Raw genomic sequence first — 48,847 nt, forward strand, 5'->3', positions numbered from 1 at the left:
CTTCCCCTCTCCCCCCCCCCCCCCCCCCCCACCCCCCCCCCCCCCCACATCCCCCCCCCCCCCCCCCCCCCCCCCCCCCCCCCCCCCCCCCCCCCCCCCCCGCGTCCGTGCGTATGTGCGTGTGTGCGTATGCGCGTCCCTACAGCGCGACGCCGAGCAGCGCGTCCACGGCGCGGGACACGACGCCGGGGGCGCCCTCGTCCGTGCCGCCCTCGGTGTCCTGGCGGGCGGCCCAGCGGTCGACGGCGGCGAGCGCGGTGGGCGCGTCCAGGTCGTTGGCCAGGGCCTCGCGGATCTCCTCGACCAGGGCCTCGGCGGGCGGTCCGTCGGGGCGGGACACCGCGGCGCGCCAGCGGGCGAGCCGTTCGACGGCGTCCTGGAGGACCTGGTCGGTCCACTCCCAGTCGGCGCGGTAGTGGTGGGCGAGCAGGGCGAGCCGGATGGCGGCGGGGTCGACGCCGTCGCGCCGCAGCTTCGACACGAACACCAGGTTGCCCTTGGACTTGGACATCTTGGCGCCGTCGAGGGCGACCATGCCGGCGTGCACGTACGCCTTGGCGAAGGGGTGCTCGCCGGTCAGCGCCTGCGCGTGCGAGGCGCCCATCTCGTGGTGCGGGAAGGTCAGGTCGGAGCCGCCGCCCTGGATGTCGAAGCCCATGCCGAGGTGGTCGAGGGCGATGGCGACGCACTCGATGTGCCAGCCGGGGCGGCCGGGGCCGAGGGAGCCGCCGTCCCAGCTCGGCTCGCCCTCGCGGGCGGCCATCCAGAGCATCGGGTCGAGCGGGTTCTTCTTGCCCGGGCGGTCCGGGTCGCCGCCGCGCTCGGCGGAGAGCAGGCGCATGGCCGCGGCGTCGAGCCCCGAGACCTCGCCGAAGTGCGGGTCGGACTCGACGGAGAAGTAGGTGTCGCCCTCGAGGTCGTAGGCGGCGCCCAGGTCCCGCAGCCGCTCGACGAGCGGCACGATGCCCGGTATCGACTCGACGGCTCCGATGTAGTGCCGCGGCGGCAGCAGCCGCAGCGCGGTCATGTCCTCGCGGAACAGCGCGGTCTCGCCCTGCGCCAGCTCGACCCAGTCCTTGCCGTCGCGCTTGGCGCGCTCCAGGAGCGGGTCGTCCACGTCGGTCACGTTCTGCACGTAGTGGACCTGCCGCTTGGTGTCGAGCCACACGCGCTGCACGAGGTCGAACGCGTTGTAGGTCGCCGCGTGACCCATGTGGGTCGCGTCGTACGGCGTGATGCCGCAGACGTAGATACGGGCGACGGGACCGGGGTCGAGGGTGACGAGGCCACCGGTCGCGGTGTCGTGGATCCGGAGGTCGCGGCCCTCACCAGGCAGGGCGGGAACCTCAGAAGCGGGCCAGGCATACATGTCTTGAGCCTAACCGGACGCCCCTTCCGCATACGACCCAGGGCAACGAGATCTTCAACAGGTTTCCCCAGGCCCTACCAGGGGCAGCCCCATGGCGCCCCTTACGCCAGGAGCGGGTGACTCACACCGGCGGCCACGGAATGGCCGGCCACTCCCCCGACGGCCCCGGGTGCCGCCCCGCGGCGAGCAGCGCGGCGACCCGCTCCCGAACGGCGTCGACCTCCGCGGGGGTCAGCAGCTCCCCGAGCCGCCCGGCGAGCGGCTCCCCCGCCGCCAACCCCTCCCGCAGGGAGCCCAGCGCGTCCACCGCCTCCTCGGGCAGCTTCTCCCCGGCCCAGCCCCACAGCAGCGTCCGCAGCTTGTCCTCGACGTTGAACGTGACCCCGTGGTCGATCCCGAAGAGCCGCCCGCCGTCACCGAGCACCAGATGCCCGCCCTTGCGGTCGGCGTTGTTGATCACGGCGTCGAGGACGGCGAGCCGCCGCAGCCGGGCGTCGTCCGCGTGCACGAGCAGCGCCGTACGCCCCTCGCCCACCTGGGCGAACCCGACGGCCTTCCAGCCGTCCCCGGGCTCGTCGCCCTCGACAAGGGCGAGCAGCCCGGCCCCGTCGGCACCCTTGCCGTCGGCCGAGGCGTCCTCGTCCTCGGCATCGGCATCGGCATCGGCATCGGCATCGGCATCGGCATCGGCTGAGGCGTCCTCCCCGGAGGCCTCCGCCCCGACCCACAGCTGGACCATGCCCTCCCCGTAGGGCCCGTCCCGCAGCACGGTGGGCGGCACGAGCCCCCATCCGAGCGCTTCGGAGACCTCGTACGCGGCGACCTCCCGCTGTGCGAGCGTCCCGTCGGGGAAGTCCCACAGGGGCCGCTCCCCGGCGACGGGCTTGTAGACGCAGGCGGCGCTCTGCTCCTCGTACACGACCGTGCAGTAGAGCACCGCGTTGGAGGCCTCCCGGATCTGCCCGCGCACGGTCAGCTCACCGTGGGTGAGCAGCTGGGCGGCGCTCACGCGTCCCGCCGGTATCCGTTCTGGCGCGGGCATACGTGTCCTTCCGGGTCGAGCGGCAGGCTGCACAGCGGGCACGGCGGACGCCCCGCGTTCACGACGTCGAGGGCACGCTTGGTGAAGGCCCGGGCCTGGGCGCCGGTGAGGCGCACCCGGAGCATCGGGGGGCCGTTCTCCTCGTCCTGCAGGAGCCTTTCCTCGGCCTCCGCCAGGTCCTCCTCGGAGTCCGCGTCCAGCTCGACGAGGGCCTGCGCCTCCACGATCATGCGCTCCTCCTCGCCGTCCCAGGCGAGCGCCATCGTGCCGACCCGGAACTCCTCCTCGACGGGCGAGTCGAGCGGCGCGCTGTCGGTGATCTCGGCGGGTGCCACGGCGGGCACCGCCGCGCTGCCGCCGCTGCGCCGCACGACCTCGTCGAGCAGCTCCTCCATACGCTCGGCGAGCGCGGCCACCTGGGTCTTCTCCAGGGCGACGCTGGTCACACGGACCCCCGCGGAGGCCTGGAGGAAGAAGGTACGCCGACCGGGGAGCCCGACGGTTCCGGCGACGAAGCGTTCCGGCGGGTCATAGAGGAACACCTGACGGGACACGTCCTGTCTCCATTGGAATCGACTGCATGTACTTGGCGCGACCACTGCACCCTACTGCGGGCGACGATCACGGTGCGCCCGCGTCGCCGCCCACCTGTGCGTCGTCGCTCGCGGGTGCCTCGCGCGGGGCGAGCGACCCGAAGTCGCCGGTGTCCCCGAGGCGTACGAGGAAGGGCCGCAGCCGGGTGAAGCGGATCGCCGTGACGGAACAGGGCTCTACGGAGATGCGCTGGAACAGGTCCAGGTGCAGCCCGATGGCGTCGGCGACAAGGGACTTGATGATGTCGCCGTGGGAGCACATCAGATAGACGGCGTCGGGGCCGTGGTCGCGCTCCACGCGCGCGTTCCACTCGCGTACGGCCTCCGCGGCCCGCGTCTGCATGGCCCGCAGGGACTCGCCGCCGGGGAAGGCGGCCGCGGACGGGTGCTGCTGGACGACCTCCATCAGGGGCTCGTCCGCGAGCTCGGCGAGCTTGCGGCCCGACCAGTCGCCGTAATGGCACTCTCCGATGCGTTCGTCCGTGTGGACGCCCGCCCCGGGGCGGGCGGCGAGCAGCGGCGCGAGGGTCTCCTGGCAGCGCTGCAGCGGGCTGGTGACGATCTCGGCGAGCGGCAGCGCGGCGAGCCGCCCGGGCAGTGCGGCGGCCTGCTCGGCGCCGCGCTCGTCGAGGCCGACGCCGGGCGTCCATCCGGCGAGCAGACCCGCGGTGTTGGCGGTCGAGCGTCCGTGGCGGACGAGGATCAGCGTGGGCATGCGGGTCAGCCTAAGCCGCCGAGGGGGTGCGGCAGGGGCCGAGCCCCGGAAGAATGCGCAACGTGATCGTGGACTGCGCCACCTATCGGCACGGCCGCCGCGTCCAGGGCCCGGCGGACTTCTCCGACGCCCTGGACTCGGCGCGGGCGGCCGGGGACGCGTTCGTCTGGATCGGCCTGTACGAGCCGACGGAGGACGAGTTCGACCTGGTCGCCAAGGAGTTCTCGCTGCACCCGCTGGCGGTGGAGGACGCCTTGAAGGCCCATCAGCGGCCGAAGCTGGAGGTGTACGACGACTCGGCGTTCCTGGTCCTGAAGCCGGTGGTGTACGAGCCGGAGAGCGACGCCGTGTCGTCCGGCGAGCTCATGATCTTCATGGGCGACTGCTTCGTGGTGACCGTCCGTCATGGCGAGGGCGCGCCGCTCAGCGCCGTGCGCCACCGGCTGGAGGCCGAGCACGAGGTGCTCGAACACGGGCCGACGGCGGTGCTGTACTCCATCGCCGACGCCGTGGTCGACCACTATCTGGAGGTCGCGGCCGAGCTGCAGACGGACCTGGAGGTCCTGGAGGCGGAGGTCTTCTCGCCGGACGGGGGCGGCTCCCGGAACACCGCGTCCCGGGTCTACCGGTTCAAGCGGCAGATCCTGGAGTTCCGGCGCGCCACGGGCCCGCTGGCGATGCCGCTGGCGCGCCTCGCGGGCGTGGGCCCGTTCGGCCGCGCGGTGCCGTTCGTGGACGAATCCGCGCAGCCGTACCTGCGGGACGTCAATGACCATCTGCTGCGCGTGAACGAGTCCGTGGAGGGCCTCGACCGCCTGGTGACGGACATCCTGTCGGCGCATCTGGCGCAGATGAGCGTGCGGCAGAACGACGACATGCGGAAGATCTCCGCGTGGGCGGCCATGGCGGCGGTGCCCACGATGATCGCGGGCATCTACGGCATGAACTTCGACCACATGCCGGAGCTGCACTGGTGGTGGGCGTACCCGGCGGTGATCCTGCTCATGGTCGTGCTCGAGGTGAGCCTGTTCCGGCTGTTCAAGCGGCGCGGGTGGCTCTAGCGCTCCGCCCCCCGGGGCCCCGGGGGTTCGTGTGGTCAGGCGAACTCCGCCGCGGAGGTGGCCGGTCCGCCCAGCGCGTCGCGCCGCTCCGGCATCTTCAGGGACACCATCCGCCGCCAGCCGCCCGCGCGTTCGTACGCGTACATGGCGTGGATGCCCGCCATGAGCGTTCTGGACTTGACCGGGGACCAGCGCAGGATGCGGCCCATGTGCTCCATGACGGCGAGGCTGACGTCGCGGTAGACGCCGATCTCGGCGAGCGCGCACTCGCGCAGGGTGCTCTGGATGGTGCGGCCGTGCCCGGCGTGGGCGAAGCGCAGCAGTTCCTCGTGGCAGTACGCCAGGTGGTTGTCCTCGTCGTTCGAGATCATCTTCACGGCCTTGCCGACCTCGGGGTCGTCCCCGAAGTACTTGCGGAGCATGACCATCTGGTCGGCGGCGCGCTGCTCGGTGACGCGGCTGTGCGAGAGGTACGTGACGATGTCCTGCTCGGTGAGCGGCTGGTCGGCGCGGAGCTTCTCGTGCGCGAGGCCGATGCCGCGGCGCTCCAGGAGCATCGTGTAGTCGGTGGCGGCGGGGACGTCGACGGGGTCGAGGCCGCGCTTGCGCAGCAGCGCGTTGAAGATCCGTCCGTGCTTGTCCTCGTCGGCGCCGTGCCGGGCGATCTTGGGCGCGAGCTCGCGCTGGCTGTCGGGGACGAGCGCTGCGATGCGCCCGTTCTCCCAGCCGCCCTGGGACTCTCCGCTCGCCGCGATGGAGCAGAACAGCCGGAACGACTCGTCGTTGTCGAGGATCTCCTGGAAGAGACTCCGGGCCGAAAGCATCGCAGGCACCTCCATGCCGTCACTGACCACACAGACTTCCGCAAAGAACGAGTCAAATGCGCAGCACGCCATCAGGCAACAGGTGTATCCGACAGCTCAGCCAAACGAAGGACACACAGGGCCGAAAGGGGCGGATGGACAGTCCCGGACGGGAAGCCTCCGGGGCCGTAACCGGAGGGCTCGTCGCGGCGTTGTGCTCCATGACGGCCGTGGCGGGGAAGACCCCCGAGCCCCCACCACGGCCGCGGAAATCTCCCGCTACGCGAGCCCGGCGCGCTCCAGGGCCTCGGTGCCCGCGCGCAGCGAGGCCAGCCGCTCCTCCACCGTGAAGCCCGCGGGCGCCAGCGTGAGCGTGGTGACACCGGCCTCCGCGTAGGCCCGCATCCGGTCCGCGATCCGGTCCACGGAGCCGAGCAGGGTGGTGGAGTCGATCAGGGAACGCGGCACGGCGGCGGCCGCGCCCTCCTTGTCGCCGGACAGGTACTTGTCCTGGATCTCGGCGGCCTCCTTCTCGTACCCCATGCGCTGCGCGAGCTGGTTGTAGAAGTTCTGCTTCCGGCTGCCCATGCCGCCGACGTACAGCGCCGTGTAGGGCCGGAACATGTCGGCGAGCGCGCCGATGGCGTCGTCCCCGTCCTCACCGAGCGCGAGCGGCACCGTCGGCACCACGTCGAAGCCCTCCATGGTCTTGCCCGCCTTCTCACGCCCGGCCCGCAGATGGCGCAGCGCGGTCTCCTCCAGGTGCTCGGCGGCCGGGAAGATCAGCAGCGCGCCGTCGGCGATCTCACCGGTCTGCTCCAGGTTCTTCGGCCCGATCGCGGCGATGTACAGCGGGATGTGCTCGCGCTGCGGGTGCACGGTCAGCTTGATCGGCTTGCCCGGGCCGCCCGGCAGCGGCAGCGTCCAGTGCTCGCCCTCGTAGCTGAGGCGCTCGCGGGTCATGGCCTTGCGTACGATCTCGACGTACTCCCGGGTGCGGGCCAGCGGCTTGTCGAACTTGACGCCGTACCAGCCCTCGGAGACCTGCGGCCCGGACACGCCGAGCCCGAGCCGGAACCGGCCGCCGGACAGCGAGTCGAGGGTGGCCGCCGTCATCGCGGTCATCGCGGGCTGGCGCGCCGGGATCTGGAAGATCGCCGAGCCGACGTCGATCCGCTCGGTCTGCGCCGCCACCCAGGAGAGCACGGTGGCCGCGTCCGAACCGTAGGCCTCGGCCGCCCAGCAGACCGCGTAGCCCAGCTTGTCGGCCTCCTTCGCGACGACGAGATTGTCCGCGTCCATCCCGGCGCCCCAGTAGCCGAGGTTGATCCCGAGCTGCATGGCCGAATCCCCTTACCCATGAGTAACGTGCCTGTTCCGGGACTGTAGCGCGCGGGCGGGCGATCCGGCAGGGGCGGGCGGCGGTCCCGCCGGGGGTCGGGTGCGGGGTGGCCTGGGCCGGGGTGCGGGGCGGTCGGGCCTGCCGGGAGCTGTTCCCCGAAGGGGTTCATGAGTTGTCCACAGGCACGGCTTTGTCCACACGCACACCCAGCGCTGAGGCATGGCCAGTAATCTCGCCGCCATGGAGCAGAGGCATCTCGGCCGAACAGGTCTGCGCGTGTCCCGGATCGGACTCGGCACCCTCACGTGGGGGCACTCCGACGAGATCGGGGAGAACGACGCCGCGGACCTGCTGAAGGCCTTCTGGGAGGCGGGCGGCACCCTCGTGGACACGGCCGATGTGTACGGCGACGGGGAGGCCGAATACCTCCTCGGACGACTCGTCGAACGCCTGGTGCCGCGGCGCGATCTGGTCATCGCGACGAAGGCGGGCAGCGTGCCCGACCCCGACCGCCGCTTCGACGGCTCGCGCGGCCATCTGCTGTCCGCGCTCGACGCCTCCCTGGCCCGCCTCGGCACGGACTATGTGGACCTGTGGCAGATCCACGCCTTCGACAGCGACACCCCCCTGGAGGAGACGCTCCAGGCCCTGGACATCGCGGTCAGCAGCGGCCGCGCGCGCTACGCGGGCGTCTCCAACTTCAGCGGCTGGCAGCTCGCCAAGGCCGCCACCTGGCAGCTCGCGGCGGCCGGCACCCGCACCCGCGTCGCCAGCACGCAGATGGAGTACTCCCTGCTCCAGCGCGGCGTCGAGCGCGAAGTGCTGCCCGCCGCCCTCGACCTCGGCGTCGGCCTGCTGCCCTCGTCACCGCTCGGCCGCGGTGTCCTCACCGGCAAGTACCGCAACGCGACCCCCGCCGACTCGCGCGGGGCCTCCGAGCAGTTCGCCCCCTTCGTCGCGCCGTATCTGGACGAGGCGGCCGGGCGGGTCGTGGACGCCGTCGCGATAGCGGCCGACGGCCTCGCCGTCACTCCCCTGCAGGTGGCGCTCGCCTGGGTGCGCGACCGCCCCGGAGTGACCGCCCCGATCGTCGGCGCGCGCAACGCGCAGCAGCTCACGGCCGCATTGTCAGTGGAGACCCTTAGTCTTCCTGACGAGATCTGCCAGGCGCTCGACGACGTGTCAGCGCCCGTGCACCGCTACCCAGACCAGGACTGGAGCACGCTGTGAGTACGGAGTCCGCTGCCGCGGAGGTCGCCGAACCCGAGGCCGACGCCGAGGAAGCGCCGGAGGCCGGGGGCACGTCGTCCGGCGGGACCGCGCCGGAGGGGGGCGCCGGGGACGCCGGGGAGGAGTCTGCGGGCCCGGACGATCTGGCCGACACTGAGGGCCCGGAGGACCCTGCGGACCCTGAGGGCTCGGACGACTCGGAGGACTCGGCGGGGGCTGCTTCCGAGGATGCTGGTGGCGCCGGGGACGATGCCGGGGGCAGCGGTGCCGAGGCCGGTGGCGGCGAGGGCCAGGAGGGCAGCGCGGACGGCGGGGACGCCGGTGTGTCCGAGGCCGAGGCCGAGCTCGCGGCACAGCGGGAGCTGCGGGAGCGGATCGAGCAGCGCAAGGCCAACAAGCAGGGGCCCGTGGCGGCGGGCGCGAAGCTTCAGGGCACGGCGGCCGACCTGCTGGCGGCGGTGCGGGCCGTGGAGAGCGGCGAGAAGCCCGTCGCGTCCGCGTTCCGCGAGCCCGCGCCGGTCGCGCCCCAGCGGCCCGCCCCCGAGCCCGTGCGGCGGCCGGTGGCCGAGGCGCCGTCCGGGGCTGCCCCCGCGCCGGAGACCGTCGAGGCGGTGGCGGCGGTGCTGGCCGAGGGCGGTGCGCCCGCGGTGCTCGCGGCCCGGGCGGCGGCCGTGCTCGGCGAGGGCGCGGACGGCGTGCTGCGTGCCGACCCCTGGCAGTTGCTGCGGGTCGCCGGGGTGCGGCCCGAGCAGGCCGACGGGTTCGCGCGGGCGCTGCTCGGCCCGGACTGCGGTCCGGGTGACGAACGCCGGGGCTGCGCGCTGACGGTGTGGCTGCTCGAACAGGCCGCGCTCGCCGGGCACACGGCGCTCGAATCGTCGGCGCTCACCGCGGCGCTCGCGCAGCGCGGGGTGCCGGAGCCGGACGAGGCCGTGCAGTCGGCCCTCGCGGAGGGCGATGTGCTGGTCTTCCAGGACGCGCTGGACGAGGTCCCCGGGGCCGCCCCGGCGCGGCCCGCCCCGACCGGCGACGACACCGAGGACGACCAGGAGGCGGCGCCCCCGGTCCGCGTCCTGCTCGGCCTGGAGCGGTACGCCCTCGCGGAGGAGAGCCTGGCCGACGGCCTCGCCCGGGTCATGAACTCACTGCCGGAGGGCGGGGGTTCGGGCACGAGGGCCGGTGGCTCGGGTGCTGAGGACGAGAGCTCGGGCCGGGAGAGCGACAGCTCGGGGGCGGAGGGCGACGGCTCACAGTCGGAGGACGACGGCTCTGGTCCCCAGGGCGACGGCGCGGGCCCGAACGTCGACGGCCCGGGTCCCTCGGCCGCCGACTGGGAGTCCGCGGCGGCCGCCACCAAGGGTTCCGCGGCCGACCTGATCCGCGCCGTGGCCGCGCACGGCCTGGTGCTGCACACGGGCGGCGAGGCTGCCCGCGCCGAGCCCGCCGCGCTGGTGGCGGCGGCCCGGGCGCTGGGCCTGCGGGTGTGCGCGGCGACGCACAGCGCGGAGGGACAGCGGAGGCTGGCCGAGGGCCTGGGTGGCGGTGCCGGTGGGGCCGGGGCTCGCGGGAGTGCGGGGGCCCGGGCTCACGGGGGTGCCGACGGAGACGGTGTCCGCGAGGGCGCCGAGCGTGCTGGTGTACGCGGGGACGCGACCGCGTCGGGCGACCGGGGGGACGGATCTGCCGCCGCCTCGGCGGCCCGGATGGACGGGCACGCAGGCGCGGAGGTCGACGGCGTCCCGGCGGCGAGGCGCACAGCCGAAGGTGCCGCCGACGCGGTGGCCGGGTCGGCCGGTGCGGCTGAGGCGTCCGGTGCGTCCCGTGAGGTCGGTGCGGCCGAGGCATCCGCTGCTGCCGAAGCCACCGGTACGCCCAACGCATCCGGAACCACCGGAACCACCGGAACCACCGACGAAGCCTCCCCCGCCGTGACCGTCGCCGGTCTCCTCTCCGGGCGCCAAGGGCCGGGGCGGGACGCGGACGGCGCGCTCGCCCTGGACCTCCTCGTGGTCCTGGACGCCCCGCAGTTGGACGTGGAGACGGCCGCGATGCTCGTGGAGTCCCTTCCGGACGGCGCCCGGCTCGTGCTCAGCGGCGACCCGGGAGTGCTGTGGTCCGCGGGCCCCGGCCGGGTGTTCGCGGACCTGCTCGCGGCCCGCTGCTGCCCGCAGGTCGTCTCGCGCACGCCGGACCCCGGTCCCATCGGCGAGCTGGTGTCCGGCATCGGCGTCGGCGAGCTGACCCAGGTCGAGGCGCCCGGCAAGGAGGTCGTGATCGTCCCGGTGCGGGACGCGCCCGACGCGATCCACCGCACGGTGCAGTTGGTCGCGGATTCGGTGCCGCGCGCCATCGGCGTACCGGCGGGACAGACGCAGGTGATCACGCCGGGCCACGGCGGCGCGGCGGGTACCCGCGCGCTGAACGCGGCGCTGAAGGAGCGGCTGAACCCGGGCCCCGGCCGGTTCGGCGGCTTCGACCCCGGTGACCGGGTCGCCTACGCCCCGGTGCCGGGCCGCACGGCGCTCGGCCGGGTGGTCGGCGCGGACGCAGAGGGCCTGCGCCTGGAGTGCGAGGGCACCCCCGTCGCCGTACCGAAGGAGCGGGTGGAGCAGTCCGTGCGGCACGCCTGGGCGCTCACCGCGCACCAGGCGACGGGCCGCCGCTGGCCCGCGGCCGTGGTGGTCCTGCCGGGCGACGCGGCGGGCGCCCTGACCCGGCCGTGGGTCTACACGGCCTTCAGCCGCGCCGAGCGCCATCTCTCGGTCGTCCAGGGCGTCGCCCAGTCCCTGCCCCAGGCCGTGGCCGAGCGCCCCGCCAAGGAGCGCACGACCCGCCTGCGTACGCTGCTGCGTCCGCAGGCCCCGGCAGCGGGCTAGCCCTTACGCGGCGCGAGGCCCCGACCCCCGTCCAGGGGGCCGGGGCCTCGCTCACCCGGCCCGGGGCCTCGCTCACCCGGCCGAGGCCCCGGAGCCGAGCGAACCCGCCCCCGGACAGCCCCTCCCAGCGACCCGACCAGCGACCCCTCCTAGGCGCCGCCCACACCCTTCCCCCGCTCGACGACCTCCACGTCGTCGGCGTCATCGCCGTCGTCCACCTCATCCACGTCGTCCGGATCGAAGTCGATGTCCGTGTCGATGTCCGTATCGATGTCCGAGTGGAGGTCGGTATCGAGGTCGGCGTCCAGATCGCCGATGCCGGTGTGCGCGTCCGGGCCCCGGCGGGCGCCGCCCACGCGGCTCGCCGCGGCGTCCAGGTCGTCGTCGAGATCGTCGTCCGTCTCGTCGTCGAAGACCGCGCTGACGTCGAAGCGGCAGACCACCCGCGGGGAGTCGGGCTGGTCGAACGGGGACTCCAGCCACTCGCCGGGCTCCGCGGGCTCGTCCGCCGCGGTGACCCACAGCGTGGAGTCGCCCTCCTCCAGGCCGAACTCCTTGTGCCGGGAGGCGATCTCGTCCGGCTCGAACTCGCCGAAGAGCAGACCGAGCGCGCCCGGCACGGTGCCGGCGAGCCGGTCGGACTCGGCGGTGACGTCGTCGTCCGCGGCCTCGACCCGCGCGGCCTGGGCCAGGAGTCGCTGCGGCTCCGCGACGGCGTAGTCGCGGCGGATCAGCACGCTCAGGGCGTTCGGCTCCGCGGGTCCCTGGTACGGCGGCAGGGTGTCCTCCGCGCCGGGGATCTCGAAGGGGGTGACCTCGTCGTAACGGTCGTAGAGCAGCTCGTCGTACGCCTCGGCCGCGGCGGCCAGCTCATTGAACGCTTCATAGACGTCGGGATCGTCCTCGCCCGACCTGCGTTCGACCGCCGCAAGGTGGCGGTCGAGCGCGGTCTTGACCGCCTCGGCGGCGGCGCGTACCTCGGCAGCGGTGGGCTGCGCAGCATCAGACATAGTGCAGACGCTATCCGTACCGGGCCCGTGCCCGCACAATAGATGCGATGCCGGAATACGAATTTGTCGACGTGTACGTTCCGCGCGGGGTCTCCCGCAAAGAAGCCACGCGTCTGCTGACCGACCACGCAGAGTACGGACACTGGGAGTTGGACCGCCTCAGCCTGCACGCCGACGGCAGTCGGCGGGTGCGGCTCAGACGGCGCATCATCCGCCAGATAAGGGCCACTTGGTGAGCCGGGGACGGCCATCCGGTGTCCGGCGGAGGGTGCGAAAACGGAGCGGGCCCCGCGATCGCGGGGCCCGCTCCGTTTTCACCTGATGGCGCCTGACGCATACGCCCGGCATCCGCACCGGGGCCGTTCGCCCGGTGGTGCGCCGGTCCCGTTCACGGGGCAGTCGTGCGCCCGGACGGCCCGGTCACCGAGTCGTCTCAGGCACGTGCCCTGCGGTACAGGACGGTGCCCGCGAGCAGCATGCCCGCGCCGACCGGCAGCGCGACGCCGACCGGCAGGGAGCTGCCCGTCTGCGCGAGCTGGTCCTTGCCCTTGGGCGGCGTGATCATGTGCGCCTCGGGCACGTTCGGCCCGGCCGCCGGACGCTCCGGCTTGTGCTGCGCGGGCGAGACGGGCTGGCCCGGCTTCCCGGGCTGCTGGGGCTTGCCCGGCTGCTCGGGCTTGACGCCGTTGCCGGGCTGCTGCGGCTTGCCCGGCTGTTCCGGCTTGCCGGGCTGCTCGGGCTTGCCCGGGTGGTGGGGCTTCGTGGGCGGCTTGCCACCGGTGTGGCTGCCGGATTCGTTGCCGCACTCGTTGCCCACGGCGGCGTTGCCCGCGCCGCCGAGGTTGACGCTGTTCCCGCAGACGTTGACCGGGGCGTCGACCGGCAGCTGCACGCTGTTGCCGGAGCCCACCCCGGGCGAGTTGCTCGTGCCGCCGTCGCTCGTGGCGCCGCCGCCCGAGGGCTTGCCGCCGTGGTCGTCGCCGTAGCCACCGCCGCCGTGCCGGGCGTCGGAGGTGTTGGCGCACTTGTTGCCCGCCGCCGGGTTCAGGCCGCCGATGACGTTCACGGTGTTGCCGCAGACATTGACCGGTACGTCCACGGGGAGCTGAACGGAATTGCCCGACAGCACGCCGGGAGATTTCGAACTGCCGCCCTGGGCGTTGGAGTCGGCCTGCGCGTAACCACCAGAGACGGCGAGTACGCCAGTGGCGGCCGCCACGGTGATCAGGCCTTTGCGCGTGACCTGTCGCATAGCTTGTTCCTGCCTTGCCTTCCGGAAATGCGCACGGGCCCAGTGCGCCGTGCGCCCAATGCCTGTCGGCCCCGGAGCGCATGACACGCACTCCGGGGCCGACAGAATTCAGACCCTCATGGGGTGAGGCCCCTCACGGGGTGAGGCACAGCGGCGTCACTTGTTGACGCAGTAGTTCCCGAAGGCGGGGTTCAGCAGCCCGATCACGGAGATCGTGTTGCCGCACGCGTTCACCGGCACGTGCACGGGGACCTGGACGACGTTGCCCGACGCGACGCCCGGGGAGCCCACAGCGGCGCCCTGCGCACCGGCGTCGGCAGCGGCAACGCCCGCACCCGCGAGCACCAGACCGCCGGTGGCCACCGCAGCGGCAACGATCTTCTTGATCATCATTCCTCCTAGTTGGCAAATGCGGTCCCAGCCGCGGACCGCACCCCCTGTAACGAAGGAGGTAGTTGAGGGCTACGAGAGCAAGACTGCTTTCACTCTTTTCGGTCAATTGCGCACGCGCTGCCGATTATTGGAGTTTCGTTTCGGCACGCGCCCGCGTACACAGAAGGCCCTACATGTACCGACATACGCACCGGCACGCGCGCCGACACGCGCATCGGCCGCCCTCTGAACTCAGGAAGCGTCGATGAACCGGTCGAGCACCCGGACCCCGAACTTCAGGCCGTCCACCGGCACCCGCTCGTCCACGCCGTGGAACATGCCCGCGAAGTCCAGCTCCGGCGGCAGCTTGAGCGGCGCGAAGCCGAAGCCGCGGATGCCGAGGTCGTCGAAGGACTTGGCGTCCGTGCCGGCCGAGAGCATGTAGGGCACGGCCCGCGCGATCGGGTCCTCCGCCTGCAGTGCCATCTGCATGGCGTCGACGAGGGCACCGTCGAAGGTGGTCTCCAGGGCCTTGTCCGCGTGCACGTCCTCACGCTTGACGTTCGGGCCGAGGATGCGGTCGAGGTCGGCCAGGAACTCCTCCTCGTACCCCGGCAGGAAACGGCCGTCGACGTGCGCGGTGGCCTGTCCGGGGATCACGTTCACCTTGTAGCCGGCGCCGAGCTGGGTCGGGTTGGCGGTGTTCTGCAGGGAGGCGCCGATCAGCTTGGCGATGCCGCCGAGCTTGGCCAGCGTGTCGTCCATGTTCTCCGGGTCGAGCTCGGTGCCGAGGGCGTCGCCCAGCTCGTCGAGGAAGTGCCGCAAGGTCTTGGTGACCCGCACCGGGAACTTGTGCCGCCCGAGCCGCCCCACGGCCTCGGACAGCTCCGTGATGGCGTTGTCCTTGTGGATCATCGACCCGTGTCCGGCGCTGCCGTCCACGGTCAGCTTCATCCAGTGCATGCCCTTCTGCGCCGTCTCGACCAGATACAGCCGAAGCTTCTCGTTGACGGTGAAGGAGAACCCGCCGACCTCGCTGATCGCCTCGGTCACGCCCTCGAAGAGGTCCGGGTGGTTGTCGACGAGATAGCGCGCCCCGTACGTACCCCCCGCCTCCTCGTCAGCGAGGAAGGCCAGCACGATGTCCCGCGGCGGCTTGCGGCCGCTGCGCAGCCGGTCGCGTACGACCGCGAGGGTCATCGCGTCCATGTCCTTCATGTCGACGGCGCCCCGGCCCCACAGGCAGCCGTCCGCGACCTCGCCGGAGAAGGGGTGGTGCGTCCAGTCCTGGGCATTGGCGGGTACGACGTCGGTGTGGCCGTGGATGAGCAGCGCGGGCCGCGAGGGGTCCTCGCCCTCGATGCGCGCCACGGTGGACGCACGCCCCGGGTGCGACTCGAAGATCCGCGGCTCGAGCCCCACCTCCGCGAGCTTCTCCGCGACGTACTCGGCCGCCTTGCGCTCCCCCGGGCCCGAGTGATCGCCGTAGTTGCTGGTGTCCATCCGGATCAGGTCCCGGCACAGGTCGACGACCTCGTCCTCGCCGGAGACGGCACGCGCCCCGTCCGCCCTGCCGCCCGTGGTCGGCTCGCTCACGCTGTTCCTCCCGCTGTCGCACTCTGGGTCCCTCCCATCCTCCCGCGCCGACCGCCCGGACCCAAGGGCGGGCGCCCCTCGTCATACGCCGTTCACCCCCGGGACCTGCGTGATCAGGAGCCCTCGAATGTTTGCTATGGTTTTCCACGTCGCCGCGGGAAACCGCGACAGACCACCGGTCCGGGTGGCGGAATGGCAGACGCGCTAGCTTGAGGTGCTAGTGCCCTTTATCGGGCGTGGGGGTTCAAGTCCCCCCTCGGACACCAGCAAGAACAGCCCCTCTCGAGGGGCTTTCTTCATTTCCGGGCAGTGGCGTGACCAACCACGTGACCAACGGCCCAGAGAGTCCCCTGGTCAGACCAGGGATGCGAGACCGAGCCGGGACGCGCTGGACGCGGCCAGCTTCTTGGCTCCCTCGGCGCGACGCCTGCCGTAGCGCGTCATGGTGTAGCCCGGCGAGTGGTGCCGGGCGTTGGCGGAGACCTCTACCGGGTTCTCGTGGTTGTCGAGATCATTTGTGATCTTCGATGCTCGCCAGTCATGCAGTCGGAAGCCGTCCGGCAGCTTCATCCGTGTGCGGGCTGTGCGCCAGCGGGCAGAGACCTTCTCCGGGTCCTGCGGGCCGCCCGCCGCGCGCCCCTTCCGGAGCTTGAAGCCGTCACGGGCGAAGACCAGGCCGTGGTCCACCCACAGGGGGCCAAGGCGTTCCTTCTCGGCTTGCTGGCGCTCCCGCTGCCACTTGAGGACGTTCATCAGGGCTTGGTCGACGTAGATGATTGCGTTGTCGTCTCCGTCCTTGGTGAGCTTGCGCAGCCGGTAGGTGTTGCCTTCCTCGACTACGACCCAGGCCAGTTCGATGGCGCAGTCGTCCCAGTGGATCAGGTCCCACATCCAGCCCAGGGTCTCGCTGCGGCGGCACGATGTCGCCGCGTACGAGGTCCACAGCGGGGCGTCTCTCAGGCAGTGATGGGTCAGCCCGTCACAGGCCCTGTTGCCGCACGGCTCCCATATCTGGCCCAGGAAGCTTGCTGTCTCCTGATCATTGAGCGTCGGGAAGTCTGGCTGAGCCGCCTTGATCTGCCGTTCTGTGGGCGGGTTGGCGGTGTGGGCCGGGTTGACCGTCAGGAGCTTCCTGGGGCCGGTGACGGAGTCCAGGGCGGCAGAGATGATGTTGTGGACGTGACGGACGCTCTTGGGGCCCAAGGGCTTGTTCTCGTTGGCCTCGACGGGCTTGACCTCCAGCAGCCGGTACAGCTCGTCCAGGCGCTCGTCTGTCACCTCCACTACCTTCACCGTGCCTATGTGCGGCTTGATGTGCAGCCGGATCTTCGGCTCGTAGCCCTCCCGGGTGGTGCCCTCACCCCGGTGCTTGGCGAGCCATGAGTCCATGAGCTGTCCCATGGTCAGGTCTGACCGAGGGGTGAGCGTTCCTGCCTCGTGGTCGCTGAGCCAGCGGCGTAGCGCCCGCTCCGCCTCGGTCTTGGTCTTGAACTCTCGGCCTATCCAGTAACGCTCCTTCTTGCTGGTCGCCGGATTGAAGTGAAGGGGCGTGCGGACGCCCCAGGTGTTGGGTCTGCCCTTGCGCGGGATCTCCACCGGAGTCCCCCCGAGTCTGTTTCCGCGCTTTGCCACGTGAGTTGGTCGCCTTCCTTCTAGTCGAATGGGCCAGCCTTGCGGGCGTTCCAGATGGCTTGGCACCGAGCAGTGATCTGGTTGTCCGTGTCGATGAACCCGAGTTCCCTTAGCTTCGCGATGCGGGTGGACACAGAGGACTGCCGCACTCCTGTCCGCTCCACCAACCCCTTGACCGGCGACTTGCTGATTTCGCAAATGAGCATCCAAGCCACGGCCCACTCCGCGTAGTCCGCATCAGAACGGCACTGTCGCGGCAGGTCACTGAAGGGATTCCCCCACACCTCAGCGAGGGTCAGGTCCTCCCTCACTCTGGCCAGCAGGCTCCTGGCCTGCGCCTTGACCTCCCCGAGCGGGTAGGAGCGCAGGACGTCGACCGGCACCCCTCCAGCCGTGCCTTCAGCCTCTGAGTCACCGAGGATCACCGTCACCTCTCCAGGCCCCTCATACGGGGCCCACAGCGGGCACACGGCACGCAGTAGCCAAGGCCCTCGCCACTCCTCCCAGACGAGCGCGCGAGGGTCGTCAGGGTCGTCAAGCCGCCATCCGGGCGGCAGGTTCATGTCCACAGCCGCAAGCTAGCACGATACTGATTGACAGGGCACATCGGAACCGTCAATCTCGGACCCGTGGGACGACAGCGAGAGCACGGACGACCCACTGACCGACAGGCGCTACAGGAGGGCGATGCAGCCGAAGCTGATGACCGTTGACGACGTTGCCGAGTACTTGGCCAAGCCCCGTTCATGGGTGTACGGGAACTGGCAGCGGGAGGAGATCCCGTTCCGAAAGGTGGGCCAGGCGCTCCGGTGCCGCCCTACCGATTTGGAGAAGTGGCTTGATCGCCAGAGTTAATTGATTTGTTCGATGTGTTCTCAGGGCCCCCGAGGCGAACGGGGGCCTTTTTGTTTGCCTGTTGAGGGGACTGTATTGAGCGACTCCAGCAAGGGCTACATGACCATTCCGCCGTCCGGCGACATAGGGCGAGCACGATTGGAGAAGCAGGCGGACGCCCTCTTGGAGGCGGCCGGAGAAGAGAAGCGGGAAGGCTGGCCCACCCCTTGGCCTGAGCAAGCAGAGACGGAGTTCGAACGGATAGCCGCTGCATACTCCGGAATGCTTTCCCTGGCCGATGCCGCCCTGGCCGCCATGCAGTCTGCCCTCGACCCCGAGGCCGGGCGCAAGGAACTGCGGCGGCTGATGGAGGAGAAGCCCGGGGCCGGAGCGATGCCGACCCTCGGGCATCTGCTGGATGCCCCCTCTGCGGAGACTGATCAGAGAGCGGGCTTCACTGTCCAGCGAAAAAGCTTCCCTCCCGAACGGTGCCAGTGGCTCGGCTGCCACAAGCCGCTCTACACCTCGGAAGGGCCGCGCAAGGCGGGCAGGCCCCGGAAGTACTGCCCGGCCCACAAAGAGGCGTCCAGGGCCCGTACGCAGCGCCTGAGGAGGGCAGGCGTCCACGTGGGCAAGAACAGGAATCTGGTCTACGAGTACGACGGCCTGGAGGGCCAGGAGCTGGACGGCTACCGGGAGGTGTGGGGCCGCCTCAACACCGTGAGAGTCCAGTGACGAACGGCTGTCCCGTGGACCTGAAGCTTTAACCCTGAGCTAGTGGAGGAGTGATCCTCTGGGGCCATGCACACTCGGCGGTGTGCCTCTGGCACGGCCTGGCGGCCGGGCAGTTCCTAAGTCGTTATGAGGCTCTGCGGATACCTAGTTGACGGTTATGTGAGACGTAGAGAAATACTTCCCTCCTTGCCCTCTTGCCAGAGTTGTTCTGATGGGGGGTAAGGGGGGCAGTGTATTCTCTTACGTTTCCTGTCTCGGGTTATTCAACTACCCGCCCCTAGGCGGGACGGTAAGCAAGTAGTTGTCTATATTCGACTAACATCTCCCCCTTAAGGGGGATTGGATAAGTTAGTTGATTGATTCCATTGACCAATAAGTAGATCTAGATTGCTGAATGGTTCAGGAGGTGTCGCCTTGAGCGACATGGAAAACGGTTCTGATTCTGCGGAAGCTGGTGTCAGTTCCTCGGCTGAGGCCCCGGGGGGCGTTCCTTCGGTGGGGGATGCGAGTGCGGCAGAGATGGCACGTACCGAGCTGCGGCGGGAATATGCTGGGAGGCTGGCCCAGGCCGAACTGAAAGCTGAGGCCGTCCGGGTTGGCGTTGAATTCCCCGCTGGATTTCTTGACTTTCTGGATGCTTCCAAGCTGCTTGGAGAAGACGGTAATCCCTCGGATGAAGTGATCGCAAAGATTATTGGGCTCGGCCACCCTCCAGCCAAGAGTCCGGTACACGTATCCCTTGATATACGTCATCGACCGTAAGGAGTATTCACATGGCCTTCAGCTACCAGAATAACGCAACTCACAGTACTGTTCCTGAAATCTGGAATTCCGGACTGCTGACCCAGTTCGACCCCCTTCTCGTCTGGGCCTCGCCGCTCGCCACGAACCGGAAGTACGAAGGGGATATCAGGAAGAAGGGCGATACGGTCCACATCAACTCGCTCGTCAGGCCGTCGATAGGCGACTATAAGCTCCCCGAGGGTATGACTGCGACTCGACCGGAGACGGTAGACCAACGGCTACTGATCACAGAAGCCAAATACCTCCAGGTTCTCGTTGAGGACGCCGAGAACGTTCAGGGGGTCAAAGCGCTTGGTGCGCCGATTAATCAGCAGATGATCCGTGCTCTGGCACGCGAAGCAGACACTTTCATGGGAACCCTGATCGCTAAAGGTGCGTCCCCCCTTCCGTCCGTCAAGGTAACCTCCGGCAACATCCCTCAGAGTCTTTACGGGACTATCCTGGATATGATGCTGGCCCTGGATGAAAACGACATCCCGAACGATCGGCGATATGTGGTTGTCTCGCCGAGGGTGAAGCGGTACCTCGTGGAGCACCCAGCCATTGCGAACGCTGCCGCCTACGGGGAGCCTGGCGTAACCACTAACGGCGTCGTGGCACGCTTGGCTAGCTTCACAGTTGCCTCAACCACGGCCATGCCTGCCGGTGCCGACATCGTGGCAGGGCACAGGGAGTTCGCCACCTTCGCCTCCCAGTTCACCGGATTCCGTGAAGGCCAAAGCGAGCGTTTCAGGGCCGACTACATCGACACCTTGCACCTGTACGGCGGGAAGATCGTGAGGTACCCGGAACTCGACACCAAGAAGGCAGACAATACCTTTGATGAGTCGAAGCCGACTAAGGGAATCGTCAAGGCCGCTGTGGAGTGGAGTGCCTGACGTCCTGTGAGGCTTGCCCGGGGCCCCGTACAAATAGTCGGGGCCCCGGCCGGCCAGTGCTGCCAAGGAACCCGTCGACTCCCGCGGCCTGGTCCACGTCGAGCTGCTGCCTGCCGGGTCACGATGACCACCTCCAGGCCCTGACTCTCGGTCTGGAACAGCACTGCTGTGGATCTTGGTGGATAACTCCGGGGCTGTGGACAACTTCGTCACCCTCCTGAGGGAGGGGAAGCCGACTGTCGTTCTGGCAAGAATCGTGGCTCTGCCTCGATGTCAGGGCCCCTCCACACCAGGGCTTGGTCCTAACCGTCCACTTTCTGTTACCCGTTTGGCGAGGCCGGGTCGGAGAACAGGTACGTGACCGCGTTGACCGACTCGGGGGTGAGGGTGAGGAAATCCCAGAGCATGTCTGCGTCAGGGAGTCCGGATTGCGGGTTCCTCTTTTGCATCGCCTTCATTGTCTCACTTCCTCCGCCCTTTTCCTCGGTCATTTGGATGAGCATCTCGACGACGACATCTGGTTTTGCACCGTCGATTCTCACTGAACTCACTTGCCCTAGGCCGACTTCCTCCAGCGAGAACGACTGGCCTTCCTTGAGGGCGCGAGTCTCGGAGTGCCCTTTGAACCCCGGTGCACCGTAGAACGTGATCTTCATTTCCCTCGTCCCTTGCTCCGGCGTGGCAACATCGCCGAACGGCAGGATGATGCCTGCCCTCTCGGAAGACACCTTGACGCTTCTCCCCGCCAGCTCACCCGTTCGGCCTACGCCAGGTACTGACCATGGACCGTTGGTGAGCTACTGAACCGGAGGATCAAACTCGGAGTAGTTCACGGAGGCTACACATGCCTAGGCAGAAGACGGCGAAGAGTAAGCGCTCCAAGTCGGGAACAGCGAAGAAGACCTCTCCGTACAACCAGTTCATGAAGGACGAGGTGCCCAAGTACGAGACAGGCCACCCCGGGGTTACGCACAAAGAGGCGTTCAAGAAGGTCTCGGAAATGTGGAAGGACGCCAAGGAGAATCCGAGCAGGTAGACAGTGCGGCACCGGGATAGTCGGTACGCGCATACAGCAAGGCTGCCTATCGGCACCCTTGACCCTGGACGGGACACGACCTAGACCCCGGCCCTCCCTTAGGGCCGGGGTCTTCTGCTGTATCGACAGCATTGAAGAGATCGACTCAACCAACATCCCCCACCTTCAGGGGTGGGGTTGGATCAGACCAGTTGTTGTCTGTAGTAGATCGGCCGGGGTATATAACCCCGGCCGTCATCAATAATGTACGTGTCCTCTGATGAGCACTGGGACAGGCTGTGACGCAGGCAACAGAGATGATGATTCCTCACTGCCCTTGAGCTGTTCAGGTGACCTTCGATCCCCGCGACTTCTCGTAGGCGTCACGGATGTGCGCCGAGACCCGGCCGCGGTCGCTGACCTCGTAGCTGTTCTCTCGCGCCCATGCGCGAATCTCCGACGTGTCCTGGCTGCCGCCCCCGGCCTTACTCCCCTTGCCCTTGGCCCCCGAGCCGCCACGAACGCGGCGCGCACCCTTCGCATGGAAGTAGGGGTTAAGAACCTCCAACAGCTTGTCGTAGTTTTCAGGGGTCAGGTCGATCTCAATGCCTGCCCCGTTGACGAGGATGGTGTTAGTGGTGATCTCGTCCGACTCTTCGCCGCTCAGGTCATCTACGAGCGTCCTGACAACTTTCTTGGCCATGGTCGGATCGTAAACCCGTTCCTCGGCTGTAGCCACTCGGCGTCTGCGGCGAAAAATGATGAAACCCGTACACGGTCGAAGAACAGCGCCCCTGCGGTCCTCGCATAAATCTAGCTATTGCATAACCCCCGTGCGCAATGAAATAGATTAACTTTTCCGAGATCTCACATTCATCATTTCGTTATCATCTGATGCTGAGATGAGTGGAGTTTAGATATCCCGCTCACAGGGGCGGGGTCAGCAGCCGTTGAGAGCACTTCTCCGGCCGTCAGTGACTCGCTCTGCCTCATCAGCCCTGGGGGGACTGTGCGCACAACAGTTCAGGTCATCAGCTATGTGGAAAAGGTCGTCTGTGACGGGTGCCTGTCCAAGGACGGAACCCAGATAGAAGCGACCGAGACCTTGAATCTGGGTGACCGCTCGTGGGACCTGTGCCTTGAACACTCGGTGCGCTTCTCCCGGTACCTCGTGGACGCGTTGGGCTCCGGCCTGCCGGACACCGTGGCAGAGCCTGAGGCGGACGCTGAGGACGTTGATGCGCCGACGGCTGCTGAGGCCGAGGAGTCGAATGCGGATGAGGACCTGACCGACTACGTCTCTCGGATCACCGACAGCCGTAAGGCCTTCAAGGGCAAGCCGCTGAAGGCTGGCACTCAGGCCGCACAGGCTCAGTGGTCCAAGCACCGTGAGCGGCTGGCCTCGCTGCCGGACAAAGAGCGGGCCGACTACGTGAAGTGGTGTGCGGCAGAGGGCAAGGACGTCCGGCTGACGGCCTCGCACGTGGAGTTCCGAGGCTTCATGTGGGCCAACTTCCCGCACATGGCCAGGGCCTACGCCGACGCCATGCGCGGCAGACCGCAGCCTCATCAAATCAACTCGCCCGAAGGACAGGCAGCATGAGCACTCCCGATTTCTCCACGATGGCCACGGGACACATCAGGGCCGTGGTGTCCTCGCTCGCCCCGCATGTCGAGTGGTCCCCTGTCGGGCTGCTTGGGGGCCTGCTGTGTGCCTTCTCGGCGATGCTGCCCGACACTCGTGTGCAGCGTGGGTCCGGCTCGATGCCTTTGATGCTGCATGTGCTGTTATGCGGCGGCACGGGTGAGGGCAAGGGCCAGTCGTGGGGTATCGCTGAGGCCATCGCTCGGGACGCGAACCGCACCTTCATGGCGGGCAACGTCATCCACGGTGTGGTGGGTGGAGCGGGCGTCATTCAGGCTGTGGACGACTGCGGCGAACAGGCCCTGATTGTCGATACCGAGTACGCCCGCGTCCTGCGGGCCGGACGCCGACAGGCCAACCTGTCACAAGTCCTTCGTGATCTCTGGGACGGTGCCCCCGTGGCCACGTCTAGAGCCAAGGACCCGATTCAGGTCGACCGTCCGCGCGTGGCGATCATGGGGCACGTCACGCCCGAGGAGTTCCGGGCCAACCTCACCGGGACCGATCGGGACGGCGGCTCGTACAACCGGCTGCTGACCCTGCCCGTCTCTCAGGTCCGCTGGCTGAGTGAGCGGGAGCGCATGCCCGCCCACCTGATCCCTGAGGCCGGTGAACACTTCGCCAGGGCCCTGCGATACGGGCAACGGGTCGATACGGTCACGCTCGCTACGGACGCCTACGACGTGGCCGACACGATCCGGCACGACCTGTTGAGCAAGGCCCGTGAGTCGGAAGATCTCAGGCCGTTCGCTGCCCGTTGTAATGAGCAGGTGCGCCGTATCGCTGCCCTGTTCGCGCTCTTCGACCTGCGGCGCGAAATCACCCCTGATGATCTGCGCGCGGCGGCCTGTCTGGTCGCCTATGCCATGGAGACGGTGGAAGCCATCGCCACCGGCAGCGGGGGCAGGGCCAGCAAGCGTCAGCCGCTCAGTCTCGCGGAGAAGGTACGCGCCCGACTGAACCTGTTCGGCGGCTCCGCCCGCTCCTCACAACTCCTGCCCTACGTCGGAGCATCGGCCGCTGAGGTCAAGGCCCTGCCCGGCATCGTCGTCACACAGGAACACAACGGCGTCGGCCGACCGGCCGTTGTCTTCTCACTCGGTGGCGACAGTTCGGATGATGATCCGTGCACGGAACCTGGGACGGTTGAGGTCCATGCTGAGGAGGCGCCGGAAGTGGTTTCGATGGACGTCTACCGTCCGGCACCCGCTCCGGCCTCGGAGCCCACACTCAATCCGAAGCGCCCGGAACCACTCGACGCCAACCCCTTCCGAGCACTCCTCTAACCAACCAAAGAAGCGCCCCGGCCAAGATGGCCGGGGCGCTCTTGCTCTGCTTCGGCTCTACTCGGCCCGCTCGACCAAGGCGACCGATGCGCACAGGCGTCGGAACCGGCTGTGCTGGGTCCGGCCGGTGTGGCTCATACACTCCACATCCACGGCCGCGCCCTCCCTCGAAGGCGCGGCCTCCCAGCCGCACGTCAGGCACTTCGCCTCGAACGTCACCTCTGTGTCTGGGTGCTGAGTGATCCGGTGCTTCACATACCGCAGGGCCGTGCGGGTCATCGTGCGCGCTCCCCCTCATCAGGTGTGGGTGGTCGTCCGTAACCGGTTCATCTCCCGCCCCTGATGGCCCCAAGTCCCCGCACGTTGCGGTTGTGCTTGACCAGGGCAGCGAGCTGGATCTTCTCCCTGTCGTTGGCAGGGCGGACAGCCACGGCCCGGGTGTGCCAGCGGAGCCCGGACGGTCGTTCCAAGGTCACCTTGGTGCCGCGCTGTTCCTGCACGACGCCGACCAGCTGACTGCCCCTGTCGAACACCGCCATACCCGGCTCCCAGGCATTGGGTTCGACCGGCCTCGGTTCACCTGCGTTCGTCATCCTCACGCCTCCGGACTGCTCGTGATCTGGTGACTACCGTGCTGCCAGACACGAACTCGGCCCAGGGACAGGGTGGGCGAGCACTCAACTCAGGTAGGACGCCGTGTCCTGGCTCAGGTGTCGATCTCCAGGCGGACGGCCAACTCAGCGATGGGGGAACTGCGTCGCCGTTGGCGTTCCCTCAGCTCCGCTACCAGGTGTCGGGACGTGGAGTGGTACCGCATCCACTCAGGAGCCGTGCGCTCAGCCGCGAGCAGGGTCCTAGTCGCCTCGAAGTCACGGTTCATCTCTGCGTAGGCCAAGGCGACGTCCAGGTGATGACGAGCGAGCCAAGTGGGAGGGAGCGTAGCCACGTTGGTGATCCGCTTGGCATGGCTCAGAGCCTTGTCCGGCTTTCCCATGTCTACGTACGCGTTCACCGCCGCTACCCCGACGTTCGTGGGGCCGAAGGGCGTTGCGTAGTCGAGTCGGTCTGCCCCGACTCGCGCAGCCGCCGCCGTGGCGAGCGAGAGCAGGTCCTCCGCTGTATCGGACCGTTCGGCCCGGACTGCGGCGCTCGCGCCCCGAAGCAAAAGAATCCCCCACAACGACAAGTCGATGGGGGCCGAACGGAAACCGGGCTCGATGCGCTCCGCCATCCGAACAGCGACACCTTCGGCATCCGCTACGCGCCCCTGCTTGGAGAAGATCCAGGAGAGCGTGGAGACTCCGATGATCTCCAGACGTGGATCGTCCGACTGCTTCGCCGCCTCCATTGAACGTTCTAGAGCGGTGTAAGCAGCATCTTCCTTGCCGAACGCGGTGAGTGTCGTGGCGGCCACCTGGTAAGCCTCAGCCAACACCGCGTATGCCGCTGCTCGATCTTCTCCGGTGTACTCACGGACGGCAGCACGGGCATCGGCAAGGAGCGTTGGCAGGATAGCCGTGATCTTCCTCAGCTCGCCCTGGCGGCGGATACGCTCAGTGCTCCGGATGCTGTCCCGTAGTTGGGCGATTGTGGGGACTGGGATGTCCTCAGGATCGCCGACTCCCGGAAAGTTCCAGAGTGGTGTCACTGCCTGCCGCAGAGCAAGCAAGCTCGGCGGCTCCATGCCGTTGCTCGGCTCCAGCACTCTGGGGGCTCCTAGAAGGACGGATGTCTCCACGTCCAGGGCCCACGCCAACTTGTTGAGCGTGCCCATGCGAGCCGTCATCCGCTGGTTCTGCTCCAGCTTTCGGACCGTGTCCACGCTGAGATCCGCTTTCTCAGCAAGCAACTCCTGCGTCAGGCTGCGGCGCAACCGCAGCTCAACCAGCCGATCCCCAAGTGTTGTCGCCATGGCCCTGCCTGTCGGGAGAGTGAAGCGCCTAGGGCTACGGTACGCCCACGCTGGTCCGGCTGGACTGCACTCCAGGCCCCGTTGGCAACGTGACCAACGCATGACCAACAGCGGCCGGGAACAGGCAGAAACAGCAGGTGAAGGTGACCAACCTCCGTAGGGCTGAAGGGCGTTCGGAGGGTGTATCGCCGCAGGTCAACAAACGAATGAGCTGGTGTCCGAGAGGAGAGTTCAAGTCCCCCCTCGGACACCAGTAAGAACCAGCAAGAACAGCCCCTCCTCAGGGGCTTTCTTCATGTCCGGCCCCGTTCCGGCTCCCCCACCCGCGGATTCCAGGTCTGCTCAAGGTTCGTTGCACATCGGTCGTGCACCTTGAGGTGCTGTGCCACCTCATCTCCGTGGATCAGGAGGGAACCATGTCCGGACTGCGTCACCGCATCGGAGCGGCCGCTCTCGGCATCACGGTCGGCTGCACTGCCCTCGTCGCCGCGCCCGCGGCCGCGGGCGCGCACGGGAGCAAGGCTGAGGACTCCGGCTTCGCGGCCCAGGCGCGCCGTGCGGGCCTCGGCGCGCAGCGGGCCGAGGCGCTTCAGCGCAAGGTCGACGGCTATCTCGCCAAGGTGCCCGACAGCCGCCAGACGGGCGCCAACACCGTGGCCTTCCCCGGGGGCCACGTCACCGTGGGTGTACCGGGCGAGAAGCACGCCCGGGACCTGCGCGACCCGCTCCGGTCCTTCGCCGACTGCGGGACCGCGCTCTGCGGCTGGGAGAACTCGGATCGCACCACGGTCTACGTCTGGGAGGGCTGCTGGAAGCACGACGTCCGCCACCTCAACGGTCCGGGCGTCTGGTGGAACGCCCAGCGCGGCCAGATGCGGGCCCATATGTACGGAGCCCAGGGGAACCGCATCTACACCACGCCCAACGCCTACTCCGAGGACCTGACCGCGAACTGGTCGCCCGTGTACTGGCTCAAGCCGTGCGTGGCGCCCAGGTGAGGGGCAGGGCCGGGCAGCGGGGTGTGGCTACGTCCCGCCGTTGTTGGTCGGCGGGACCTGGCGCCACGGGGCGAACGCGCTCGCCTTGCGGGGGAGCAGGGCGGCCAGGTCGGGGCAGTGGCGGAGGATGACGGAGTTCATGCCGCCCTTCTGGACCCAGTCGATGCCGAGGGGGGTGTAGATCTCGGGGCGGAAGTCGACGGTGAGGAAGCGGTCGCTCTGGATGCGGCGGGTGGCCATCAGGATGAAGACGCGGAACGCGGTGTCGCTGAAGCCGAAGCCGGTGGGCGGGTTCTCGGCGAACAGGCCGACCATGGTGTCGATTTCGTCGACGGAGCTGTAGACGTCCTTCAGGCGGGCGAGGGTCTCCGGGTTCTCGGTCAGGTCCTCGAAGCTGCGGATGCGCTGTTTGTGCAGGCCCGCGCGGAAGTCGTTGTAGCGGGGCACGCCCCGGCGGCGGGTGCGGGCGAGGTCGACGACGGCGAGGTCGATCAGCTCGCCCTCGCGCTCGAACTTCTGGAGGGCGCGCGGGAAGTTGTGGAGGGTGATCGCGCCGGGGTGGGCGATGCCGAAGGAGTACAGGGTGTTGGCCAGGCCGGTCTTGCGGATGGCACCCTCGGCGGCGGCGCCGTTGATGTCGGAGAAGCCGACCGTCTCCAGGCGGCGGCCGAAGTGGTGCTCGCGCAGCTCGTAGTCGTCGGGGATGAGGGGGTGCATCCGGTAGACCGTGACGAAGTCCTCGGTGAGGGAGTAGGGGGCGGCGTGGTGGTCGGGGAGGGTCTTCGGGATGCCGGTGAGGGAGTGGGCTTCCAGGAGCCACAGGCCCAGCTTGTTGAGCCAGTTGTCGGGCGGTCCTTCCCAGTTGGTGTGCAGGCCGAGGTCGATGGCCTCGGTGGCGAGGATCGCCGGGGTCCACTCCACCGTGTGGATCTTCGCGATGAGGGCGGAGACCACGAGCCGGGCCGTGTGGTAGACGGAGTCCTCGCTCATGGAGGGGTACGTCTGCCGCAGCGCCGCGCAGACCGCGTTGTGCTCGCGGGCGAACAGGGTGTGCATCACGCTGAGGCCGAGCCACCAGTTGTCGGTGAAGCCGGACAGCGGCACGCCGTTCTGGCCGAGGGGCAGATGCCCCTCCTCCAGGCGCAGATCGGCGCCGCCGTCGGGGGCGCGCAGGAACTTCGCGGTGGCCTCGTCGGCGCCGTACACCTCGGAGCCGTCCCACCAGTGGGAGGCGGTGTTGGCGAAGAGGACGGGCGGGCGGCCGTCGGACACGTGGATGCCCTCGTTCTCGGCGAAGCGCATGACGGCCTCGGGGGGCCCGCCGGGGGTGTTCTGCCAGGACGAGCCGGGCGGCAGGGGCACCTCGACGGTCTTCGTGCCAGCGGGGTGGCGGCGGTGGTTGACCCAGTCGTGGACCTGGAACTGGATCCAGGCGGCGGCCAGGACGTTGAGGGTCGTCGCGGGCAGGAAGTTCTCGCGGTACAGGAGCTGGCGGCTGACCGTGACCGGGTTCGGGGTGTCGAAGAGGTCGGGGCGGTAGTCGGGGGCCATGTTGCGCCCGAAGGCCGCACCGACGGCCCCCATGGCGGGGGCGGACAGGTCGTTGTACGTGCCGTCGTAGGACCGGGCCGTACGCAGCCGCTCGTCCGGGGGCAGCGGCACCGGCACGGCCTTGGGGGGCGCCTCGTGCACGTCGGTGTCGATGAGGTTGAAGCGGCGCAGGACCTTCCGGAGGAAGACGAGGTTCAGGAGGCTCAGCTGGAGGGGCAGGCGGTGCCAGGGCACGGCCCGGTTCAGGGCCCGGAAGGCGGCGCCCACGGGGACGCCGAGGACCCGGTTGCGCAGCGGCTCCTCGGTGCTGAAGCGCAGGCCCTGGCGGTACGCGGCGCTCGCTTCGTAGGCGGCCTTGCGGGCGCGGTTGAGGTTGCCGAGGGGGCGGAACTCGTCGGTGGTGTACCAGGGGTTGAAGGCGCGTTCCTCCACGCGCCGCGCGGCCGAGCGGGCCTGGGCGGTGTCCAGGTCCTGGCTGGGGATGGTGAGGCGGGCGACGGGCACGGCGGGGCTGACGGCCTCGCGCCACTCCACGGCGCCGTCCTCGACGGGCGTGCGGGTCTCGTCGACGTACCGCTGCAGGCACAGCTCGAAGGCCACGTCGGCGGTGGCGAGGCGGTGGGCGAGCTCGCGGTGCAGATAGTTGGGGTCGCGGTGGTCCGGGCGCGGGGCGGGGGCGGCGCTGCCCGCCGGGCGCAGCAGGTAGCGCACGGGTCCCGCGGGGCCCCAGAGGGTGGCGCCGCGGCTGAAGTACGTCTCGCCCGCGAGGCTGTTGACGGTGTGGCGGGTGGCGGCCTGGATGTTGCGGCGCATGCGGGTCGCCGTCGAGAGGCCGACGGCGAGCGGCAGCTTGACGAACAGGCCGAAGGCTTTCTGCAGCGGGCTGCGGGCACCGGCGAGCGCCTTGGCGAAGGCGACGAACTCGCGGGCGTCCTTGGCGTGCGACACCGGCCAGTTGGTGGCGAGCAGGTCGTGGCTCTCGTCCGCGGACACCTCCACGCGCACGGCGGCGCCCCGCAGGTCCGGCGCCCCGTCGGCCTGCCCGATGCCGCTCGCGCCGGAGAGGCGGACCGTCGCGGGGTACTCGGCGCCGGGCTGGGCGTAGCCGCAGCGCAGTTCCTCCGGCAGGTCGTCGTGGAAGCGCAGGCGGGCGTTCTCCACGCCGAGCGCGGACTTGGCGTGCTGGACGCGGGCCGGTGAACCGGCGTTCGCGGCGCGCATGTTGGTCCGCTGCACCTTCATCAGCTCGCGGGCGAGCCGTTCGAAGAGGATGCGCTCCGCTTCGGGGCTGCCGCCCTGGTAGCGCTCGTAACTCTGCTCGTACTGCCCTGAGGGCTGTCCTTGCGACATCATCGGGCGCTTCCTTCGTACGGACGAGGCAACGGAGGAACGGGACGGAGATCGGGTCGGGGAACGGGGCGGGCGGCCGGGCGGGGAACGGAACACCGCGTGAACGCGAGGTGCGGGCGTACACCGCAGGGGCGTCGACGCTAGTGGCGGGCCCGTGCGGACCGCAGCGGGCGATCCCGCCTATGTGCGCGGGCCCGCCCCAACCTCGAACTGGCACGCGGGCGGCGGCGTTTGGGCCCGTCAGGGCCGCGGCCGGGGGCCGGGCGGCCGGCGGCGGCTCGTCCCGTACGCGTCTCCTTCTCCAGCAACCCCACGCGCGGGGGCGCCGCCGTGGCCGGGTCCCGACGGGTCGCGGAGGCGTGCGCGCGCTCGCGTTGACGGTGCGCGCGCTCCGGTGGTGTGCTGCCAAGTCCGGTGCCGCCACCGCCTGTTACGGGGGACGCCATGCGGGACGAGTACGTCGTGGGTCCGGACTTCGCCGCGCTGCGGCCGTTCAAGCGGTCCCTAGACAAGAGGGACAAGGGAGACAAGGGGGACAAGGGCCCCGGGTCCGCCGGTTTCCCGGTCTACCCGGACCTTGCGGAGCGCCTGGTCGACGGCGCGGATCAGCCCGATCCGGACGGCGTGATCCCGCACGCGCTCGCGACCTGCTCGGCGTACGCCTACGCGGGATTCGCGCAGCGCGGCGCGCCGGACACCGTCGCCACGATGATGGCGCGGCTCGGCCTGGAGCGGAACCGCTGCCGGGTGTTCGAGCTGCGGGTGGACGCGCTGTACATCGCGTCGGCCGCGTATCTCGTGCAGGACGAGGACCGGCGGGTGGTGATCCTCTGCTACCGCGGCACCCAGCCCGAGGACATCATCAGCATCCTCACCGACGCCGACGTGCGGCCCGAGACGCTGTCGGTGGAGCTCGACGGCCGCAGGCACGAGGTGCACGCGGGCTTCTACCGCACGATGCGCGCGACCCGGCACCTGGTCATGGGGGCCCTGGAGCGGGCGCTGCGCGGCGAGTCGGTCAACCCGGACGAGCACGGTGTGCGCGGGGACGGCATGCGGGCGCTGTACATCACCGGGCACAGCCTGGGCGGCGCGACGGCCGCGCTGATGGGCGTGGTCCTCGCCCACGAGCCGCGCTACCGCGCCGTCGCGGAGAAACTGCGCGCCGTCTACACCTTCGGCCAGCCGATGCTCGGCGGCCCCGACCTGGCGCGGGCGTGCCGCACGGCCGTGGACGGGCGCGGGGTGCATGTGCTGCGGGACCGGCTGCTGCGGTACATCTACGACCGCGACGTGGTGCCCGCGCTGCCGCCGCGCCCGGTCGGCCCGTACGCGCCGTTCGGCCGGGAGTTCCACTACCGCAAGGCCCGCTCCCCCGTCGACGGCGTGCTCGCCGCCCTCGGGAACGCGGGCGTGGAGGCGGCGGCGCTGCCGGGGCTGCTGCTGCGCGCGCCGCTCCGGAGCCTGCCGGAGCACACGGTGCGGGCGGCGGAGCGGGTGCTCGCGCCGCTGCACCACGGCCCGGAGTCCGGCTGGAACGAGGTCCACGAACCGGGTCGGCACTATCCGCAGATGGACACCCTCGCCGGGCTCGCGGTCGTCGCGCCCCTCGCCTTCTTCGCCGCGCGCCTCGCGCTGACGCGCACCGTCCCGTTCGCATACTCCTTCGACGACCACGGCCCCGGGCACTACGTCAACGCGCTGGCTCCGGCGGGGGTCCTGAGCGAGTACGGGGACGTGTGCTGAGGCGCCCCGGCGGGAGGGGTCAGTCGATGAAGTCGCCGTCCACGTACACCCAGGCCCCGTCCACCCGCTCGAAGCGGCTGCGCTCGTGCAGGGAGTCCGGGCGGCCGCCGTCGGTGTAGCGGGCGCGGAAGGTGACGGTGCCCGTGGAGTGGAACGCCGTGCCGTCGGTCGTGTCCTCGATGGCGAGCCCGGTCCAGCGCATCGCCGGGTCGAACTCGACGCGCGGCGGCCGGGTCCGGGGGTGCCAGGTGCGCAGCAGATACGCCTCGTCGCGCCGGGCGAAGGCGCTGTAGCGGGACCGCATCAGCTCCTCGGGGGCAGCAGCGGCGGCCTCGCCCCGGTGCAGTCGGCCGCAGCACTTCTCGTACGGCAGGGGGTGCCCGCAGGGGCAGGGCTCGGGGCGCGTGGAGGTGCGTCGGGACATGGCACCCATTGTCCCCTCGGCCCCGGCGGTGGCGCTCACCCGGTGTCGGTGCGCGCCCCCGGCGCCTTCGGCCGGGCGAGCCACAGGCCGACGGCCACCGAGCAGGCCGTCGCCAGGGCGGCGAGGGGGACGGCCCCGCGTCCGGCGAAGCTCGCGGCGAGGACGAGGAGGGCGGTGGCGGGCAGGACCAGTTGCTGGGCGATGCCGGTCTTGAAGTGGCGGGAGTGCACGGCCCAGGTGCTGAGCAGGAACAGCGCGGTGGGCACGGTGACGGCGCAGGAGGCGGCGAGCGTGGAGATGTGCGCGTGGTGGGTCGCCTGCTCCACGGCGACCTCGATGCCCGCGCCGATCGCCGCGGCGGAGCCGAGGATCACATAGTGGCCGAGCCCCCAGACGAACGCCTGCCGGGAGGAGACGAGGTATTCGTGGATGGGGACCGCGAAGTAGATCCAGAACGCCGCGAAGACGATGACGAGGCCGCCCGCGGCGATCGGCAGGAGCTCGTCGAGGGCCGCCGAGTCGTCGAGGGCGGAGCGCACGGCCACGGTGGCGGCGGCGACGGACTCGCCGAGCATGATGATGGTGAACAGGCCGTAGCGCTCGGCGATGTGGTGCGGGTGCCAGGGGCTGCGGCGGCTGTGCTCGGCGAAGGCGGGCACGGCGATCTCGGCGACGACCAGCGGTCCGACGCCCCAGGCCCAGGCCGCGTCCGGGAGCAGCAGGAGCACCACCCAGCAGATCTGCACGAGCACGAGCCCGATCGCGTACCGCAGCGTGGCCGTGCGCCCCGCCCCGCTCTCGCCGCGGGCCGCCCGCAGCCACTGCGCGGCGAGCGCCACCCGCATGATCACGTAGCCGGTGATCGCGACCCCGTAGTCCCCGTCGTCGAAGGCCCGCGGGATCCCCGCCGCGAGGACGAGCACGCCCGCCATCTGTACGAGGGTGGCGAGCCGGTACGGCACGTCGTCGGTGTCGTACGCGGAGGCGAACCAGGTGAAGTTCACCCACGCCCACCAGATCGCGAAGAACACGAGCAGATAGCCGGTGACGCCGTGCCCGGTGTCGCCCTCGGCGAGGGCGTGCACGAGGCGGGCCCCGGCCTGGGCGGCGGCCACCACGAAGCACAGGTCGAAGAGCAGTTCCAGCGGGGTGGCGGCGCGGTGCTTCTCGTCGGGGCGGCGCGCCCGCATCCGCACGAGCGGCTTGACGGTTCTGCCGTGGCCTGTGCCCGCGGGGGTGTCGTCGCTCATCTCGGCGCGCCCTTCTCCGGCCCCCCTGCGGTACTCCGGTCAGGATCGCCCAGGGGACGGCGGGGCGCAGGTCGGACGGGGTACGGCGCAGGCCGGGGGCGGCCGGGGGTCAGCGCCCGGAAGGCGGCGGGGCCAGGATGTCCAGCTCCTTGAGGGCGCCCTCGGCGATCTCGCGGGTCAGGGCCTCGGCGCGGTCCGCGTCGCCCTCCCGCACCGCCTCGGCCACGCGCACGTGCAGGGTGACGGCCGCCGGGTCGGGGTCCTCGAACATCACGTCGTGGTGGGTGCGGCCCGCGAGGATCTCGGCGACCACGTCACCGAGCCGGGCGAACATCTCGTTGCCGGAGGCGTCCAGGACGACGCGGTGGAAGGCGATGTCGTGCACGAGGTACTCCTCGAGCCGACGGCCGCGGGAGGTGGCGACCATGCCGAGGGCGCACTCGGTGAGGGCGGCGCACTGCTCGGCGGTGGCGTTCCGCGCGGCCAGGCCCGCGGCGACCGGCTCGATGGCCGAGCGCAGGACGGTCAGGGAGCGCAGCTGGCGCGGGCGGTCGGCGCCCGCGAGGCGCCAGCGGATGACCTGCGGGTCGTAGACGTTCCACTCCTCGGTGGGCCGTACGGTCACGCCGACGCGGCGCCGGGACGCGACCAGGTGCATGGACTCCAGGACGCGCACCACCTCGCGCATCACCGAGCGTGACACCTCGAAGCGCTGTGCGAGTTCGTCCGTGCGCAGGACGCTGCCGGGTGGGTACTCGCCCGCGGTGATGGCGGGCCCGAGGCTGTCCAGTACGCGAGCGTGCAGCCCCCGGGCCTGTGCGGTCATGACGTCAGCGTACGAGGGGACTCGCGTACTCAAAAAGTCAGACTTTTGCATCACAGCCTCTTGAATTTGTCTGACCTAATGGGTTTCAGTGGCGTGAACCGATCGATGTCGACGAGGACAGCGAGGCAGCAGCAGCGATGAGCACCACCCACGTCGTCGTGGTCATGGGCGTAGCGGGCACCGGCAAGACCACGGTCGGGCCCCTGCTCGCGGCCCGGCTCGGCGTCCCCTACGCCGAGGGCGACGACTTCCACCCCGAGGCGAACATCGCCAAGATGTCGGCCGGCACCCCGCTGACCGACGACGACCGCTGGCCGTGGCTGGATGCCATCGGCGAGTGGGCCCACGGCCGCGCCGGACTCGGCGGCGTGGTCAGCAGCTCGGCGCTGAAGCGGTCCTACCGCGACCGGCTGCGGGCCGCCGCGCCCGGCCTCGTTTTCGTCCACCTCACCGGCGACCGCGCCCTCATCGAGGAGCGGATGACACAGCGCAAGGGCCACTTCATGCCGACCGCGCTGCTCGACTCGCAGTTCGCCACGCTCCAGCCCCTCGGGGCGGACGAGGCGGGCGTCGACGTCGATGTGGCGGGGACTCCGGCGGAGATCGCCGAGCGGGCCGTGGCGGCGCTGGCCGCGCGCGACCGCTGACCGACCTCCCCCTACAGCCCCCTCCCCCCTTCCCTCCCCGTACGCCCCCTCCTCACGTCCACGTACAAGGAACCCACCGTGACCAGTCTCAGCGTCGAGATGCTGGCAGCGGACCCCGTCGAACCGATCACCTCGGCGGGCCACGCCCAGCTCGGGATCGCCGTTCTCGCGGGCATCGCCGTCATCGTTCTGCTCATCACGAAGTTCAAGGTCCACGCCTTCCTGGCGCTGACCATCGGCTCGCTGGCGCTCGGCGCCTTCGCGGGCGCGCCGCTCGACAAGGCGATCGCCAGTTTCACCACCGGGCTCGGGTCCACCGTCGCGGGCGTCGGCGTCCTCATCGCGCTCGGCGCGATCCTCGGCAAGCTGCTCGCCGACTCCGGCGGCGCGGACCAGATCGTCGACACGATCCTCGCCAAGGCCGGGAAGTCCGGCGGGCGCGCCATGCCCTGGGCGATGGTGCTCATCGCCTCCGTCATCGGGCTCCCGCTGTTCTTCGAGGTCGGCATCGTGCTGCTGATCCCCGTCGTCCTGATGGTCGCCAAGCGCGGCAACTACTCCCTGATGCGCATCGGCATCCCCGCGCTCGCCGGGCTCTCCGTCATGCACGGGCTCATCCCGCCGCACCCCGGGCCGCTCGTCGCCATCGACGCCGTCAAGGCCAACCTCGGGGTGACGCTCGCGCTCGGCGTGCTCGTCGCCATTCCCACCGTGATCATCGCGGGGCCGCTGTTCTCCAAGGTCGCCGCCCGGTGGGTGGATGTGGCGCCGCCCGAGAAGATGATTCCGCAGCGGCCCTCCGAGGACCTGGAGAAGCGGCCCGGCTTCGGCGTCACCGTCGCCACCGTGCTGCTGCCCGTCGTCATGATGCTGGCCAAGGCCCTCGTCGACATCGTCGTCGACAACCCCGACGCCACCGTCCAGCGCGTCTTCGACGTCGTCGGGTCGCCGTTGATCGCGCTGCTCGCCGCCGTGCTCGTCGGGATGTTCACCCTCGGGCGGGCCGCGGGCTTCACCAAGGAACGGCTCTCCACGACCGTCGAGAAGTCCCTCGCCCCCATCGCCGGTGTGCTGATGATCGTCGGGGCCGGTGGTGGGTTCAAGCAGACCCTCATCGACGTGGGGGTCGGGCAGATGATCCTCGACTTCTCCGAGGACTGGTCCATTCCCGCGCTGCTGCTCGCCTGGCTCATCGCTGTCGCGATTCGGCTCGCCACGGGGTCGGCGACCGTCGCCACGATCTCGGCCGCCGGGCTTGTGGCTCCGCTCGCCGCGGACATGTCGACTTCGCATGCCGCGTTGCTGGTGCTTGCCATCGGGGCCGGGTCGTTGTTCTTCAGCCATGTCAACGATGCCGGGTTCTGGCTGGTGAAGGAGTACTTCGGGCTTGATGTGGGGCAGACCATCAAGACGTGGTCGGTGATGGAGACGATCATTTCTGTGGTGGCGTTGGGGTTTGTGTTGTTGCTTTCGGTGGTGTTGTAGCGGGGGCCCTGCGGGGCTTTCCCCCATCCCGCCCCCTTCCCGAAACTGGGGCTCCGCCCCAGACCCCGCTCCTCGAACGCCGGAGAGGCTGAAATGCAACAGCAGCCATATCCAGCCCGTCCGGCGATTGAGGACGAGGCGCGAAGCGCCGATACGGGGTCCGGGGCGGAGCCCCGGGTTCGGGAAGGGGTGGGGCTGGGAAGCCCCCGGCAAGGAGCCCCTACCTGCGCCACAGCGGATGCTCCCGGTCCGCCCACCCCCGGTCCACCGACCCGGTGCGCATGCCCCGGCGGGCCTCCGGGTCCCGCAGGGCCAGGGCGATATGGCCGAGCAGGACGAGCCCGAGGGTGAGGGCGAGCCAGTCGTGGACGAAGGTGGAGCTCGTGCGCCAGAGGAGCGGGAAGAGGTCGGTGCGCCACATGACGAGACCCGTACCGAGCATGACGAGCACGGCCCCGCCGACCCACGCGGCGAACACCTTCTGCCCGGCGTTGAACTTCCCCGCCCAGCGGGCCGCACGGTGCGGCTCGCGACGGCGGACGGCGGACAGCCACCGCCGGTCGTGCGCACCGTAGCGGTTGAGGAGCCGCAGGTCCGCACGGAAGGCACGGGAGGCGAGCCCGGCCAGGAAGGGGACGGGCAGCAGCAGCCCGGACCACTGGTGGACGTCCACCACGAGGGCCCGCCGGCCGACGAGTTCGGCGAGTTGAGGGACGTACAGACAAGCGGCACTGAGGACGCAGACGATCATCAGCCAGGCCGTCCCCCGGTGCACCCACCGCTCGCCGCGGCTGAAGCGCCGCACCCGCCCGCGCTCAGGCGGTCGGGTCATCGCCGCGCCCGTTCGACCGGCCGACCCACGCGTCCACGTCATATCCCTTGCGCTCCCAGTAGCCGGGCTCGACCCGGGCGGTGAGTTCGATGCCGGACAGCCACTTCGCGGACTTGTAGAAGTACATGGGCGCGACGTAGAGGCGGACGGGCCCGCCGTGGGCGTGGTTCAGGTCCTTGTCCTGCATGCGCAGGGCCACCAATACGTCGCTCCTGCGGGCCTGTTCGAGGGTGAGGCTCTCGCTGTACGTCCCGTCGAAGCAGGTGAAGCGGACGGCGCGGGCCTCCGGGCGGACCCCGGCGGCGTCGAGGATGCGGGCGAGCCGGACCCCTTCGAAGGGAGTGTCGGGGACTCTCCAGCCGGTGACGCACTGCACGTCCCGGACGATCCGGGTCTGCGGGCGGGCGCGCAGGTCGGCGAGGGTGTACGTGGCGGGCCTTTCGACGAGTCCGGTGACCGTCAGGCGGTAGGAGGAGGCGTTCTTGCGGGGTACGGAGGAGGCGACCGAGTAGTAGCGGAAGCCGCCGCCGTTGGGCAGGAGCTGGGTGAGGCCGGTGGGGTCCTTGTCGGAGGCGGCACCCAGGAACCGTTCGAGGCCGCGCTGCAGCGGGGGCGCGGCGGCCACGCCGAGGGCGCCGAGCGCGAGGGTGCCGAGGACCAGACGGCGGCCCACGGGGGTGCCGTCGGCCTCGGGTTGGGCGTCCGGCTGTTCGGTGGTCACCCCTCGATTCGAGCACCCGCGGGCACGGGAGGCCAGGGCCCGCGGGTGTCCGTCAGCGGTTCGTCATATCCCGGTCGTCACGAACGCCGGGTTCCCCCGTCGCCACGTCCGCCGGAGGCGCCCTCAGCCCTCGCGCCCCGCGTCCCCCGCCGCCTTCTCCAGCTGGAACGCCTCGTTGCCGAGGCCGATGCGCGCGTGCGCCGCCGGGCGGGCCTTCTTCAGGTAGGCCCCGTACGCGAGGCCGACGACCGCCGCGACGACGATGATGCCCGGCAGGGCCCAGCTCAGCGAGGAGTCGGGGCCCGCGCCGACGAGGACGTCGAAGTCCTTCACCGTGTAGCCCGCGATGACGAGCAGCGCGATCGCGGCGAGCGCGGACGCCGTGATCCGCCAGGCCTGGGCACGCGCGGCGCCGCGGCGGACGAAGAAGACGATGACGGTCACGGACGCGGTGGCCATCAGGAGCAGCACGCCGAGGGCGCCGACGTTGCCGCCCCAGGTGAACAGGCGCAGGACGGGCGCGGTCGGGTCGCCCGCCGGGCCGTCGTCGGTGAGGGCGAAGGCGATCACGACGACGACGGAGATCACGGTCTGGAGCAGCGAGCCCGTGCCGGGCGCGCCGCTCGTGCTGTTGGTGCGGGCGAAGGCCGTGGGCAGCAGGCCTTCGCGGCCCATGGCGAAGGCGTAGCGGGCGACGACGTTGTGGAAGCTCAGTATGGCCGCGAAGATGCCGGTCACGAACAGGACGTGCAGGACGTCGGTGAAGGTGCCGCCGAGGCGTGGCTCGGTGAGTCCGAACAGCAGCCCCGCGCTCTGCTGCTGTGCGGCGGGCACGATGCCGGAGGGTCCGGCGGCGACGGTGAGGGCCCAGGAGCTGAGGGCGAAGAAGACGGCGACGAAGCCGACGGCGAAGAACATCACGCGCGCGACCACGACTTGGGGGCGGCTGGTCTCCTCGGCGTACACGGGTGCCTGCTCGAAGCCGGTGAAGGCCGCTATGCAGAAGCAGAGCGAGGTGGCGACGCCCGCGCCGGTGAGGGTGTCGGGGTTGAACGCGTGCAGCGAGAGGCCCTCCTTCGCCGGGTCGGCGACGGCGGCGATGTCGAAGATGACGACGAGCGCGACCTCGATCAGCAGCAGCACGCCCAGCACCCGCGCGTTGAGGTCGATCTTCAGCCAGCCGAGCGCGCCGACGATCAGGACGGTGACGAGCGCGGGGACCCACCAGCCGACGGTGATGTCGGCGTACTTGTCGAGCAGCCCGGACACCTCGAAGCCGAGGATGCCGAACAGGCCCACCTGGAGCACGCTGTAGGCCACGAGCGCGACGACGGAGGCCGCCGCGCCCGCGGTGCCGCCGAGGCCGCGCGAGATGTAGGCGTAGAAGGCACCGGCGTTGTGGACGTGCCGGCTCATCTCCGCGTAGCCGAAGCTGAACAGGGCGAGGACGACGCCGAGTATCAGGAACAGCAGGGGCTGGCCCACCACGCCCATCACGCCGTACGTCGTCGGCATGACGCCCGCGACGACCATGAGCGGCCCGGTGGCGGCGAGCACGGACAGGAGCAGGCCCGCGGTGCCGAGGCGGCCCGCGCGCAGGGCCCGCTCCTGGCCCATGTAGGTGCTGATGCCGCCCTGCCGCGGGACGGACCTGCCGCGGGATCCCGTGCCGGCCCGGCCTCCGGCGCCGCCGCCGGTGCTGCTTGCACTGGTGCTCGAACTGCCCGTCGCCATGGCGCGGTCGTCCTCTCCGCCCGTAGTGGGCCGTTGGTCGTGCGTCTCGTGTGACAGGTGGTGCGTCTCATGTGGCAGGTGGTGCGTGTCACGTGCGGGTGGTGCGTGTCCTGTGCCGGGTGGTGCGGAGTCGCGACGCCGTGGGTGCCGCGGAGTCGCCGTGGTGCGGGGTCAGGCCGTGCCGAGTGCCGCGCCGCGGGCGGCGAAGTAGGCCTGGTACGGGTCGCGGTCCGGGTAGGACCAGGGGGCCTCGGTCGCGTACCGGCCGATGCGGTGGAACAGCGCCGCCGACTCGGCCGCCCGGCCCTCGCAGAACCTCGCGTGGGCGAGGAAGTTGAGGTCGACGAAGGCGCGCGGGTGCACCGACTCGTGCGGCATCTCCCACTCCAGCCACCAGTCGAAGGACGCCTTCATCACCTGCCGGGCGCGGCGGCTCGTCCAGTGCCCGGAGGCGACCGGGTCCTTGTTCTCGCTGCCCGCGGTGGCGAGCACGCGGTAGCGCTCGGCGTGTGCGATCACCGGGAGCACGGACAGCGGCGAGTGGTCGGGGGCCTGTTCGGCGGCCCAGGACGCGAAGTCGTACACCTCGTGCAGCGGGTCCTGGCCCGCCCCGGGCCGCCGCTCGGCGAGCCGCGCGACCATCAGGTGGTGGGCGTGGTAGTGCTCGGGGTGCCGGTGGCGGACCTCGTCGAAGAGGCGTACGACGTCCTCCTCCAGGCCGAGGCTGCGCTCCAGGAGCAGCAGCGCGAGCCACGGGGTGGGGTCGGCGGGGACGAGCGCGGCGGCCTCGCGGCAGGCGGCGCGGGCCTTCTCGGAGCGCTCCTTGCCGCGCAGCGCCCGGTGCACGCAGGCGAAGGCGAGCAGGGTGACGGCGTCGACGCTCTCCGGTTCGGCGAGCCGCCAGTCGCGGGCCCAGGCCGCGGTGGCGGACTCGCGCCCGAGCACGTCGAAGCGGTGGCCCCTGCGGTCCCAGTCGTCGCCGGTGGCCGCGAGCAGCGCGCGCACCTCGGTCCAGCGGCCCTGGGCCAACGCGGCGCGGGCGGTCACGAGTTCGGCGTCGTCGAGGGCGGCGTCGAAGGGGTGCGCGGCCTTCTTGCGGGAGCGGCCGAGCGGCGGGGGCGGAGGTGGAGACACCGCGGGACGTCCTCCCCGACGCGTTGGGCGAGCGTGCGATCACGCACAGCAAACCGGTACCCGACACTCCGCGTCAAGGCCTCGTTACCGCCGCAGCCATGCGCGGCCCCTTACCCAACCCCGGTACCGGCCGCCCGACTTGGCCCCTCCCCGCCGACTCGCTCCCGCACGCCCGACCCGCGCGCCGCCCCGGACCGGCCTCAGCCGACCGCCTTGCCCGCCGCCCGCCCCGCCGCACGCCCCGAGAACAGGCAGCCGCCGAGGAACGTCCCCTCCAGGGAGCGGTAGCCGTGCACTCCCCCGCCGCCGAATCCGGCGGCCTCCCCGGCGGCGTACACACCCGGCAGCGGGTCGCCGCCCTCCTGGAGCACGCGCGACGCCAGGTCGGTCTCCAGGCCGCCCAGGGTCTTGCGGGTGAGGATGTTCAGGCGCACGGCGACGAGCGGGCCCGCCTTCGGGTCCAGGACCGGGTGCGGCGCGACGGTCCTGATGAGCCGGTCGCCGACGAACTTGCGGGCGCCACGAATGGCGTTGACCTGCAAGTCCTTGGTGAACGGGTTGACGATCTCGCGGTCGCGCGCGGCGAGGGTGCGGTGCAGCGCGGCCTCGTCGATGAGGGGTTCCTTCGTCAGGGCGTTCATGCCCCGCACCAACGCGCCCAGGTCGCGCTCCACGACGAAGTCCACGCCGTGGTCCATGAACGCCTTGACCGGGCCCGGCACGTCGGCCCGCGCCCGGTCGATGACGCCGCGCACGGACTTGCCGGTCAGGTCCGGGTTCTGCTCGGACCCCGACAGCGTGAACTCCTTGCCGATGATGCGCTGGTTGAGCACGAACCACGTGTAGTCGTACCCGGTGTGCATGATGTGGTCCAGCGTGCCGAGCGTGTCGAAGCCCGGGAACAGCGGTACGGGCAGGCGGTTGCCGCGGGCGTCCAGCCACAGCGAGGACGGGCCCGGCAGGATGCGGATGCCGTGCTTCTCCCAGATCGGGGCCCAGTTCTCGATGCCCTCCGTGTAGTGCCACATGCGGTCGCGGTTGATCAGGTGCGCGCCCGCGCCCTCGGCGATGCCGAGCATCAGGCCGTCCACGTGCGCGGGCACGCCCGCGATCATCTTCTCCGGGGGGTTGCCGAGGCGCTTGGGCCAGTTGGCGCGTACGAGGTCGTGGTTGCCGCCGATGCCGCCGGACGTGACGATCACCGCCTGGGCCCGGAACTCGAACGAGCCTGTCACCTCGCGGCTGCTGGCCTTGCCGCGCTCCGCGTCCGAGGGCTCCAGGATCTCGCCGTTCACCGTATCGACGACGCCTCCCGTGCGCGCCAGGCCCGTCACGCGGTGGCGGAACTTGAACTGCACCAGGCCGCGGGCCGCGCCCTCGTGGACGCGGCGCACGAACGGGGCGAGGAGGCCGGGGCCCGTTCCCCACGTGATGTGGAAGCGGGGTACGGAGTTGCCGTGGCCCTGGGCGTCGTAGCCGCCGCGTTCCGCCCAGCCGACGACCGGGAAGAAGCGGACGCCCTGGGCGTGCAGCCAGGGGCGCTTCTCGCCTGCGGCGAAGTCCACGTACGCCTCCGCCCACTTGCGGGGCCAGTGGTCCTCCTCGCGGTCGAAGGCCGCTGTGCCCAGCCAGTCCTGGAGGGCGAGTTCCCTGTGGTCCTTGATGCGCATGCGGCGTTGTTCCGGGGAGTTCACGAAGAACAGGCCGCCGAAGGACCAGTGGGCCTGGCCGCCGAGGCTCTGTTCCGGTTCCTGGTCGATGAGGATCACCCTGCGGCCGGCGTCGACGAGTTCGGCGGTCGCCGTGAGGCCGGCGAGGCCCGCGCCGATCACGATGACGTCTGCGTCGTAGGCCATGGGGGGCTCCCTTGGGGGTGAGGGTTCGGTCGGCTGGGTTACCGGTGGGTCAGATCCTGGGTCGGGCGGGGGGTGCAGTCAACTGTTCGGGGTGGGTTACGGCCCTGCGGGGCTCCCCGATCCCGCCCCTTTCCCGAAACCGGGGCTTTGCCCCTGGACCCCGGGGGTGGGTGTCCCGTTGTCGTGGGACGGGGGCGCCCCCGATCGCGCTGCGCGCTCGTCCTCAAGCGCCGGACGGGCTGGGATGGCCTGGTCGTCCCGTTCGGGTGGGACGGGGCGCCGTCGAATCGGCGCTCCGCGCCTCGTCCTCAAGCGCCGGACGGGCTGAAAGCTTCGTCGGGCGGGGCCGAGAGGCGCTGCGGGGCGGGCTGAGGGCTAGCGAGGGGCTGGGGTAGCGGGGGGCTGGGGTAGCGGGGGGGGCTGGGGTAGCGGGGCCGGGCTTGGAGTGCCGACTGCTGGTCGTCGGAGTGGGTGGGGTGGGTGGGGAGATAGCCGCTCCGGCGGTTGAGGAGCGGGGGCCGGGGGCGGAGCCCCTGGGGGTGAGGTTGGATGGGGGGATGGGTATGCGTGGGCCCGCCGATCCGGCGGACGAGGTGCTGGTCGTCGTCGACGAGAACGACAACGTGACGGGGTCGGCCCGCCGGGGCGAGGTGTACGCCCGCGGCCTGCGGCACCGCTGCGTGTTCATCGAGGCCCGCGACGCCGAGGGCCGCGTCTTCGTGCACCGCCGCACCCCCGACAAGCTGGTCTTCCCCTCCCGCTACGACATGTTCGTCGGCGGCGTCGTCGCGGCGGGCGAGTCGTACGACGACGCGGCGCTGCGCGAGGCCCAGGAGGAGCTCGGCGTCAGCGGACTCCCCCGCCCCGTACCCCTGTTCAAGTTCCTGTTCGACGACGGCGCCGGGCGCACCTGGTGGTCGGCCGTGTACGAGGTGCGCTGCACGACCCCGGTCGACCCGCAGCGCGAGGAGGTGGCCTGGCACGACTTCCTCACGGACGAGGAGCTGGCCCGGCGCGCCACCGAGTGGGAGTGGGTGCCGGACGGCCTCGACGCGTACGAGCGGCTGCGGGCGCTCCGGGCCGCCCAGTAGCCCGGCGCGGCCCACGGCGCCCGGCGGGCGACAGCCGCACCGGGCGACCTATCGTGCAACGGTGAGCACCTTCGTACAGAGCCTGAGGCTGTGGTTCGCCCCCGAGCGCGTCCGGCAGGAGGGCGAGACGCCCGACTACCGCTTCTCCCTCGCCAACGAACGCACCTTCCTCGCCTGGCTGCGCACCGCGCTCGCGCTGATCGGCGGCGGCTTCGCCGTGGACCAGTTCCTGCCCGACCTGCGCTGGGGCATGCGCGTCGGCCTCGCCCTGGCGCTGCTCGCCGCCGGGGTGCTGTGCGCGCTGCGCGCCGTCAACCACTGGGTCCGCTGCGAGCAGGCCATGCGGCGCGGCGATGACCTGCCCGCGTCCCGTTTCCCCGCGCTCCTCGGCGTGGTGGTGGCGGTGGTCGCGGTGGCGATGGTGGTGGTCGTGGTGTTCGGGTGGGAGGGGTGAGTGAGGCCGCGGGCCCCGGGGGTGGTGGCGCCGGTAGAGCTGGGGGGACCGGCGGGGCCGGGGGCACGGGCCGGGCCGGTGGTGCCGCGCTCCGGGGCCACGCCCCACGGGACCCCGGCCTCCAGCCCGAACGCACCCGCCTCGCCTGGCGTCGTACGACCCTCACCTGCACGGTCGCCGCGGTCCTCGGCGCCCGTGCGGCGCTGCGCGGCGGGGCGTCCGTGGTGGCCGCCGTCGCGTGCGCGCTGTGTCTGCTGCTGTGGCTGGGTTTCCTGGCGGTCGCGCACCGCAGGATGACCGCCCTGACGGCGGCCCGCCCACGTCCGCTCGGCCGCCGCGCCGCGGCAGCGGCGGCCGTGTGCACGGGGGCGCTCGCGGTGTGCGCGGCGGCACTGATCCTCTAGCCGGACCTCCGGCCGCCCTTCCGGGCACCCCGCGCACCGGGCGCCCCGCACACCGGGCCGCCTGGCATCCGGGCCTCCAGGAATCCGGGCCGCGGGGCCGCGGGCACCCACGCTTCCGGGCATCCGCGCCGCCGGGCATCCAGACCCCCGGGCATCCGCGCATCCGAGCCCCGCGCCTCCAGGCGCCCGACCGCCCAGCCGCCCAGCCGCCCAGCCCCCCAGGGGCAACGCCCACCCCTGTCACCCAGAAACGGTTCCCCCTACTGCTCGGGCTCCTCCGCCCAGTCCACCCGCACCACGATCTTGCCCCGTGTCCGCCCCTCCTCCAGGAGGCGGAACGCGTCCGCCGCTCGTTCCAGGGGGAACGTCTCCTGGACGTGGGCGGTGAGGACGTCCTGTTCGACGAGTTCGGTGAGGCGGGTCAGGTCGGTGGTGTCGGGGCGGACGAAGCAGTACTGGCCGCCGAGGGCGATGACGGAGCCGTCGGCGATGGAGGCGAGGCGGCCGCCGGGGGCGAGGAGGTCGGCGGAGAGTTTCAGGGTGTCGCCGCCGATGGTGTCGAAGGCCGCGTCGACGCCCTCGGGGGCGAGGGCACGTACCCGCTCGGCGAGGCCGTCGCCGTACACGACCGGTTCCGCGCCGAGCTCGCGCAGATACTCGTGGTTGCGTTCGCTCGCGGTGCCGATCACGCGGGCGCCCGCGTGCCGGGCGAGCTGCACGGCGAAGGTGCCGACGCCGCCCGCGGCCGCGTGCACGAGCACGACGTCGCCGTCGGTGACGGACAGGGCCTTGTTGATCACCTGGTAGGCGGTGAGCCCGGCCAGGGGCAGGCCCGCGGCCTCCTCGAAGGTGAGGTTGCGCGGCTTGCGCGCGAGGGTGCGCACGGGGGCCGCCACGTACTCGGCGAGGGTCCCGCGCGAGAGGAAGTCCTCGCGTACGTAACCGATGACCTCGTCGCCGACGGCGAACTCCGGGGCGGCGGCCCCCGGCTGGACCACCACACCCGCCACGTCCCAGGCGGGGATCACCGGGAAGACGGCGTCCAGGGCGGCGTCCAGATACCCCTCGCGGCACTTGTAGTCGACGGGGTTCAAGGCCGCGGCCCGCACCTTGACCAGCACGGTGTCGGGGCCGACCTTCGGGTCGCGCACATCGCCGTACTCAAGGACGTCGGGCCCGCCGTACGCGCGGTAGCTGATCGCTTTCATCGGGTCGCCTCACGAAGTCATGGAAGTAGTGAAAAGGTTTCACAACGGGATCAAACAGGCATCGAGGACTAGCCTGAGAGAGTCACCCGGCACCGCCGACAGGCACACCTCCCGCACGGAAGGCGTACGTCATGACCACGCTCCACCAGGAACACGCGGCCCACGACCACACCCACGGCCCGGACTGCGGACACCAGGCGGTGCCGCACGGCGACCACGTCGACTACGCCCACAACGGCCATCTGCACACCGCGCACGACGGCCACTACGACGAGTGCGAGTCGAGCGCGCACGTCACCCACGAGGGCCACGACCACCAGCACGGCGAGGGCTGCGGGCACGAGGCGGTACTGCACGGCGACCACGTCGACTACGTCCACGACGGGCACCGGCACGCCGCGCACAGCGGCCACTGGGACGACCACTGAACGCCTCACCAGGCCACTGAACCCTCCGCCAGGCCACTGAACCCTCCTCCCAGGGCGCCCGGTCACCCCTTCCCCGACCGGGCGCCCGCCCCTCGGCACCCGCGATCCTGATCACGTTCGGGCCGGACCCCCTGGACGACATACCGACTGGTCGGCATCATGAACGGCAGCGTGTCGGCACCACCGACCACCGTCCGCCGCCCGTCGTTCATGATCAGGAGCGATTCGCCCATGAGCCCAGACCGCCCCCTCGGCCCGCCCGGCCTCGACCTCGACCGGCTGCGCGGCCACCTCGACCGCGCACGACCGGGCCTGCTCGCCGCGGGCCCGCTCACGGCCCGGCTGATCGAGGGCGGCCGGTCGAACCTCACGTACGCCGTGACGGACGGGACGGCGCGCTGGGTGGTGCGGCGCCCGCCGCTCGGCCACGTCCTCGCCACCGCGCACGACATGCGGCGCGAGCACCGCGTGATCAGCGCCCTGCACACCACGGAAGTGCCGGTGCCGCGGCCGGTGCTGCTGTGCGAGGACGAGGAGGTGCTCGGCGCCCCGTTCTACGTGATGGAGTTCGTGGCGGGCACGCCCTACCGCACGGCGGAGCAGCTCGCGCCGCTCGGCCCGGAGCGCACCCGCGCCGCCGTGCTCGGCCTCGTCGACACCCTGGTGGACCTGCACGCCGTGGACCCCGAGGCGGTCGGGCTCGGGGACTTCGGGCGGCCCGAGGGCTTCCTGGACCGGCAACTGCGGCGCTGGGGCAAGCAGTTGGACGCCTCCCGCGGCCGTGAGCTGCCCGGCATCGAGGAGCTGCACGCGGCCCTCGGCCGGTCGCTGCCCGCCTCCCCCGCGCCCGCCGTGGTGCACGGCGACTACCGCCTGGACAACGTCCTCCTCGACACCTCGGGCGACACCGACCGCATCGCCGCCGTCCTCGACTGGGAGATGTCCACCCTCGGCGACCCGCTCACCGACCTCGGCCTGCTCGTGATGTACAGCGTGCGCCTCGAAGTGCCCGAATCCCCCGTCAGCACCACGGCGGGCGCCCCCGGCCACCCCGACCCGGCCGAGCTGATCGAGCGCTACGCCGCCCGCTCCGGCCGGGACGTCTCGGCCGTCGCCTGGTACACGGCGTTCGCCTGGTTCAAACTCGCCGTGATCCTGGAGGGCATCCACTACCGCTACACCCTCGGCCAGACGGTCGGCGCGGGCTTCGACCGCATCGGCGACCTCGTGCCCGTCTTCATCGAACACGGCCTGACCACCCTGTCGGAGAACACGGCCTGACCACCTGTCGGAAGCCTGACCTGTCGGAAGCCTGAGAGGACCCGGACACCACCATGCACTTCGCATACGACGCCCGCACCGAGGAGCTCCGCGGCCGCCTGCTCGCCTTCATGGACGAGCACGTCCTGCCCGCCGAGCCGGTGGCCGAGGAGCAGCGCGCCGCCCTGGCCTCGCCGTGGGACACGCCCGCCGTCGTCGGGGAGCTGAAGGCCGAGGCGCGCCGCCAGGGGCTGTGGAACCTCTTCCTGCCCGATGCCACGTACGGGGCGGGCCTGACCAACCTCCAGTACGCGCCGCTCGCCGAGATCACCGGCCGCAGCCCGCACCTGGCGCCGATCGCCCTCAACTGCGCGGCGCCGGACACCGGCAACATGGAGGTGCTCGCCCAGTTCGGCTCGGACGACCAGAGGAAGCAGTGGCTGGAGCCGCTGCTCGCGGGCGAGATCCGCTCGGCGTTCGCCATGACGGAGCCCGAGGTGGCCTCGTCGGACGCCACGAACATCACCACGCACATCCGGCGGGACGAGGGGGGCACCTCCCGCTCGAGCGGAGCCGAGAGTGGGGGAGAGTACGTCATCACCGGCCGCAAGTGGTACATCTCCGGGGCGATGAACCCCGACTGCAAGGTCTTCATCGTGATGGGCAAGACCGATCCGGACGGGTCCGACATCCGGCGCCAGCAGTCCATGGTGCTCGTGCCGCGCGACACCCCGGGCGTCGAAGTGCGCCGCGCCATGCGGGTGTACGGCTACGAGGACCACTCCCACGGCGGTCACGCGGAGGTGGTCTTCGACGGGGCCCGGGTGCCCGTGGCCAACCTCGTCGGGGAGGAGGGCGGCGGCTTCGCCATCGCCCAGGCGCGGCTCGGGCCCGGCCGCATCCACCACTGCATGCGCCTGATCGGCATGGCCGAGCGCGCCATCGAGCTGATGTGCCGCCGGGCCGTGGACCGCACCGCGTTCGGCAAGCCGCTGGCCCGGCAGGGTGTGGTCCAGGAGTGGATCGCGGACGCGCGGGTCGCCGTGGAGCAGGTGCGGCTGCTTGTCCTGAAGACGGCCTGGCTGATGGACACGGTGGGCAACAAGGGCGCGCACACCGAGATCCAGGCCATCAAGATCGCCACGCCCCGGACCGTCGTGGACATCCTCGACCGGGCCGTCCAGCTGCACGGCGCGGGCGGCGTGAGCCAGGACTTCCCGCTGGCGGAGCTGTGGGCGGCGGCGCGCACGCTGCGCCTCGCCGACGGGCCGGACGAGGTGCACCAGCGATCGTTGGCGCGGCGGGAGTTGAAGCGGTACCTCTGACTCCGGTGCGGGGGGGGGGGGGGAAAAACCCCCCCCCCCCCCCCCCGCCGCCCCCCCCCCCTCCAGCCCCAACACCCCCAGAACACAGGCCACACAACGGGTTGCAAACCTCCTTGGGGTT

At 70.7% G+C, this 48,847-nt stretch carries 48 protein-coding genes and 1 tRNA gene; 22 read left to right on the forward strand and 27 right to left on the reverse strand.

What is annotated here, in order from left to right; translation table 11 throughout:
- Nucleotides 1–139 precede the first annotated feature (139 nt).
- The 4 genes from mshC to ACZ6AA_RS23040 all read right to left on the reverse strand — a co-directional run bounded on the left by mshC (nt 140) and on the right by ACZ6AA_RS23040 (nt 3,719).
- Nucleotides 140–1,369 (reverse strand): cysteine--1-D-myo-inosityl 2-amino-2-deoxy-alpha-D-glucopyranoside ligase, encoded by a 1,230-nt coding sequence (mshC, locus tag ACZ6AA_RS23025; protein WP_468452959.1) that lies wholly within the window; start codon nt 1,367–1,369, stop codon nt 140–142.
- 121 nt (nt 1,370–1,490) lie between these two features.
- Nucleotides 1,491–2,411, reverse strand: a complete 921-nt coding sequence (locus ACZ6AA_RS23030; protein ID WP_471459658.1) for an SCO1664 family protein — start codon at nt 2,409–2,411, stop codon at nt 1,491–1,493.
- Nucleotides 2,375–2,965 carry a DUF3090 domain-containing protein gene (locus tag ACZ6AA_RS23035; protein ID WP_468452955.1) on the reverse strand — a complete coding sequence of 197 codons (591 nt, stop codon included), beginning with the start codon at nt 2,963–2,965 and terminating at the stop codon, nt 2,375–2,377. Before ACZ6AA_RS23035 ends, ACZ6AA_RS23030 begins: the two co-directional genes overlap by 37 nt.
- 67 nt (nt 2,966–3,032) lie before the next feature.
- The gene (locus ACZ6AA_RS23040; protein ID WP_468452953.1) at nt 3,033–3,719 is read right to left on the reverse strand and encodes a histidine phosphatase family protein; all 687 of its coding nucleotides are present in this window, start codon (nt 3,717–3,719) and stop codon (nt 3,033–3,035) included.
- Between the two features lie 62 nt (nt 3,720–3,781).
- Between ACZ6AA_RS23040 and corA the strand changes: the two genes are divergently transcribed.
- Nucleotides 3,782–4,780: a magnesium/cobalt transporter CorA gene (corA, locus tag ACZ6AA_RS23045; protein WP_468453485.1), complete on the forward strand. Its 999-nt coding sequence runs from the start codon at nt 3,782–3,784 to the stop codon at nt 4,778–4,780.
- Between the two features lie 35 nt (nt 4,781–4,815).
- On the opposite strand, the gene ACZ6AA_RS23050 is transcribed toward corA, so the two are convergent.
- On the reverse strand, nt 4,816–5,604 hold the full coding sequence (locus ACZ6AA_RS23050) for a ferritin-like domain-containing protein (protein ID WP_468452952.1): 789 nt from the start codon (nt 5,602–5,604) through the stop codon (nt 4,816–4,818).
- A gap of 258 nt (nt 5,605–5,862) precedes the next feature.
- The gene (locus ACZ6AA_RS23055) at nt 5,863–6,924 is read right to left on the reverse strand and encodes an LLM class F420-dependent oxidoreductase (protein WP_468452951.1); all 1,062 of its coding nucleotides are present in this window, start codon (nt 6,922–6,924) and stop codon (nt 5,863–5,865) included.
- 241 nt (nt 6,925–7,165) lie between these two features.
- Between ACZ6AA_RS23055 and ACZ6AA_RS23060 the strand changes: the two genes are divergently transcribed.
- Both ACZ6AA_RS23060 and ACZ6AA_RS23065 read left to right on the forward strand, forming a co-directional pair.
- Nucleotides 7,166–8,155: an aldo/keto reductase gene (locus ACZ6AA_RS23060; protein WP_468452950.1), complete on the forward strand. Its 990-nt coding sequence runs from the start codon at nt 7,166–7,168 to the stop codon at nt 8,153–8,155.
- Nucleotides 8,152–11,031, forward strand: a complete 2,880-nt coding sequence (locus ACZ6AA_RS23065; RefSeq protein WP_471459662.1) for a helix-hairpin-helix domain-containing protein — start codon at nt 8,152–8,154, stop codon at nt 11,029–11,031. The genes ACZ6AA_RS23060 and ACZ6AA_RS23065 overlap by 4 nt, the downstream gene beginning before the upstream one ends.
- 149 nt (nt 11,032–11,180) lie before the next feature.
- Here ACZ6AA_RS23065 and ACZ6AA_RS23070 read toward each other — a convergent pair whose 3' ends face one another.
- Nucleotides 11,181–12,041, reverse strand: coding sequence for a hypothetical protein (locus tag ACZ6AA_RS23070; RefSeq protein ID WP_471459664.1), 861 nt, complete (start codon nt 12,039–12,041; stop codon nt 11,181–11,183).
- Nucleotides 12,042–12,088: 47 nt separating this feature from the next.
- On the opposite strand from ACZ6AA_RS23070, the gene ACZ6AA_RS23075 reads away from it, so the two are divergent.
- Nucleotides 12,089–12,277: a DUF5703 family protein gene (locus tag ACZ6AA_RS23075; protein ID WP_385725237.1), complete on the forward strand. Its 189-nt coding sequence runs from the start codon at nt 12,089–12,091 to the stop codon at nt 12,275–12,277.
- A 197-nt stretch (nt 12,278–12,474) separates the two neighbouring features.
- Here the strand turns inward: ACZ6AA_RS23075 and ACZ6AA_RS23080 are convergent, their stop codons facing one another.
- The 3 genes from ACZ6AA_RS23080 to ACZ6AA_RS23090 form a co-directional block, all read right to left on the reverse strand.
- Nucleotides 12,475–13,293 (reverse strand): chaplin, encoded by an 819-nt coding sequence (locus ACZ6AA_RS23080; RefSeq protein ID WP_468452948.1) that lies wholly within the window; start codon nt 13,291–13,293, stop codon nt 12,475–12,477.
- Between the two features lie 156 nt (nt 13,294–13,449).
- Nucleotides 13,450–13,683 (reverse strand): chaplin ChpH, encoded by a 234-nt coding sequence (gene chpH, locus ACZ6AA_RS23085; protein ID WP_471459667.1) that lies wholly within the window; start codon nt 13,681–13,683, stop codon nt 13,450–13,452.
- A 234-nt stretch (nt 13,684–13,917) separates the two neighbouring features.
- The gene (locus tag ACZ6AA_RS23090; RefSeq protein WP_468452946.1) at nt 13,918–15,261 is read right to left on the reverse strand and encodes a M20/M25/M40 family metallo-hydrolase; all 1,344 of its coding nucleotides are present in this window, start codon (nt 15,259–15,261) and stop codon (nt 13,918–13,920) included.
- A gap of 178 nt (nt 15,262–15,439) precedes the next feature.
- Between ACZ6AA_RS23090 and ACZ6AA_RS23095 the strand changes: the two genes are divergently transcribed.
- Nucleotides 15,440–15,527, forward strand: a tRNA-Leu gene (locus tag ACZ6AA_RS23095).
- An 88-nt stretch (nt 15,528–15,615) separates the two neighbouring features.
- Here ACZ6AA_RS23095 and ACZ6AA_RS23100 read toward each other — a convergent pair.
- Nucleotides 15,616–16,857: a tyrosine-type recombinase/integrase gene (locus tag ACZ6AA_RS23100; RefSeq protein WP_471459669.1), complete on the reverse strand. Its 1,242-nt coding sequence runs from the start codon at nt 16,855–16,857 to the stop codon at nt 15,616–15,618.
- 56 nt (nt 16,858–16,913) lie between these two features.
- Nucleotides 16,914–17,462 carry a hypothetical protein gene (locus ACZ6AA_RS23105; protein WP_471459671.1) on the reverse strand — a complete coding sequence of 183 codons (549 nt, stop codon included), beginning with the start codon at nt 17,460–17,462 and terminating at the stop codon, nt 16,914–16,916.
- Nucleotides 17,463–17,595: 133 nt separating this feature from the next.
- Between ACZ6AA_RS23105 and ACZ6AA_RS23110 the strand changes: the two genes are divergently transcribed.
- The 4 genes from ACZ6AA_RS23110 to ACZ6AA_RS23125 all read left to right on the forward strand — a co-directional run bounded on the left by ACZ6AA_RS23110 (nt 17,596) and on the right by ACZ6AA_RS23125 (nt 20,144).
- Nucleotides 17,596–17,748, forward strand: coding sequence for a helix-turn-helix domain-containing protein (locus tag ACZ6AA_RS23110; protein ID WP_471459819.1), 153 nt, complete (start codon nt 17,596–17,598; stop codon nt 17,746–17,748).
- A 75-nt stretch (nt 17,749–17,823) separates the two neighbouring features.
- Complete coding sequence (locus ACZ6AA_RS23115; RefSeq protein ID WP_471459673.1) at nt 17,824–18,462, forward strand: hypothetical protein; 639 nt, start codon at nt 17,824–17,826, stop codon at nt 18,460–18,462.
- A 423-nt stretch (nt 18,463–18,885) separates the two neighbouring features.
- Nucleotides 18,886–19,224: a hypothetical protein gene (locus ACZ6AA_RS23120; RefSeq protein ID WP_471459821.1), complete on the forward strand. Its 339-nt coding sequence runs from the start codon at nt 18,886–18,888 to the stop codon at nt 19,222–19,224.
- An 11-nt stretch (nt 19,225–19,235) separates the two neighbouring features.
- A complete protein-coding gene (locus tag ACZ6AA_RS23125) occupies nt 19,236–20,144 on the forward strand; it encodes a hypothetical protein (RefSeq protein WP_471459675.1) in 909 nt (302 codons plus the stop codon).
- Between the two features lie 320 nt (nt 20,145–20,464).
- Here ACZ6AA_RS23125 and ACZ6AA_RS23130 read toward each other — a convergent pair whose 3' ends face one another.
- Nucleotides 20,465–20,872: a catalase gene (locus ACZ6AA_RS23130; protein WP_471459677.1), complete on the reverse strand. Its 408-nt coding sequence runs from the start codon at nt 20,870–20,872 to the stop codon at nt 20,465–20,467.
- 116 nt (nt 20,873–20,988) lie between these two features.
- Between ACZ6AA_RS23130 and ACZ6AA_RS23135 the strand changes: the two genes are divergently transcribed.
- Nucleotides 20,989–21,180 (forward strand): hypothetical protein, encoded by a 192-nt coding sequence (locus ACZ6AA_RS23135; protein WP_471459679.1) that lies wholly within the window; start codon nt 20,989–20,991, stop codon nt 21,178–21,180.
- A gap of 325 nt (nt 21,181–21,505) precedes the next feature.
- On the opposite strand, the gene ACZ6AA_RS23140 is transcribed toward ACZ6AA_RS23135, so the two are convergent.
- Complete coding sequence (locus ACZ6AA_RS23140) at nt 21,506–21,862, reverse strand: histone-like nucleoid-structuring protein Lsr2 (RefSeq protein WP_471459681.1); 357 nt, start codon at nt 21,860–21,862, stop codon at nt 21,506–21,508.
- A 306-nt stretch (nt 21,863–22,168) separates the two neighbouring features.
- Here ACZ6AA_RS23140 and ACZ6AA_RS23145 point away from each other — a divergent pair, with 306 nt between their 5' ends.
- Nucleotides 22,169–22,762, forward strand: coding sequence for a hypothetical protein (locus tag ACZ6AA_RS23145; protein ID WP_471459683.1), 594 nt, complete (start codon nt 22,169–22,171; stop codon nt 22,760–22,762).
- Complete coding sequence (locus tag ACZ6AA_RS23150; protein ID WP_471459685.1) at nt 22,759–24,090, forward strand: DUF3987 domain-containing protein; 1,332 nt, start codon at nt 22,759–22,761, stop codon at nt 24,088–24,090. Before ACZ6AA_RS23145 ends, ACZ6AA_RS23150 begins: the two co-directional genes overlap by 4 nt.
- A 57-nt stretch (nt 24,091–24,147) precedes the next feature.
- Here the strand turns inward: ACZ6AA_RS23150 and ACZ6AA_RS23155 are convergent, their stop codons facing one another.
- The 3 genes from ACZ6AA_RS23155 to ACZ6AA_RS23165 all read right to left on the reverse strand — a co-directional run bounded on the left by ACZ6AA_RS23155 (nt 24,148) and on the right by ACZ6AA_RS23165 (nt 26,002).
- Nucleotides 24,148–24,369, reverse strand: a complete 222-nt coding sequence (locus tag ACZ6AA_RS23155; RefSeq protein ID WP_471459687.1) for a DUF7848 domain-containing protein — start codon at nt 24,367–24,369, stop codon at nt 24,148–24,150.
- A 47-nt stretch (nt 24,370–24,416) separates the two neighbouring features.
- Entirely contained in the window at nt 24,417–24,629 is a 213-nt protein-coding gene (locus ACZ6AA_RS23160; protein ID WP_471459689.1) for a hypothetical protein, read from the reverse strand.
- 167 nt (nt 24,630–24,796) lie between these two features.
- Entirely contained in the window at nt 24,797–26,002 is a 1,206-nt protein-coding gene (locus ACZ6AA_RS23165) for a helix-turn-helix domain-containing protein (protein WP_471459691.1), read from the reverse strand.
- A 416-nt stretch (nt 26,003–26,418) separates the two neighbouring features.
- Here ACZ6AA_RS23165 and ACZ6AA_RS23170 point away from each other — a divergent pair, with 416 nt between their 5' ends.
- Nucleotides 26,419–27,000, forward strand: a complete 582-nt coding sequence (locus ACZ6AA_RS23170; RefSeq protein ID WP_468452944.1) for a peptidase inhibitor family I36 protein — start codon at nt 26,419–26,421, stop codon at nt 26,998–27,000.
- Nucleotides 27,001–27,027: 27 nt separating this feature from the next.
- Here the strand turns inward: ACZ6AA_RS23170 and ACZ6AA_RS23175 are convergent, their stop codons facing one another.
- Nucleotides 27,028–29,904 (reverse strand): peroxidase family protein, encoded by a 2,877-nt coding sequence (locus ACZ6AA_RS23175; RefSeq protein WP_471459693.1) that lies wholly within the window; start codon nt 29,902–29,904, stop codon nt 27,028–27,030.
- Nucleotides 29,905–30,345: 441 nt separating this feature from the next.
- Between ACZ6AA_RS23175 and ACZ6AA_RS23180 the strand changes: the two genes are divergently transcribed.
- Nucleotides 30,346–31,647 (forward strand): lipase family protein, encoded by a 1,302-nt coding sequence (locus tag ACZ6AA_RS23180; protein ID WP_468452941.1) that lies wholly within the window; start codon nt 30,346–30,348, stop codon nt 31,645–31,647.
- Between the two features lie 19 nt (nt 31,648–31,666).
- Here the strand turns inward: ACZ6AA_RS23180 and ACZ6AA_RS23185 are convergent, their stop codons facing one another.
- The 3 genes from ACZ6AA_RS23185 to ACZ6AA_RS23195 form a co-directional block, all read right to left on the reverse strand.
- The gene (locus ACZ6AA_RS23185) at nt 31,667–32,071 is read right to left on the reverse strand and encodes a YchJ family protein (RefSeq protein ID WP_471459696.1); all 405 of its coding nucleotides are present in this window, start codon (nt 32,069–32,071) and stop codon (nt 31,667–31,669) included.
- Nucleotides 32,072–32,106: 35 nt separating this feature from the next.
- Nucleotides 32,107–33,321 carry a low temperature requirement protein A gene (locus ACZ6AA_RS23190; protein ID WP_468452937.1) on the reverse strand — a complete coding sequence of 405 codons (1,215 nt, stop codon included), beginning with the start codon at nt 33,319–33,321 and terminating at the stop codon, nt 32,107–32,109.
- Between the two features lie 109 nt (nt 33,322–33,430).
- Complete coding sequence (locus tag ACZ6AA_RS23195) at nt 33,431–34,147, reverse strand: FadR/GntR family transcriptional regulator (RefSeq protein WP_468452935.1); 717 nt, start codon at nt 34,145–34,147, stop codon at nt 33,431–33,433.
- A 137-nt stretch (nt 34,148–34,284) separates the two neighbouring features.
- Between ACZ6AA_RS23195 and ACZ6AA_RS23200 the strand changes: the two genes are divergently transcribed.
- Both ACZ6AA_RS23200 and ACZ6AA_RS23205 read left to right on the forward strand, forming a co-directional pair.
- Complete coding sequence (locus ACZ6AA_RS23200) at nt 34,285–34,794, forward strand: gluconokinase (RefSeq protein WP_468480653.1); 510 nt, start codon at nt 34,285–34,287, stop codon at nt 34,792–34,794.
- Nucleotides 34,795–34,872: 78 nt separating this feature from the next.
- The gene (locus ACZ6AA_RS23205; RefSeq protein ID WP_468452932.1) at nt 34,873–36,279 is read left to right on the forward strand and encodes a GntT/GntP/DsdX family permease; all 1,407 of its coding nucleotides are present in this window, start codon (nt 34,873–34,875) and stop codon (nt 36,277–36,279) included.
- Nucleotides 36,280–36,499: 220 nt separating this feature from the next.
- Here the strand turns inward: ACZ6AA_RS23205 and ACZ6AA_RS23210 are convergent, their stop codons facing one another.
- The 5 genes from ACZ6AA_RS23210 to ACZ6AA_RS23230 form a co-directional block, all read right to left on the reverse strand.
- A complete protein-coding gene (locus tag ACZ6AA_RS23210) occupies nt 36,500–37,111 on the reverse strand; it encodes a cytochrome b/b6 domain-containing protein (protein ID WP_468480652.1) in 612 nt (203 codons plus the stop codon).
- Complete coding sequence (locus tag ACZ6AA_RS23215; RefSeq protein WP_468452928.1) at nt 37,095–37,832, reverse strand: molybdopterin-dependent oxidoreductase; 738 nt, start codon at nt 37,830–37,832, stop codon at nt 37,095–37,097. The genes ACZ6AA_RS23210 and ACZ6AA_RS23215 overlap by 17 nt, the downstream gene beginning before the upstream one ends.
- A 123-nt stretch (nt 37,833–37,955) precedes the next feature.
- Nucleotides 37,956–39,566 carry an APC family permease gene (locus ACZ6AA_RS23220; RefSeq protein WP_471459699.1) on the reverse strand — a complete coding sequence of 537 codons (1,611 nt, stop codon included), beginning with the start codon at nt 39,564–39,566 and terminating at the stop codon, nt 37,956–37,958.
- Between the two features lie 171 nt (nt 39,567–39,737).
- Nucleotides 39,738–40,700 carry a hypothetical protein gene (locus ACZ6AA_RS23225; protein WP_471459701.1) on the reverse strand — a complete coding sequence of 321 codons (963 nt, stop codon included), beginning with the start codon at nt 40,698–40,700 and terminating at the stop codon, nt 39,738–39,740.
- A gap of 200 nt (nt 40,701–40,900) precedes the next feature.
- On the reverse strand, nt 40,901–42,556 hold the full coding sequence (locus tag ACZ6AA_RS23230; RefSeq protein ID WP_471459703.1) for an FAD-binding dehydrogenase: 1,656 nt from the start codon (nt 42,554–42,556) through the stop codon (nt 40,901–40,903).
- 557 nt (nt 42,557–43,113) lie between these two features.
- Here ACZ6AA_RS23230 and ACZ6AA_RS23235 point away from each other — a divergent pair.
- The 3 genes from ACZ6AA_RS23235 to ACZ6AA_RS23245 all read left to right on the forward strand — a co-directional run bounded on the left by ACZ6AA_RS23235 (nt 43,114) and on the right by ACZ6AA_RS23245 (nt 44,505).
- Nucleotides 43,114–43,647, forward strand: coding sequence for an NUDIX hydrolase (locus ACZ6AA_RS23235; RefSeq protein ID WP_468452920.1), 534 nt, complete (start codon nt 43,114–43,116; stop codon nt 43,645–43,647).
- A gap of 61 nt (nt 43,648–43,708) precedes the next feature.
- Complete coding sequence (locus ACZ6AA_RS23240; RefSeq protein ID WP_471459705.1) at nt 43,709–44,101, forward strand: YidH family protein; 393 nt, start codon at nt 43,709–43,711, stop codon at nt 44,099–44,101.
- Nucleotides 44,098–44,505 (forward strand): DUF202 domain-containing protein, encoded by a 408-nt coding sequence (locus ACZ6AA_RS23245; protein WP_468452918.1) that lies wholly within the window; start codon nt 44,098–44,100, stop codon nt 44,503–44,505. Before ACZ6AA_RS23240 ends, ACZ6AA_RS23245 begins: the two co-directional genes overlap by 4 nt.
- Before the next feature lie 260 nt (nt 44,506–44,765).
- Here the strand turns inward: ACZ6AA_RS23245 and ACZ6AA_RS23250 are convergent, their stop codons facing one another.
- Nucleotides 44,766–45,713, reverse strand: coding sequence for an NADP-dependent oxidoreductase (locus ACZ6AA_RS23250; protein ID WP_471459707.1), 948 nt, complete (start codon nt 45,711–45,713; stop codon nt 44,766–44,768).
- Between the two features lie 131 nt (nt 45,714–45,844).
- On the opposite strand from ACZ6AA_RS23250, the gene ACZ6AA_RS23255 reads away from it, so the two are divergent.
- The 3 genes from ACZ6AA_RS23255 (at nt 45,845) to ACZ6AA_RS23265 (ending at nt 48,726) form a co-directional block, all read left to right on the forward strand.
- Nucleotides 45,845–46,141, forward strand: a complete 297-nt coding sequence (locus ACZ6AA_RS23255) for a hypothetical protein (protein ID WP_468452914.1) — start codon at nt 45,845–45,847, stop codon at nt 46,139–46,141.
- 231 nt (nt 46,142–46,372) lie between these two features.
- On the forward strand, nt 46,373–47,422 hold the full coding sequence (locus tag ACZ6AA_RS23260; protein ID WP_471459709.1) for a phosphotransferase family protein: 1,050 nt from the start codon (nt 46,373–46,375) through the stop codon (nt 47,420–47,422).
- Nucleotides 47,423–47,475: 53 nt separating this feature from the next.
- Nucleotides 47,476–48,726 (forward strand): acyl-CoA dehydrogenase family protein, encoded by a 1,251-nt coding sequence (locus tag ACZ6AA_RS23265; RefSeq protein ID WP_468452910.1) that lies wholly within the window; start codon nt 47,476–47,478, stop codon nt 48,724–48,726.
- Nucleotides 48,727–48,847: the final 121 nt, after the last annotated feature.

The sequence above is a fragment of the Streptomyces sp. NPDC040610 genome, from assembly GCF_055594065.1.

What these genes read in the sequence shown, in the direction of transcription:
- mshC (WP_468452959.1), bottom strand. Translation starts at nt 1,369, where the DNA reads ATGTATGCCTGGCCCGCTTCTGAGGTTCCCGCCCTGCCTGGTGAGGGC.
- ACZ6AA_RS23030 (WP_471459658.1), bottom strand. Translation starts at nt 2,411, where the DNA reads ATGCCCGCGCCAGAACGGATACCGGCGGGACGCGTGAGCGCCGCCCAG.
- ACZ6AA_RS23040 (WP_468452953.1), bottom strand. Translation starts at nt 3,719, where the DNA reads ATGCCCACGCTGATCCTCGTCCGCCACGGACGCTCGACCGCCAACACC.
- ACZ6AA_RS23050 (WP_468452952.1), bottom strand. Translation starts at nt 5,604, where the DNA reads ATGCTTTCGGCCCGGAGTCTCTTCCAGGAGATCCTCGACAACGACGAG.
- ACZ6AA_RS23055 (WP_468452951.1), bottom strand. Translation starts at nt 6,924, where the DNA reads ATGCAGCTCGGGATCAACCTCGGCTACTGGGGCGCCGGGATGGACGCG.
- ACZ6AA_RS23060 (WP_468452950.1), top strand. Translation starts at nt 7,166, where the DNA reads ATGGAGCAGAGGCATCTCGGCCGAACAGGTCTGCGCGTGTCCCGGATC.
- ACZ6AA_RS23070 (WP_471459664.1), bottom strand. Translation starts at nt 12,041, where the DNA reads ATGTCTGATGCTGCGCAGCCCACCGCTGCCGAGGTACGCGCCGCCGCC.
- ACZ6AA_RS23075 (WP_385725237.1), top strand. Translation starts at nt 12,089, where the DNA reads ATGCCGGAATACGAATTTGTCGACGTGTACGTTCCGCGCGGGGTCTCC.
- ACZ6AA_RS23080 (WP_468452948.1), bottom strand. Translation starts at nt 13,293, where the DNA reads ATGCGACAGGTCACGCGCAAAGGCCTGATCACCGTGGCGGCCGCCACT.
- chpH (WP_471459667.1), bottom strand. Translation starts at nt 13,683, where the DNA reads ATGATCAAGAAGATCGTTGCCGCTGCGGTGGCCACCGGCGGTCTGGTG.
- ACZ6AA_RS23110 (WP_471459819.1), top strand. Translation starts at nt 17,596, where the DNA reads ATGACCGTTGACGACGTTGCCGAGTACTTGGCCAAGCCCCGTTCATGG.
- ACZ6AA_RS23120 (WP_471459821.1), top strand. Translation starts at nt 18,886, where the DNA reads ATGGAAAACGGTTCTGATTCTGCGGAAGCTGGTGTCAGTTCCTCGGCT.
- ACZ6AA_RS23125 (WP_471459675.1), top strand. Translation starts at nt 19,236, where the DNA reads ATGGCCTTCAGCTACCAGAATAACGCAACTCACAGTACTGTTCCTGAA.
- ACZ6AA_RS23135 (WP_471459679.1), top strand. Translation starts at nt 20,989, where the DNA reads ATGCCTAGGCAGAAGACGGCGAAGAGTAAGCGCTCCAAGTCGGGAACA.
- ACZ6AA_RS23140 (WP_471459681.1), bottom strand. Translation starts at nt 21,862, where the DNA reads ATGGCCAAGAAAGTTGTCAGGACGCTCGTAGATGACCTGAGCGGCGAA.
- ACZ6AA_RS23150 (WP_471459685.1), top strand. Translation starts at nt 22,759, where the DNA reads ATGAGCACTCCCGATTTCTCCACGATGGCCACGGGACACATCAGGGCC.
- ACZ6AA_RS23155 (WP_471459687.1), bottom strand. Translation starts at nt 24,369, where the DNA reads ATGACCCGCACGGCCCTGCGGTATGTGAAGCACCGGATCACTCAGCAC.
- ACZ6AA_RS23160 (WP_471459689.1), bottom strand. Translation starts at nt 24,629, where the DNA reads ATGGCGGTGTTCGACAGGGGCAGTCAGCTGGTCGGCGTCGTGCAGGAA.
- ACZ6AA_RS23165 (WP_471459691.1), bottom strand. Translation starts at nt 26,002, where the DNA reads ATGGCGACAACACTTGGGGATCGGCTGGTTGAGCTGCGGTTGCGCCGC.
- ACZ6AA_RS23170 (WP_468452944.1), top strand. Translation starts at nt 26,419, where the DNA reads ATGTCCGGACTGCGTCACCGCATCGGAGCGGCCGCTCTCGGCATCACG.
- ACZ6AA_RS23175 (WP_471459693.1), bottom strand. Translation starts at nt 29,904, where the DNA reads ATGATGTCGCAAGGACAGCCCTCAGGGCAGTACGAGCAGAGTTACGAG.
- ACZ6AA_RS23180 (WP_468452941.1), top strand. Translation starts at nt 30,346, where the DNA reads ATGCGGGACGAGTACGTCGTGGGTCCGGACTTCGCCGCGCTGCGGCCG.
- ACZ6AA_RS23185 (WP_471459696.1), bottom strand. Translation starts at nt 32,071, where the DNA reads ATGTCCCGACGCACCTCCACGCGCCCCGAGCCCTGCCCCTGCGGGCAC.
- ACZ6AA_RS23190 (WP_468452937.1), bottom strand. Translation starts at nt 33,321, where the DNA reads ATGAGCGACGACACCCCCGCGGGCACAGGCCACGGCAGAACCGTCAAG.
- ACZ6AA_RS23195 (WP_468452935.1), bottom strand. Translation starts at nt 34,147, where the DNA reads ATGACCGCACAGGCCCGGGGGCTGCACGCTCGCGTACTGGACAGCCTC.
- ACZ6AA_RS23200 (WP_468480653.1), top strand. Translation starts at nt 34,285, where the DNA reads ATGAGCACCACCCACGTCGTCGTGGTCATGGGCGTAGCGGGCACCGGC.
- ACZ6AA_RS23210 (WP_468480652.1), bottom strand. Translation starts at nt 37,111, where the DNA reads ATGACCCGACCGCCTGAGCGCGGGCGGGTGCGGCGCTTCAGCCGCGGC.
- ACZ6AA_RS23220 (WP_471459699.1), bottom strand. Translation starts at nt 39,566, where the DNA reads ATGGCGACGGGCAGTTCGAGCACCAGTGCAAGCAGCACCGGCGGCGGC.
- ACZ6AA_RS23230 (WP_471459703.1), bottom strand. Translation starts at nt 42,556, where the DNA reads ATGGCCTACGACGCAGACGTCATCGTGATCGGCGCGGGCCTCGCCGGC.
- ACZ6AA_RS23235 (WP_468452920.1), top strand. Translation starts at nt 43,114, where the DNA reads ATGGGTATGCGTGGGCCCGCCGATCCGGCGGACGAGGTGCTGGTCGTC.
- ACZ6AA_RS23250 (WP_471459707.1), bottom strand. Translation starts at nt 45,713, where the DNA reads ATGAAAGCGATCAGCTACCGCGCGTACGGCGGGCCCGACGTCCTTGAG.
- ACZ6AA_RS23255 (WP_468452914.1), top strand. Translation starts at nt 45,845, where the DNA reads ATGACCACGCTCCACCAGGAACACGCGGCCCACGACCACACCCACGGC.
- ACZ6AA_RS23260 (WP_471459709.1), top strand. Translation starts at nt 46,373, where the DNA reads ATGAGCCCAGACCGCCCCCTCGGCCCGCCCGGCCTCGACCTCGACCGG.
- ACZ6AA_RS23265 (WP_468452910.1), top strand. Translation starts at nt 47,476, where the DNA reads ATGCACTTCGCATACGACGCCCGCACCGAGGAGCTCCGCGGCCGCCTG.